Origin of the sequence: Sphingomonas echinoides, from assembly GCF_029623395.1 — a bacterium.
In the GTDB taxonomy this organism is placed as follows: Bacteria; Pseudomonadota; Alphaproteobacteria; order Sphingomonadales; family Sphingomonadaceae; genus Sphingomonas; species Sphingomonas echinoides_A.
In genome coordinates this window covers 1-41,199 of record NZ_JAPYKK010000039.1, presented here as the reverse complement: position 1 = coordinate 41,199, position 41,199 = coordinate 1, and the positions used below count along the sequence as shown (strand labels likewise).

At 64.7% G+C, this 41,199-nt stretch carries 35 protein-coding genes and 1 tRNA gene; 14 read left to right on the top strand and 22 right to left on the bottom strand.

Annotated features, from left to right (window positions below; all coding sequences use genetic code 11):
• Positions 1 to 173: 173 nt before the first annotated feature.
• Entirely contained in the window at positions 174 to 794 is a 621-nt protein-coding gene (locus QBJ92_RS17705) for a YceI family protein (protein ID WP_277971012.1), read from the top strand.
• A gap of 43 nt (positions 795 to 837) precedes the next feature.
• Here the strand turns inward: QBJ92_RS17705 and QBJ92_RS17700 are convergent, their stop codons facing one another.
• Positions 838 to 1,230 carry a BLUF domain-containing protein gene (locus tag QBJ92_RS17700; RefSeq protein ID WP_277971011.1) on the bottom strand — a complete coding sequence of 131 codons (393 nt, stop codon included), beginning with the start codon at positions 1,228 to 1,230 and terminating at the stop codon, positions 838 to 840.
• A gap of 236 nt (positions 1,231 to 1,466) precedes the next feature.
• On the opposite strand from QBJ92_RS17700, the gene leuA reads away from it, so the two are divergent.
• A complete protein-coding gene (leuA, locus tag QBJ92_RS17695; RefSeq protein ID WP_277971010.1) occupies positions 1,467 to 3,125 on the top strand; it encodes a 2-isopropylmalate synthase in 1,659 nt (552 codons plus the stop codon).
• A 42-nt stretch (positions 3,126 to 3,167) separates the two neighbouring features.
• On the opposite strand, the gene QBJ92_RS17690 is transcribed toward leuA, so the two are convergent.
• Genes QBJ92_RS17690 through folE form a run of 3 tightly spaced genes read right to left on the bottom strand, consistent with a single transcriptional unit; the run spans position 3,168 to position 4,911 of the window.
• Positions 3,168 to 3,530 (bottom strand): dihydroneopterin aldolase, encoded by a 363-nt coding sequence (locus tag QBJ92_RS17690; protein ID WP_277971009.1) that lies wholly within the window; start codon positions 3,528 to 3,530, stop codon positions 3,168 to 3,170.
• Positions 3,527 to 4,291: an SDR family oxidoreductase gene (locus tag QBJ92_RS17685; protein WP_277971008.1), complete on the bottom strand. Its 765-nt coding sequence runs from the start codon at positions 4,289 to 4,291 to the stop codon at positions 3,527 to 3,529. The genes QBJ92_RS17690 and QBJ92_RS17685 overlap by 4 nt, the downstream gene beginning before the upstream one ends.
• Positions 4,291 to 4,911 carry a GTP cyclohydrolase I FolE gene (gene folE / locus QBJ92_RS17680; protein ID WP_277971007.1) on the bottom strand — a complete coding sequence of 207 codons (621 nt, stop codon included), beginning with the start codon at positions 4,909 to 4,911 and terminating at the stop codon, positions 4,291 to 4,293. The genes QBJ92_RS17685 and folE overlap by 1 nt, the downstream gene beginning before the upstream one ends.
• A 253-nt stretch (positions 4,912 to 5,164) precedes the next feature.
• On the opposite strand from folE, the gene QBJ92_RS17675 reads away from it, so the two are divergent.
• The 4 genes from QBJ92_RS17675 to QBJ92_RS17660 all read left to right on the top strand — a co-directional run bounded on the left by QBJ92_RS17675 (position 5,165) and on the right by QBJ92_RS17660 (position 9,522).
• Positions 5,165 to 7,747 carry a TonB-dependent receptor gene (locus QBJ92_RS17675; RefSeq protein ID WP_277971006.1) on the top strand — a complete coding sequence of 861 codons (2,583 nt, stop codon included), beginning with the start codon at positions 5,165 to 5,167 and terminating at the stop codon, positions 7,745 to 7,747.
• A 118-nt stretch (positions 7,748 to 7,865) separates the two neighbouring features.
• Positions 7,866 to 8,069 (top strand): DUF2945 domain-containing protein, encoded by a 204-nt coding sequence (locus QBJ92_RS17670; RefSeq protein WP_277971005.1) that lies wholly within the window; start codon positions 7,866 to 7,868, stop codon positions 8,067 to 8,069.
• A gap of 43 nt (positions 8,070 to 8,112) precedes the next feature.
• On the top strand, positions 8,113 to 8,394 hold the full coding sequence (locus QBJ92_RS17665; protein ID WP_277971004.1) for an SWIB/MDM2 domain-containing protein: 282 nt from the start codon (positions 8,113 to 8,115) through the stop codon (positions 8,392 to 8,394).
• Between the two features lie 99 nt (positions 8,395 to 8,493).
• Positions 8,494 to 9,522: a potassium channel family protein gene (locus QBJ92_RS17660; RefSeq protein ID WP_277971003.1), complete on the top strand. Its 1,029-nt coding sequence runs from the start codon at positions 8,494 to 8,496 to the stop codon at positions 9,520 to 9,522.
• A gap of 2 nt (positions 9,523 to 9,524) precedes the next feature.
• Here the strand turns inward: QBJ92_RS17660 and QBJ92_RS17655 are convergent, their stop codons facing one another.
• A complete protein-coding gene (locus QBJ92_RS17655) occupies positions 9,525 to 10,559 on the bottom strand; it encodes a methyl-accepting chemotaxis protein (protein WP_431358431.1) in 1,035 nt (344 codons plus the stop codon).
• A 125-nt stretch (positions 10,560 to 10,684) separates the two neighbouring features.
• Here QBJ92_RS17655 and QBJ92_RS17650 point away from each other — a divergent pair, with 125 nt between their 5' ends.
• From QBJ92_RS17650 to QBJ92_RS17625, 6 genes are all read left to right on the top strand, one after another.
• Entirely contained in the window at positions 10,685 to 11,554 is an 870-nt protein-coding gene (locus QBJ92_RS17650) for an alpha/beta hydrolase family esterase (protein WP_277971002.1), read from the top strand.
• Positions 11,555 to 11,724: 170 nt separating this feature from the next.
• Positions 11,725 to 14,253, top strand: a complete 2,529-nt coding sequence (locus tag QBJ92_RS17645) for a TonB-dependent receptor (RefSeq protein WP_277971001.1) — start codon at positions 11,725 to 11,727, stop codon at positions 14,251 to 14,253.
• Positions 14,250 to 15,425, top strand: a complete 1,176-nt coding sequence (locus QBJ92_RS17640; protein WP_277971000.1) for a YdcF family protein — start codon at positions 14,250 to 14,252, stop codon at positions 15,423 to 15,425. Before QBJ92_RS17645 ends, QBJ92_RS17640 begins: the two co-directional genes overlap by 4 nt.
• 24 nt (positions 15,426 to 15,449) lie before the next feature.
• On the top strand, positions 15,450 to 15,761 hold the full coding sequence (locus tag QBJ92_RS17635) for a hypothetical protein (RefSeq protein WP_277970999.1): 312 nt from the start codon (positions 15,450 to 15,452) through the stop codon (positions 15,759 to 15,761).
• 54 nt (positions 15,762 to 15,815) lie between these two features.
• Positions 15,816 to 16,433: a hypothetical protein gene (locus tag QBJ92_RS17630; RefSeq protein ID WP_277970998.1), complete on the top strand. Its 618-nt coding sequence runs from the start codon at positions 15,816 to 15,818 to the stop codon at positions 16,431 to 16,433.
• Between the two features lie 100 nt (positions 16,434 to 16,533).
• Complete coding sequence (locus tag QBJ92_RS17625; RefSeq protein ID WP_277970997.1) at positions 16,534 to 17,169, top strand: SOS response-associated peptidase family protein; 636 nt, start codon at positions 16,534 to 16,536, stop codon at positions 17,167 to 17,169.
• 91 nt (positions 17,170 to 17,260) lie between these two features.
• Here the strand turns inward: QBJ92_RS17625 and QBJ92_RS17620 are convergent.
• From QBJ92_RS17620 to QBJ92_RS17600, 5 genes are all read right to left on the bottom strand, one after another.
• A tRNA-Arg gene (locus QBJ92_RS17620) sits at positions 17,261 to 17,337 on the bottom strand.
• A 68-nt stretch (positions 17,338 to 17,405) separates the two neighbouring features.
• Positions 17,406 to 17,876 (bottom strand): DUF1178 family protein, encoded by a 471-nt coding sequence (locus tag QBJ92_RS17615; protein WP_277970996.1) that lies wholly within the window; start codon positions 17,874 to 17,876, stop codon positions 17,406 to 17,408.
• The gene (locus QBJ92_RS17610; RefSeq protein ID WP_277970995.1) at positions 17,873 to 18,706 is read right to left on the bottom strand and encodes a carbon-nitrogen hydrolase family protein; all 834 of its coding nucleotides are present in this window, start codon (positions 18,704 to 18,706) and stop codon (positions 17,873 to 17,875) included. The genes QBJ92_RS17615 and QBJ92_RS17610 overlap by 4 nt, the downstream gene beginning before the upstream one ends.
• On the bottom strand, positions 18,703 to 18,960 hold the full coding sequence (gene grxC / locus QBJ92_RS17605) for a glutaredoxin 3 (RefSeq protein ID WP_277970994.1): 258 nt from the start codon (positions 18,958 to 18,960) through the stop codon (positions 18,703 to 18,705). The genes QBJ92_RS17610 and grxC overlap by 4 nt, the downstream gene beginning before the upstream one ends.
• Positions 18,961 to 19,005: 45 nt before the next feature.
• The gene (locus QBJ92_RS17600) at positions 19,006 to 19,731 is read right to left on the bottom strand and encodes a ComF family protein (RefSeq protein ID WP_277970993.1); all 726 of its coding nucleotides are present in this window, start codon (positions 19,729 to 19,731) and stop codon (positions 19,006 to 19,008) included.
• On the opposite strand from QBJ92_RS17600, the gene QBJ92_RS17595 reads away from it, so the two are divergent.
• The gene (locus tag QBJ92_RS17595) at positions 19,725 to 20,627 is read left to right on the top strand and encodes a methyltransferase domain-containing protein (RefSeq protein WP_277970992.1); all 903 of its coding nucleotides are present in this window, start codon (positions 19,725 to 19,727) and stop codon (positions 20,625 to 20,627) included. The genes QBJ92_RS17600 and QBJ92_RS17595 overlap by 7 nt on opposite strands.
• Before the next feature lie 30 nt (positions 20,628 to 20,657).
• On the opposite strand, the gene QBJ92_RS17590 is transcribed toward QBJ92_RS17595, so the two are convergent.
• The 12 genes from QBJ92_RS17590 to QBJ92_RS17535 form a co-directional block, all read right to left on the bottom strand.
• Positions 20,658 to 21,047, bottom strand: coding sequence for a response regulator (locus tag QBJ92_RS17590; RefSeq protein ID WP_277970991.1), 390 nt, complete (start codon positions 21,045 to 21,047; stop codon positions 20,658 to 20,660).
• A 62-nt stretch (positions 21,048 to 21,109) separates the two neighbouring features.
• Positions 21,110 to 23,557 (bottom strand): tetratricopeptide repeat-containing hybrid sensor histidine kinase/response regulator, encoded by a 2,448-nt coding sequence (locus QBJ92_RS17585; RefSeq protein WP_277970990.1) that lies wholly within the window; start codon positions 23,555 to 23,557, stop codon positions 21,110 to 21,112.
• A 46-nt stretch (positions 23,558 to 23,603) separates the two neighbouring features.
• A complete protein-coding gene (locus QBJ92_RS17580; protein WP_277970989.1) occupies positions 23,604 to 24,983 on the bottom strand; it encodes an EAL domain-containing protein in 1,380 nt (459 codons plus the stop codon).
• Between the two features lie 395 nt (positions 24,984 to 25,378).
• Complete coding sequence (argE, locus tag QBJ92_RS17575; protein ID WP_277971014.1) at positions 25,379 to 26,548, bottom strand: acetylornithine deacetylase; 1,170 nt, start codon at positions 26,546 to 26,548, stop codon at positions 25,379 to 25,381.
• Between the two features lie 37 nt (positions 26,549 to 26,585).
• Positions 26,586 to 28,094, bottom strand: a complete 1,509-nt coding sequence (locus QBJ92_RS17570) for an efflux transporter outer membrane subunit (RefSeq protein WP_277970988.1) — start codon at positions 28,092 to 28,094, stop codon at positions 26,586 to 26,588.
• The gene (locus tag QBJ92_RS17565) at positions 28,091 to 29,692 is read right to left on the bottom strand and encodes a DHA2 family efflux MFS transporter permease subunit (RefSeq protein ID WP_277970987.1); all 1,602 of its coding nucleotides are present in this window, start codon (positions 29,690 to 29,692) and stop codon (positions 28,091 to 28,093) included. The genes QBJ92_RS17570 and QBJ92_RS17565 overlap by 4 nt, the downstream gene beginning before the upstream one ends.
• A gap of 1 nt (position 29,693) precedes the next feature.
• On the bottom strand, positions 29,694 to 30,836 hold the full coding sequence (locus QBJ92_RS17560) for an HlyD family secretion protein (RefSeq protein WP_277970986.1): 1,143 nt from the start codon (positions 30,834 to 30,836) through the stop codon (positions 29,694 to 29,696).
• Entirely contained in the window at positions 30,833 to 31,468 is a 636-nt protein-coding gene (locus QBJ92_RS17555; RefSeq protein WP_277970985.1) for a CerR family C-terminal domain-containing protein, read from the bottom strand. The genes QBJ92_RS17560 and QBJ92_RS17555 overlap by 4 nt, the downstream gene beginning before the upstream one ends.
• A gap of 108 nt (positions 31,469 to 31,576) precedes the next feature.
• Positions 31,577 to 33,070, bottom strand: coding sequence for a flavin-containing monooxygenase (locus QBJ92_RS17550; protein ID WP_277970984.1), 1,494 nt, complete (start codon positions 33,068 to 33,070; stop codon positions 31,577 to 31,579).
• A 62-nt stretch (positions 33,071 to 33,132) separates the two neighbouring features.
• A complete protein-coding gene (locus tag QBJ92_RS17545; protein WP_277970983.1) occupies positions 33,133 to 37,356 on the bottom strand; it encodes a translocation/assembly module TamB domain-containing protein in 4,224 nt (1,407 codons plus the stop codon).
• On the bottom strand, positions 37,356 to 39,488 hold the full coding sequence (locus QBJ92_RS17540) for an autotransporter assembly complex protein TamA (RefSeq protein ID WP_277971013.1): 2,133 nt from the start codon (positions 39,486 to 39,488) through the stop codon (positions 37,356 to 37,358). The genes QBJ92_RS17545 and QBJ92_RS17540 overlap by 1 nt, the downstream gene beginning before the upstream one ends.
• Before the next feature lie 135 nt (positions 39,489 to 39,623).
• A complete protein-coding gene (locus QBJ92_RS17535) occupies positions 39,624 to 40,076 on the bottom strand; it encodes a MarR family winged helix-turn-helix transcriptional regulator (RefSeq protein WP_277970982.1) in 453 nt (150 codons plus the stop codon).
• 80 nt (positions 40,077 to 40,156) lie between these two features.
• Here QBJ92_RS17535 and hppD point away from each other — a divergent pair.
• A partial coding sequence (gene hppD / locus QBJ92_RS17530; protein WP_277970981.1) for a 4-hydroxyphenylpyruvate dioxygenase occupies positions 40,157 to 41,199 on the top strand: 1,043 nt, incomplete at its 3' end.

The window sequence follows — 41,199 nt, the reverse complement described above, 5'->3', positions numbered from 1 at the left end:
GGCCCATACCCCTTAAAAGCCCCTCCCCTTCAGGGGAGGGGTTGGGGTGGGGAAGCCCAGCAACGCCACGCCCCGGCACGCGCGCCCCGCCAACGAAACCGTATGTTGCCGAATCGGGGCTTGTCGCATCCGCGCAATCTGCCGCAGAACGATGCTCCAACAGGAGTATTCCCATGCAGCGCACACCCATGTTCCTCGCCGCCGTCGCGGCGATCGCCGCAACCCCGCTCGTCGCGCAGATGCCGACCACCCCGCCCGGCACGCGCAGCGTCGCCAAGGTCGCCGCCGGCACCTACAAGGTCGACAGCGGCCACACCCAGGTCGTCTTCTCGCTCAACCATCTCGGCTTCAGCGAATACACCGGCCAGTTCACACAGCCGACCGGATCGCTGACGATCGACCCGAAGAACCCCGCCGCTGCGAAGGTCGAGATCGTGTTCCCGGTCAACAAGGTGTCGACCACGGTCGCCGCGCTCGACGAGCATCTCCAGAAGCCGGAATTCTTCGATGGCGCGAAATTCCCCGAGGCGCGCTTCGTGTCGACCAAGGTTGCGGTCAACGGCATGAACGCGACGATCACGGGCAATCTGACGCTGCACGGCGTGACCAAGCCGGTCGTGCTCGCAGCGCGCTTCATCGGTGCCGGCCCGTCGCTGTTCGGCGCGCACAAGACCAACGTCGGGTTCGCTGCGACGACCTCGATCAAGCGCAGCGACTTCGGGATCAACGGCTATCTGCCGCTGGTCGGCGACAAGGTCGACCTGACGATCAACGCCGCGTTCGAAGCGGAGTAACGTCCGACGGCATCGTTCGGCCCGACGGGTCGAGCGGTGCCGCTCAGGCTGCGGTCAGTGCCTTGAAATAGCTCGCCGTCTCCGGCGAAACGCGCGACAGCCGGACGCGCAGCCGATCGTCGAACGCGTCCGACGTCTCGCGCCGGTCGCGGTGGAGCATCATCCAGTCGCCAAACTCGCGATGCTCGACGATCTGGTCGACGAGGATGCGAATGTCGCGGTGCCGCGTATCGGCGTAGAGGCTCTCGAGCAGTTCGGCGACGCTCTCTTCCGGGCCCTCGATCACCTGGAGGAACGAATCCTCTTCGGTGTACAACAGCCCGGTGATGCCATCGAGCCCGTTGCGTCCCGACGCCACCCGCAGGATCGCGGTGCAGTCGTCCGCCGCTCGCCCGGTCGTCTTGGTCGTCACGCTGGTATAAATGATCTGACGCATACGGTTTTGCGGTACCACCGATCGCGGCGCTGCACACTGATTTGGATCAGGGCACGCAGGCTCTGGACAGGGGAAGGCGGATCACGCTATTCAGGTTGCAGCCATGAAGTATGTCCAAGCCCTCCGCCTGCTTCGACTTACGCGCCCTTAGGCGCGGACTTCCCGCGTGCGCGTTGCGCACGACGCGCCTGAGGGCCTGATCCAATCCCGTCCCCCTTCTGCCGACGAGACCTATCATGCTGCGCGACCCCTCGACCAAATACCGACCGTTTCCGCAAATCGCTTTGCTCGACCGGCAGTGGCCGTCGCGGATCATCGAGACCGCCCCACGCTGGCTGTCGACCGATCTGCGCGACGGCAACCAGGCCCTGATCGACCCGATGGACGCCGAGAAGAAGACCCGGCTGTTCGACCTGATCGTCAAGGTCGGGATCAAGGAGATCGAGGTCGGCTTCCCCGCCGCGGGCGCGACCGAGTTCGATTTCATCTCCGGGCTGGTCCAGTCGGGCCGCATCCCCGACGACACGCTGATTCAAGTGCTGACACAGTCGCGCCGCGACCTGATCGAGCGGAGTTTCGAGTCGCTGCGCGGGGCGCCGCGCGCGATCGTCCATCTCTACAACGCAGTGAGCCCGGCGTGGCGCAAGATCGTGTTCGGGATGACGCGCGAGGAGGTCAAGAAGATCGCGATCGACGGCGCGATGATCCTGCGTGATCAGGCCGCCGCGCAGCCCGATACCGACTGGTATTTCGAATATAGTCCGGAGACGTTCTCGACCGCCGAACTCGATTTCTCGCTCGAGGTGTGTGAGGCGGTGATGGACGTGCTGCGGCCGACGCCCGACCACAAACTGATCCTCAACCTGCCCGCGACGGTCGAATGCGCGACGCCCAACGTCTATGCCGACCAGATCGAATGGTTCGGGCGGAACATCCGGAACCGGGACTGCGTCGCTTTGAGCCTCCACCCGCATAACGACCGCGGCACCGGCGTCGCCGCCGCCGAGCTTGGCCTGATGGCGGGCGCGGACCGGGTCGAGGGCTGCCTGCTGGGGAATGGCGAGCGCACCGGCAATTGCGATCTCGTGACGGTCGCGCTCAATATGTACACGCAGGGCGTCGATCCGAAGCTCGACTTCTCGGACATCGACGAGATCGTCAGCACGGTGAATTATTGCACGCAGCTGCCGGTCCATCCGCGCACGCCCTATGCGGGCGACCTGGTGTTCACGGCGTTCTCGGGAAGCCATCAGGATGCGATCAAGAAGGGCTTCGCCGCGCAGGAAGCGAAGAACGATCCGCTGTGGGAGGTCCCCTATCTGCCGATCGACCCGGCCGACCTCGGGCGCAGCTACGAGGCCGTGATCCGCGTCAATTCGCAGAGCGGCAAGGGCGGCGTCGCGTGGGTGATCGAGCAGGACAAGGGATTGAAGCTCCCCAAGCGGTTGCAGGCGGACTTCAGCCGCCACGTCCAGCGGCTCGCCGACGAGACGAGCCGCGAACTCAACGCCGCCGACATCTGGGGACAGTTCGCCGCGACCTATCTCGCGCGCGATGCGGACCGGTTCCGGCTGGTCGATTATCAGGAAAGCGGCAGTGTCGGCGACCGGGTGTTCGTCGGGCATGTCGCGGTGGACGGGACCGAGCAATCGATCTCCGGGCGCGGCAACGGGCTGATTTCGGGCGTGATCGCGGCGCTGGAGGGGTCAACCGGGCCGACGCTCGACGTGGTCGACTATAATGAGCACGCGATCGGGCATGGCGCGAATGCGCAGGCGGTCGCCTATGTCGAATGCCGCACGTCGGATGGGCGCACCGTGTTCGGCGTGGGGATTGATGCCGACGTCGCCACTGCGAGCGTACGCGCCGTGCTGAGCGCGGCGAACCGGGTATAATAAAAGCGACAACCACCCCGGCCTGCGCCGGGGTGGGTTTCGCTACCGCACCCGCTCGATCTCACACCCGACCGCGGCGTCCGGATAGACGTCGGGCTTGCTCGTCCGCACCGTCACACGCTCGACGCGCGGGTCGGTGAAGCATAGGGCGGCGATCGCTTCGCACAGCGTTTCCTGCAGGTCGAAGTGACGATCCGCCACCAGCGCGTGAATCCCGCTGCGCACGAAATCATAATCGAGCACCTGATCGATCCGGTCGTCGGCTGGCGGCGCAGGATAGACGACCTCCATCCGCACCGACACGATCACGCGCTGCGGCGCAGCGCGTTCGCCCGGGTGAATTCCCAGCCCCATGACGAGTTCGAGCCCGTCGAGCACGGTGGTGAAGCGGACCGGCTTGGTCATACCCGATTTTCGAACATGACATCGCGGGGCAACGGCAGGAACCGCTGCCCGCAATCGACGAAAAGATTCTGTCCGGCGATCCCGCGCGCATCGAGCAGGAACGCCACCGCGCGCGCCACGTCCTCTGGATCGACGGGCCGGCGCAGCGTGTTGCGCGATGCCACCGCCTGGAATTCCGCCTCGCTCTGGTCCGCGCTCGGGAGCGTCAACCCGGGCGAAACGGCGTTGACCCGGATCCGCGGGCCGAGCGCCTGTGCGAGCATCGTCGTGGCGCCCTCAAGCGCGATCTTGGCGCAACTATAGGCGAAAAAGTCGGGGTTGAGATTGGCGACCTTCTGGTCGAGCACGTCGACCACCGCGCCATCGCCGAGATCATCCTGCGCGGCCAGCGCGCAGGCAAGCAGGACGGGCGCATCGAGATTGACGCGCGCGTGCCGCTCCAGCGACGCGGCGGAAACAGCAGGCGGGGTATCGTAATCGAACAGCGACGCGCTGTTGACGACCGCCATCAGCGGCGCACCGAACCCGCTACGCGCCGCCGCGACCAGCGCGGCGGGGGTCGCTGGGTCCGCCAAGTCTCCGGTCAGCACGATCGATCCGCCGAGCTGCCGCGACAAGGCCTCTGCCTCCTCCGCGGAATTGTGGTGGTGGATCGCGACGCGCCACCCTGCCCCCTCGCCTGAATCCGCCAGATGCCGGGCGATCGTCGCGCCCAGGCGCCGGGCGGCGCCGGTGACGAGAACGGTTCGCTCGGCTTGCATCAGCACCCCATCAGCGCGAGGATTTCCTTCCGGCTGCGCTCGTCGTCGCGGAACACGCCCATCATCCGGCTGGTCACCATCGAGACGCCTGGCGTCCGCACGCCGCGCGCGGTCATGCACGCGTGGTTGGCCTCGATCACGACAGCGACGCCCAGCGGTTTGAGATTGTCCCAAATGCAATTGGCGACTTCCGCGGTCAGCCGCTCCTGCACCTGCAACCGGCGCGAATAGGCCTGCAGGACCCGCGCCAGCTTCGAAATGCCGACCACCCAGTTCGACGGCAGATACGCGATGTGCGCCTTGCCGATGATCGGCGCCATGTGATGTTCGCAATGCGACTGGAACGGGATGTCCTTCAGGAGGACGATCTCGTCATAGCCGCCCACTTCCTCGAACACGCGCTTCAGATGGACTGCGGGATCATCCTGATATCCACTGCAATATTCCTTCCACGCGCGTGCGACTCGCTGCGGCGTTTCGATCAGCCCTTCGCGTGTCGGATCGTCGCCGGTCCAGCGAATCAGCGTGCGCACGGCCTCGGCGACGTCTTCGGGAACGAAAAGCTTTGCGGGCGCGGCCACCAGATCGCCCTCACTCAACGGGGCTCCATCGTCATCCATCGTCGCTCTTTCGGTTGCCGGAACGGCTTTGACGCTACGGCAATCGTCGCGTCGTGCCTGTTGCTATTCAAGGAGCCGAATTGGTCCTGCTTTGCAACTGTATCCTTTGGGTAACGCTGCCCCATCGCTTCCGTAACTACGTATCATTATGCGATTGACGGCGGATTCAACGACACGCTATTTCACAAACCCTACATTCTAAAATGCAGATCCGGCGGGAAGACCGGCACCTGTGGCAGCGAGAGGATGACAGATGAGGAAGTCGGACCTGCTTGGCGCGTCGGCAATCGCATTGCTGTACGCGGCGCCTGCCTTTGCGCAGGATACGCCCCCCACCACGCAAGCGCAGGGCGCCCCCGCTGCAACTTCCGCCGCGCCGCAGATCGATCGCAGTGCGACCGACACCGACGACATCATCGTGACCGCGACCAAGCGCGAGCAGACGTTGCAGGACGTCCCCGTCTCGGTCGCGGTGACCAGCGACGACACGATCAAGAAAGCCAAGATCCACGACTTGATCGACCTTCAGGCGAGCGTCCCCTCGCTCAAGGTCACGCAGTTCCAAAGCGCAGGCCAGACCAACTTCACGATCCGCGGCTTCGGCAACGGCAACGGCAACATCGGGATCGAAAGCTCGGTCGGCGTTTTCATCGACGGCGTTTACCGGTCGCGTTCCGCCTCGTCGATTTCGGATCTTCCTGAGCTCGAGCGGATCGAAGTGTTGCGCGGACCGCAATCGACGCTGTTCGGCAAGAACGTCGCGGCGGGCGCGATCTCGATCGTGACCAAGCGCCCGCAATTCACCTGGGGCGGCAACGCCGAGGCGACCGTCGGCAATCTGGGCAACATCGAGGCGCGCGCATCGATTACCGGACCGATTACCGACACGGTGGCGTTCCGGGTGTTCGGCAGCGTCAACCAGCGCGAGGGATTCTATACCAACCGTCTCAACGGCGTGAAGGTCAACGGTCGTGATCGGCAGTCGCTCCGCGCAGACCTGTTGTTCGAACCATCGTCCAACTTCTCGGTCCGCATCATCGGCGATCTCAACAACATCAACGAAGTCTGCTGCGGCGCGGTGACGATCACCAACGGCCCGCTGACGCAGTTGATTGGCCTCCCGCGATCGATTGGCGGTGTCGGCGGACTCGTCGGCAATGCCGCCACTCCGTTCAACCGCGAAGCCGTCTATAACACCGCGCCTAACAACCGCTTGAACGGCAAGGGCGTGTCGGGCCAGATCGACTGGAACCTCGGCTTCGCCAAGCTGACCTCGATCACCGCCTATCGTCGCCAGACCAACCGCACCGATCTCGACGTGGATTTCACCGGCGGCGACATCTCCAACCAGACTACCGACGACACGATCAAGACGTTCACACAGGAAATCCGGCTCGCGTCGGATTATGCGGGGCCGTTCAACTGGTTGCTCGGCGGCTTCTATTCGGACGAACGGATCAAGACCGGGCGCAACATTCTGTACGGCGCGGACGGACGGCGCTTCGCCAACGCCGCCGCGCTGGCGGCGACCGGCGGCGCGCTGACGGGCACCTCGCCGATCACCCAGCTCGAGGCGCTGCAACGCGCCGGGGGCAATACCACGGTCATTCCGGGCCAGACCTACTTCGCGCAAGGCACGGGCATTCTCGACAATTACCGCCTCAACGACATTTCCTATTCGATCTTCGGGCAAGCGGATTACAAGCTGTTCGAGCGTCTGACGCTGACCGTCGGCGGTGCGTATCTCAACGATCGTAAATCGGCCTTCTCGAATGTCGTGCTGACCGATCGCTTCTCGCAGCTAAACCTGCGCAACGTCCCCGAGCTGGGCTTCCTCCCCTTGCAGATCCTCAACCCGCTTGCCCCCGCCGGGGCGCGGATTCCGACCAACCTGTTCGCGGGGCTCAACGCGCTCCAGTTCTTCTATCCCGACACCGCCAATCACGGTCCGGTCAACTTCCCCAACGCGAGCGAAAGCGGCGTGCTGAAGGGCGACAAATTTACCTATCTGGCGCGCGCCAAGTTCGATTTCACGCGCAACATCAACGTCTACGCGAGCTATTCGACCGGCTGGAAAGCGGGCGCGTACAACCTTTCGTCGGATAGCCGTCCGCCCAACAACGGCGTCGGTCGCACCGCCGCGCCGGAAAATGTCGAGGTCTATGAAATCGGCGCCAAGGCGCGCTTCAACGGAGGGTACTTCAACGTCGCCGTGTTCGACGAGAAGATCAAAGGCTTCCAGTCGAACGGCTTCACCGGGACCGGCTTCGCGCTCGTCAACGCGGGCAGCCAGTCGGTCCGCGGGGTCGAAGCCGAGGCCTCGTACAAGCCGTTCCGCGCGCTGCTGCTCAACGCGTCGGGCACGTATCTCGATGCGAAATACGACAGCTTCACGCGCGCGCCGTGCTTCGCGTTCGATCCCCGCTGCCAGGTGGCCGCAGGGTCGCCCGCCGGTACGCTCGCCCCGCAGTTCCGCGACCTGACCGGCGCACGGCCGGGCGGCGTCCCCGAATTCTCGGGCAACGTCAACGCGACCTATACGCAGCAGATCACCGACCGGATCAGCGGCTTCCTGCGCGGCGAATTCGTCTACACCAGCAAGACGGCGCTGACCGACACCGTCCCCGCCTCGATCGCCAGCGCCGAGGTCAAGACCGTCAACGCGAGCATCGGGCTCGACCTGCCCGACGCGTTCCAGATCCAGGGCTGGGTCCGCAACCTTGGCAACGACAATTACTTCCTGTCCGCGTTCAACACGGTGATCCAGTCGGGCAGCTACAGCGCATACATCAACGAACCCCGCACCTATGGAATCACGCTCCGCAAGGGGTTCTGATCCCGCCCAGACACGATGGACGGCCTGCCGCTCGGGACGAGGGGCAGGCCGTTTGCGTTGGACGGTGCAACGATCCGGCGGTTCGCGCGCTGATGCTCCACGTCAACGGAGACACGCGATGACAGAGCTGAAAAAGGGTGACGCGGTCACTTGGAAATCTCACGGCGGCACCGCGCATGGTGTTGTCGAAAAGAAGCAGACCAGCCCGACCGAGATCAAGGGTCACAAGGTCGCCGCCTCGCCGGAAGAGCCCCAGTTCATCGTAAAGAGTGACAATGGCGGCAAGGCAGCGCACAAGAGCGCAGCGCTCGACAAGGCGTGAAACCGATGTCGGCTGTAACGACACACCAGGAAGGACCAAAAAAATGGCCAAGACCCCAACCGCAAAGAGCGACGCCCCCAAGACCGGCGGCATCTTCGCGCCTATCCAGCCATCGCCCGAACTCGGTGCGATCGTCGGCAACGACAAGCTGCCGCGCAGCGAAGTGATCAGCAAGGTCTGGGAATATATCAAGAAGCATGACCTGCAGAACCCCGAGAACAAGCGTGAGATCGTCGCCGACGAAGCGCTGAAGAAGGTGTTCGGCAAGGACCGCGTGACGATGTTCGAAATGAACAAGCATCTCGCGGGCCACATGAAGGCGTAAGACCGCGTTCACCGGTTCCGAAACGGCCGCGACACCCCTGGGTGCCGCGGCCGTTTCCATATGCGTTTGCCTCGACCGCGAAAGACGCTACCAATCCGCATGCGCAGCGACGATGCCGACACGCCGAAATATCGCCTGCGTCGCCAGAGCCGTACGCCGGTATGGCTGTCGCTGTCGTGGCGTGCGTTGCTGGCGCTGGCGTTGCTCGGGGTAGCGCTCGCGGTCCATTGGTTCGACCGCGACGGGCTCCGGCAGAATTCGGGCGAACCCGTCACCTTTGCGGATATCCTGTATTTCACGATGATCACCGTGACGACGGTGGGATACGGCGATATCGTGCCGGTGACGCAGCAGGCGCGGATGTTCGATACGTTCGTGGTCACGCCGATCCGGCTGTTCGTATGGCTGATCTTCCTGGGGACGGCGTACGATTTCCTGTTGAAACGCGTTTGGGAGAAATGGCGAATGACGGTGATCCAGCGTCGTCTCACCGATCATGTCATCGTGACCGGCTACGGCACCAGCGGGTCCGAGGCGGTGCGCGAGCTCGTCCGGCGTGGTGCCGATCCGCAGACGGTCGTGGTGATCGACGATTCCGCCCGAGCCTTGCAACAGGCGGAGGCCTGCGGCGTGACGGTGATGGAGGGCAACGCCACGCGCAACGCCGCGCTGGAAGCGGCGCGGATCGAAACCGCGCGCGCGGTGATCGTGTCCGCCGGGCGCGACGACACGTCGATCCTGATCGTGCTGACCGCGCGGCGGCTGGCGCCCGACGTGCCGATCAGCGTGGTGATCCGGTCGCAGGACAATGAGGCGATCGCGCATCAGGCGGGCGCCAACACCGTGATCAATCCCGCGAGCTTCGCGGGCCTGTTGCTCGCGGGGTCGACGCACGGCGCGCACACCGCGGATTACATGGCGGATCTTGCCGCCGCCGGGGGGCGGGTCGCATTGCGCGAACGTGCCGTCGGAGCGGACGAAGTGGGCAAGCCTTTGTCCGGCATCACCACCGGCCTCGGCCACCGGATCTATCGCGGGCAACAGGTCTTCGGCTTCTGGGAGCCCGAGGCGGGTCGGCTGGAGGCGGGCGACCAGATCGTCGAAGTGGTGCCGCGCGCCGAGGGGTAACGCTATCCGCGGCGGAAGACCGCGGCGGCGATGTCCTGCTCGGTCGCGACATGCTCCTCGATGATGCAGCGGAGGTTGAGCCCGCTGATTCCGCGATCCGAAACCACACTCGCCTGCGCGACGTTGAGGCCATCGGTGGAGGCGCGTTGCGCCCCCTCCCCGGCGAGCGCATGCGGATGCCGCACGTGATAGGCGTAGCCGCCGGTCGTGGCGACGACCCGGTTGCGGTCATCGATGATCGAGGCGATCCCGTGCGCAGCGGTCTTGTCGACCACGCGCATGATCGCATCCGCCTGCCCCTCGAAATCGAACTCGAGGTAGCAGACACCGATCGTGGCGCCTTCGATCCGGACCGGCGCGACATAGACGACCACCTTGCGATCGTCCGACCACGGGTTCTGCCAGACCTCGTCGGTCATCCACCCGACATCGGGCGCCGCCGCCATCGCGCGCTGGAACTGACCGTATCCCTTGAAATTGACGCCGAGCACCGCTGCATTTTCATGCGCGCACGCGGCGATGTCGCCATCGCCGTTCACGACGAACGCATTAAGGAAATACGGCGAGCAGCCGAGCAGCGCGCGCAGCCGGTCGACCGCGCGCGCCGCGATCCGCGGCGATGCCTGGTCGACCATCAACGCTTCGACGATCGAATAATCGGTCGCCAGCATCCGCACGTCGATCGACCGGTCGTACAAGGTCCGGGCCAGCGTATCCGCGATCGATTGCGCGAGATCGGCAAGGCGCCCGCCCTCGATCTCGCGCGCAAGCTCATCCGCAATCGCGGTGCCTTGCTGAAGGTAGCCCAGCACCTCGTCGCGGAAGCTGGACGCGGACGTCCCCGCCATCCCGGCGAGGGTCTTTACTTCCTGCGCCACGACGGTAAAGCCGCGCCCCGCATCCCCGGCACGCGCCGCTTCGATCGTGGCGTTCAGCGCGAGCAGATTGGTGTGTCCGGCGATCACCTCGGCCTGACGGACGTGCGCGGTAACCTGGTCGCTCAACGTGGTCAGCAGGGAGCGTATGCGTCGGGGCATCGGGATCTTTCTTAAACAATTCGATGATTTTATCGCGGCATCGTTAAAATGGAATTGCGCCAGTGCGGCGTTCGGCGATCGAAGCAGTGCTAGGCAACGCCGCAGTGCGGGTATAGATCTGAGCGATGCGCACGCTCGGCTTCCCCGCTTTCTTCATCCCGTTCCTGGTCGCGGGTGTCGCCCACGCCGACTGTCGCGTCAGCGCGATCGACGCCGTCCCCGAACGCGCCCAGCTCCACCTTCCCGTCCCGGCCCCTGCCGCGGCGATGCCGCTCGTCCTCCTGTTCCACGGGAGCACGGGGACCGGGACCGAGATGTTGCAGGAGAGCCGTCTCGCCGAGACGGCGGACCGGCACGGTTTCATCGTCGTCGCGCCCGACGGCGGGATTCGATCGGGGCGTGGCTATGTGTGGAACATCCCCGGTGTACCGACCGTGACGGGTGCCTTGCCCACAAAGCGCGACCGCAACGACGTGGCGTATGTTTCGGGCCTGATCGACCGGCTGGTCGCGACAGGCTGCGTCGATCGTCGTCGCGTCTATGCGACCGGATTGTCGGGTGGCGGGCGCATGACGTCGCTGCTCGGTTGCGTCGTGCCCCGGCGCTTCGCCGCGATCGCCCCCGTCGTCGGCTTGCGCGCCGGGCGGCCCCGCAAGTCCGACCCCAAGCAGGCGGACGCCAAGACATGCCGTCCCGACGCACCGCTACCGGTGCTCGCCTTTTCGGGCGATGCCGACACGACCAATCCGATCCAGGGTGGCGGCGCCTCCTATTGGCAATATTCGCAAGCGATCGCGTTGCAACGCTGGGCGGCGCTCAACCATTGCAGCGAACCCTATGCGCGCAACATCAGCGCAACGGTGTACGAACAGGGCTACGCCCGCTGCCCGGGCACCACGAAGACCGCGGTGCGCGTGACCCGCGGCGGCCAGCACAGCTGGTCGGTCGTGGACAATGAAGCGCTGTGGACGTTCCTGGCACAGCACAGCCGCTGACCGGACTGCCTCCCCGTAGGCTTGCGTCGATGCGCATCGCGACCGGCGCATGCGACGGACAAACCCTATATTTTCGAAAATAATTTTGCTGAAACAATCGCGATTGTCACATTGCGCCACCAAGGGGAGCGACGTCGCCGTTTCGGCGAGATGAATTCCCTGGGGGGCCCATGCTGAAGACTGTTCTCGCCACCGGCACTGCGCTGGTCGCTCTGTGCGCCGCCTGTGCCGCACCCGCGCACGCGCAAACGACCGACACGCCGCCGGCTGCCCCTGCCACCGCCACGCCAGCGCCGACCGACAAGGCTGCGGCCGATGCGGCGGATCAGGTCGGAACCGACATCATCGTCACCGGGTCGACCCGCGCACAACGCCGCTTCGACGTGTCGTACGCGATCAACACGATCTCGCGCGAAGACGTTGAAAAGATCGCGCCCGTCAACTTCGCCGATCTGATCGGCCAGCTTCCCGGCTTCCAGACCGAGATCACCGGCGGCGAGGTACAGAACATCTACCGCATCCGCGGCTTGCCCAACGATGGCGGCTTCGTCAGTTTCCAGCAGGACGGCCTGCCGCTGTTCCATGAGAATGACGGCGTGTTCTTCCGCGGTGACGCGATCCTGAAGCAGGATCTGATGACCGATCACGTCGAAGTCGTGCGCGGTGGGCCGGCGCCGGTCTATGCCAGCTATTCGGGCGCGATCGTCAATGCGATCACGGTAACCGGCCGGGATACCACTCGCGGACGGGCGCAGGTGACGCTCGGCGACACCGGGCTCTACCGGCTCGATGCGTATCAGGCCGGTGCGATTTCGAGCGACACCCATTATGCGGTCGGCGGCTTCCTGCGCTATCATGACGGCTATCGTGACAATGGTTTTCCCAACGACAAGGGGGGCCAGATCCGCGCCAACCTCACGCATGATCTCGACAATGGGACGATCAAGCTCAACGTCAATTACGTCAACGATCACAACGTTTTCTATCTTCCGATCCCGACCGCGGACCCGCGCAACCCAAACGTCAGCCTGGATCCGTACATCGACTTTTTCAGCGGGACGATGAACTCGCCCGCACTGCGCAACGTCAACCTGAAGAACCGGGACGGCGCTGGCGTCATCCAGAACCGGACGAGCGACCTGTCGGACGGGCGTCATATGCAGATGATCAACTTCGGCGCGCAATATGATGCCGATTTCGATGGCTGGCTGGTTTCGGCAAAGGGCGGCTTCACCAAGGGCAAGCTCGATTTCACCGCCTTCTATTCCACCACCAACCCGGTCGACGGAACGGCCTTCGCCAACAGCTATCTCGCACGGACGACCGCGGCGTTCGGTGCCGTCTCGCGGCTTGGCTATGTGCTGGCGGGGACGAACACGGTGTACAACCCGAACAGCGCCTCCGGGCTGGTGATGCAGGGGCAGTATCGCGACATCCATTCGAGCTTCTATTCGGCGCAGACCAACCTGTCGGTCGCCAAGCGGTTCGAAACCGGCATCGGCAGCCATGACCTGAAACTCGGCTTCTACGGCAGCCTGTACGGGGAGGACAGCCGCACCCAATATCAGAACTATCTGATCGAGGTTGCGGGCAAGCCCCGCACGCTCGACCTCGTCGCCTATTCGGCGGCCGGCACCGCGCTCGGGCGCGTGACCGACAACGGGGTGCTCAACTATTCCGCCACGCTCAGCCAGGGGGATTCGGATGCGAAGATGTTCGCCTTCTACGCCAACGATACGTGGGAGATCGTGCCGGGGCTGCGCATCGACGGCGGGATCCGGCACGAACGCTATAGCTACACAGGCTATGCCGCGCTGACCGCGCAGGCCAATCTCGGCGACGCGACGACGCTGGCCGACGACACCACGCGCGCGTTCACGGGCGCGATCCTCAACCAGAAACTGTCGCCCACCGCGACCAACTGGACGGTCGGCGCCAATTACGACTTCAGCAAACATATCGGCGTGTACGGTCGCGCCTCGCATCTCGAAACGCCGCCCAGCGTCCAGACGGTGATGAGCATCAACCCGACGATCCTGACCACCGTCGCCGACCAGTTCGAGGCGGGCCTGAAACTCGCGAAGGGCCGTTCGTATCTCTACGTGACGGGCTTCTACACCAATTTCGATCCGCTCAACGCCTCGTTCCTCGCGTTCGACCCGACCACCGGGCGCAACGACGTCAACGTGCCATTCATCGGCCAGGCGAAGGTGAAGGGCGTCGAGTTCGACGGCGCATGGCAAGTGATGCCGTGGTTCTCGCTCAACGGTGCGCTGACGATCAGCGATCCGAAGTACAAGAACTTCAAGAGTTCGAGCGGTGCCGATCCGGCAAAGGCGGAGGGCAACCAGATCGTCCGCCAGCCCAAGGTCTATGGCAACATCCGCCCGAGCTTCGATTTCGAGACCCACAACACCCACGTCTCGGTTTATGGCCGCTACACCTACATGGGGAAGCGGTTCGTCGATCTGTACAACAACACCGCGCTGCCGGCCTATGGCACGGTCGGTTCGGGCGTGACGCTGCGCAACGGGGCGTGGCAGGTCCAGGTGGTCGGCGACAATCTGTTCAACGCGCACGGCCTGACCGAAGGCAACACGCGCACCGATTCGCTAAGCGGCCAGGGGAATGCGGAGGCGATCTACGGGCGCCCGATCTTCGGTCGCAACTTCCGCCTCGTCGTCAGCAAATCCTGGTGAGCGGCCGCCGGGGCATGCAGGCAACGGCGGCGGCCATGCTGATGGCGACGCTCGCCGTGGCGCCTGCCCCGGTGTTTGCCGGGAGTGCCGGCGACAGCGCGACCGAGGCGCTGTCGCACAGGGTATTCCCGCTGTTCGAAGCGATCGGGCACGATGCCCGCGCGATGGCGGCGCTCAAGGCACGGGCGGGGATCGCCGCCGTGCTCGAGGCGCGGCAGACGCGGCGGGAAGCGTGCGAACAGGACCTGCCATGCCGTGCACGCGCGATGCTCTGGAGCGATACCGAAACCGCAGCGGTCTCGGCGGCGATCCCCGCCGACGCATCCGCCGCGGACGACGGCGCGGCGGCGCAGTCGCGTCGCGAACTGGTCGGCATCAATACGATCATCCGCACCTATGCGCTGGGCGAGGTGCCCCGCTACCCCGACATCGACGGCCCCGGGACGGTCGATCCGCGCGAAGCCAAGGCGCGTCTGCAAGCCGCCGTCTGGCTCGCCGCGACCCCGCGCGCGGGATCGGTGCAAACGGTCGACCCGAGCGTGGATTTCGCGTTGGCCTTGCTCGACGTCAACGACCGGGCCGACGCGGCAGGGTTCGAGCCGCTGACCGGCGGGTACAATGCTGCTGCGGTAAAGCGATCGCGCGGCCTCGCCTGGAACCGCTATCGCTACAGCGCGCTGATCGTCACCGGGGTCGGCCCCGAGACTCCCGACACGCCGCTGAGCGCGTTCGGCAAATATCATTTGCGCCTCGCCGCCAACCGGTTCGCGCAAGGGGACGCGGCGTTTGTCATCGTCACCGGGGGCCGCGCTCATCCGCGCGCGACGCGCTTTACCGAAGCGGTGGAAATGCGCCGCGCGCTGATCGAGCGCTACGCGATTCCCGCCGACGCGATCCTGATCGAACCCTATGCGCGGCACACCACGACCAACCTGCGCAACGCGACGCGGTTGCTGGCCGCGATCGGCGCGCCGCCTGCGATGGAGACAGTGATCGTCTCCAATCCGGGCCAGAGCGCGACGATCGAAAGCCCCGCCTTCGTCGAGCGCAACCGGAGCGAACTCGGCTATCAACCCGGCACCGTCGGGCCGCGCCTGTCGCCGACCGCGCTCGTGTTCCGCCCGGCAACCCAGTCCGCACGGATCGATCCGCGCGATCCGCTCGATCCCTGACCCCGTAGGACGCGAGAGACCATCATGCGCCACCTTGCCCCGCTTGCCGCGATCGTCCTGCTTGCCGTGCCCGCGAGCGTGCAGGCGTGGGGCGGCACCGCGCACAGCGTGATCGACCGGGCCGCGATCGAGGCTATTCCCGCCGACGGTCCGGTGTTCCTGCGCAAATATGAGGAGTACATTGGCCAGTCGGCATCGCTGCCCGACAGCTGGCGCGGCAATGCGGAGAATTTCTCCAAGATCGAGGAAGATCCCAATCACGGCTGGTTCCGCGAACAATTCGCGTTCCTCAAGCCGATCCCGCGGTCGCGCTACGAATTCGTGATTGCGCTCTAAAAACACTATGAGACGATCAAGGACAGCGACCCCGCCGCCGCGGCACGCACCAACGTGCGCTGGACCGGCACGCTGCCTTACGCCGCGATCGAGGCCTATGACCGGATCGTCGTGTGCATGCGCCAGGTGCGCTCGGCCGAGGCCGCGCACCGCGATGCGGCGGTGCCCGAACAGCATTGCGCGTTCGATGTGATCCGGCTCGGCCACTATATCGGTGATGGCGCGCAACCGCTCCACGATTCGGTCAACAGCGACGGTTGGCGCGGCGCCAACCCGCACGGCTACACCACCGACCGATCGATCCATGGCCGGTTCGAAAGCCGCTTCGTCGACGGCATGAGGCTGACGGTGCAAGACATCGCGCCACGCATCGGCGCCCCCGGCCACCGCAGCGGCGACATGTTCACGGGCGTCCTTGCGTTCCTCGACACGACCGGAGACAAGATGGAGACGGTCTACAAGCTCGAGCAGCGCGCAGGCTTCGCCGACTATACGGACAAGGACGTGCGCGAACTGGTCTATGCGCAGACCGCCGCCGGGGCCGCGATGCTACGCGACATGCTGTGCCGCGCCTGGGCGGAAAGCGCGGCGCCTTCCGCCAAGGTCGAGCCCTCCCCGATCGATTTCGCCAACCCCCGGTTCAACCCCGAAACCGGATCCGCGCCGGACTGACCGCGGCGTGCCCGCTTGCCGACGGACCGGATCGGAGCGATGGTCGCGGTCGTAAGGCGGTTCGGCAGACGGTGCTGCTCGAACCCCGACGGGGAATGCCATGTGTAACCGTGCCCGCAACAGCTACGATCCCGAGACGCTGCACGGTGTGTTCGGCATCGACTTCGGGGTGGATCGGCCGATGGACAACCGGTTCAACCCGGTCGAATTGATGCCGCGCGGTCGCGCCTATGTCATCCGCGAGCAGGACGGGCGACGCGCGCTCGACATCATGGCGTGGGACGTGCTCGGCGGTGCCGCCGCCTGGCCGATGACGAACGTCCGTAACCTCGGGCTGCCGCAATGGCGGACGCTGGCGGCCAATCCGGCGAACCGTTGCCTCGTCCCGCTCACCGAATTCTGCGAATGGACACCCGAAGCGCATGATCTCGGCGATGGCAAGAAACCGCTTAAAGGGGAGATGTGGTTTCAGGTGACCGACCAGCCGGTGTTCGCGGTCGCCGGGTTCTGGCAACCGACTGCGAAGGGGAACGGCTTCACCATGGTGACATGCACCCCGAACGCGCTCGTCGCGCCGATTCACCCCAAGGCGATGATCACCATCCTCGCGCCCGAAGACCATGCGCGGTGGCTGCGGGGCAGCTATGACGACGTCGTCGCGCTGCAGCAGCCGTATCAGGCCAACCGCATGACGGTGCGTGGCCCCGTGTTTCCCACCCGACGCAGCGAAAAATGAACGGCTGAGGGTACGCTCATCTTGCGTGCCACTGCGACCCCGACCGACCCTGAGCGCCAAGGTTGGGCTTACCGAAAAACGGCAGGAAAGCTGGTGCCCCCGAGTGGATTCGAACCACCGGCCTGCGGTTTAGGAAACCGTCGCTCTATCCACCTGAGCTACGGGGGCGCGGGGCGGACCGTAATGGGTCGATCGGAACGGGTCAATCGAAGCACCCGCCGCATGCTGCAAGATCGTCAGTTGACCGTTTCCGGGGGAACGAACGGCATCGGCAAGGGCGCGATGGGAATCCCTTCCTCGATCAGCGCCTTGGCTTCGGCAACCGTTGTCTGGCCGTGGATCGGCGCCTCCTCGACGGTGCCATCGTGCATCGCGCGCGCTTCTTCGGCGAAGCCACGGCCGACCCATTTGGACTGGCTGAGCATCTTGGCCTGCGCCTGCGCGAGTTCTTGCAGCGCGGCCTTCACCGCCGCCGGTGTGGGCATCGGCGCGGGCGCGGAAGGGGTGGTTGCGGGGACCGGCGCTTCGCTAGCGCGGTTTCCCTTGGTGCCGATGTTGGGCGCCATCACCGCCTTGCTGATGTCCGTATCCCCGCACAACGGGCAGGACAGCAGCCCGCGTTCGCGCTGCTCGTCATAGGCTGCGCTTGCTCCGAACCACGCTTCGAACACGTGCGCGGACGAACATCGCAGGTCGAACACGATCATCGCGCGTCGGCGTCGCGCTGGACGACCGGGATCTCACGGCGATGCGTCAGCACCGGGATCCGCGCGCGAACATCGGTCACCCGCGCCGGATCGATCTCGGCGAAGCCCACGCCTGCGGCCTCCCCCATGTCGAGCACGATCTCGCCCCACGGATCGACCACCAGCGAGTGGCCATAGGTCGCGCGGCCATCCTCATGATCGCCGGTCTGTGCCGCCGCGACGACATACGCCGCCGCCTCGATCGCCCGCGCGCGCAGCAGCACGTGCCAGTGCGCCGCACCGGTCGGCCGCGTGAACGCCGCCGGGACCGCGAGGACGGTGGCCCCCGCATCGCTCAACGCGCGGTACAGGTCGGGAAAGCGCAGATCGTAGCAGATCGACGGTCCGAGCTTCCCAGCCGGCGTTTCGACCACGACTGCGCCCTGCCCCGGCGCGTAGGAAGCGGACTCGCGCCACCGCTCGCCGGTCGGCAAGTCCACGTCGAACAGGTGGAGCTTGTCGTACCGCGCGCGGATCGCGCCCGTATCGTCGATCACGAACGCACGGTTGGCGAGGCGCCCGTCTTCGGCCCGCACCGCCAGCGACCCGAGATGCACCCAGATCCCGTTCCGCTTGGCCGCATCGCGGACCGCGGCGAGCACGACGTCATCGGCCTCGCTCCGCAATACGCCCGCACTGCGCGCGCGATCCTGATCGACCAGCCCCGACATCTCGGGGGTGAACAGCATCGCCGCCCCACCCCGCGCCGCCTGCTCCACCGCGTCGACCAGCACCGCCGCATTGCGGGCGGGATCAATCCCGCTGGTAAGCTGGGCGAGCGCGATTTTCACAGACCGAGCAGCGCGTCCAGCTTGCCGCCTTGCTCGAGCGCGGCGAGATCGTCCGACCCGCCGACATGCTGCCCGTCGATGAACACCTGCGGCACCGTGGTGCGCCCGTTCGACCGCTCGAGCATCTCTGCGCGCTTCGGACCGCCCATCGTGATGTCATATTCATCCGGCGTGACGCCCTTCGACGCGAGCAATTTCATCGCGCGCGCGCAATAGGGACAGAACGCTTTGGTGTAGATTTCAACTTTTGCCATGATGCAGAAATGTGGGGTGACCCGCCGAATGTCAATCTTCCGGGCTCATTCGGTTGGCGCGAGCACGCGCGCCCAGCACAGGATCGTCACGCTCCGTGCCCCCGCGTCGAGCAGGACTCGGGTGCAGCCGTCGGTCGTCGCGCCACTGGTGTGGATGTCGTCGATCAGCACCACCCGCTTGCCGCAGACCGAACCGGCGGGGTCGGTCACGCGGAACACCCCCGCCACCGTCCGCGCGCGTGCTTTCGCGCCCATGCCGCGCAACGGCGCGGTCGCCCGCGTCCGCCGCAGCAGCAGCGGATCGGTCGGCACCCCGCTCGACCGCGACACCGCCGCGGCGATCAGCGCCGCCTGGTTGAAACCGCGCGACCACAAGCGCCAGCGGTGCAACGGCACGGGGACGATCACCTCCGCCTCGGTCGGCATCAGCCGGATCAGTTGCCGCGCGATCGTCTCCGCAAACGCGATCCGCCCGCCATATTTGAGCCGCAACGCGACCGTCCGCGCGACATCGCCATAAGCAACCGCAGCGCGCACGCCGGCATGCACGGGGGGCTCTACGCTACAGCGATCGCACACCGCAGCGATGCCGCGATCGAACACAAACGGCTGATGGCAGGCGGCGCACCATGGCGGTGTGAGGAAACGGAGATCCCTCCAGCACGCCGCGCAGAACTGATGATCCGCGGCCGTCACCGCCCCGCATCCCGGACACCGCGGTGGCAGCGCGAAATCGGCGACGACGCGCAGCGGGGAAAGCCAGGATGCCACGTCGCCCCTTGTCGCGCGGCCTGCCACGCGGCACAAGCGACGCGGTGAGTGCTCCCGAAATCTTCGACCGCGTCGCGCGACGCCTCCACCGCGACCGCGCCGCCCCGGACTATGCCGCGTACGACTTCCTCCGCGCAGTGATGGTCGACGGGCTGGCCGACCGGCTCGACACCGTGAAACGCGACTTTACCGACATGCTCGATCTGGGCTGTTTCGATGCGGCCTTCCCCGCCCCGCCGGGTGTGCAGGTCACGCGCTGCGATGCTGGTGCGACGTTCGCTCAAGCGGCGGGGGGTGTGCAGGCGGACGAGGACAGGCTCCCGTTCGCGTCCGAATCGTTCGATCTGATCGTGTCGGCGGGGGTCCTGGATACGGTCAACGACCTGCCCGGTGCGCTGGCAATGGCGCGGCGCATGTTGCGGCCGGACGGCCTGTTCCTCGCGGCATTCTGCGGCGCCGGGACCCTTTCCACGCTGCGCGCTACGTTGCGCGAGGTCGAGCGGGATCGCCCCGCCGCGCGTATCCATCCGCAAGTGGACGTGCGGTCGGCCGGCGACCTGTTGATGCGCGCGGGGTTCGCCCTGCCGGTCGCGGACGTCGAACCGCTGACGGTGCGCTATTCCGACATCGGCGGGTTGTTGCGCGATCTGCGCGGGATGGCGGCGACCAACATCCTGCGCGATCGGGTTCCGTTGCGGCGCGATACACTGGCGCACGCCGCCGAGGCGTTTGCCGCGCGTGCCGATCCGGACGGCAAGACCGCCGAGCAGTTCGACATCATCTACCTGACCGGCTGGGCCCCCGCGCCGAGCCAGCCACAGCCCGCGCGGCGTGGCAGCGGCACGCAATCGCTCAAGACCGCGCTCGCCCGCTTCCCGGCACCGAAGACCGAGTAGCGCCGCGCCGGTTTCACGATCCGATCGGGATCAGACGATCATGCCGTCGCCGGCATTCTTGGCCAGCGTCCGCCCGATCGCGTCGAACAGCGACTCCATCGCCACTGGTTTGAACAGGATGTCGTCCGCACCGCCCTCGATGCAGCGGTCGCGCAAATCGACCGCGGTGTCCGCGGTGAGAATGATGACGGGCAGCTTCGCCTTGGCATCGCCGCGTGCGCGAATTCGTCGAAGCGCCTCGAACCCATCCATTCCGGGCATGCGCAAATCGAGCAGAATCATCGCATAATCGTTGGATTCGATCAGGTCGAGACCGATCTCCGCACTCTCGGCGCCGGTCATGACAGCACCGGCAACGTCTAGCATGTCTTTCACGACACGCCGGTTCATCGGATCATCCTCGATGAAGAGAATATTCACCGGCTCACCTCAACATGATACATAAAAGGCGATCCATCCGACTGCATCGCTCCTCTATCGGATCACGCGGCCTTCGAAACAAGTCCGGAAATCGTGGATTTTTGTTCACTGTCGTTGCCAAACAAGCGGTCGGACAGGATATTTCCTGCAATCGGTTTTGCGATGACTTGATCGATGCCTTGCGCCTGAAAAAGAGCAACATCGGCATCCTTCGGGCTCGACCATAACAAGAAGGACGGCACGCCGCTGCTTCCAATCCGGGCCAGCGCGATGTCGAAGTCCGGTTCTGCCCGAATGGTCGCCTCATCGACGAGGATTCGGCTGAAGCCGCCACGTGCCAGCCGCGGCATTGCTTCATCCACCGACGCAGCCACCACCACTGCACCGGCACGCTTCTCCAGCATCGCCCGCAACATACTGCGCGAAATGGGATTGCGGTCGAGGATCATCAGCGCGTCCACCGGTTGGTCGGCGCTCGCCGCGGCGGAGTCGGGGTTCACCCCCCGCACCAGGGGAAGGCGGACCGTGAAGGTCGATCCCGTTCCCGGGACGCTCGCCACCGAAATTTCCCCGCCCATCGCGCGCGCCAGATTGCGACATATTGCGAGCCCTAGCCCGGTGCCGCCGAATTTGCGCGTCGTCCCGGCATCCGCCTGACGGAAGGATTCGAAGATGAGGTCGATCTTGTCCGCCGGAATGCCGATCCCGCTATCCTCGATCGATAGCGCCATCGTCGTGCCTTCATCGATCGCCCGCAGCGTGATCGTCCCGCGTTCGGTGAACTTGAGGGCGTTCGACAGGAGGTTGAACGCGATCTGCCGGAGCCGTGCCGAATCGCCGACAATGAAATCCGGGCAAGTGTCGAGATCGAGCACGAACGCCACGCCGCGCGTGCGCGATTGATCCTCCCACAGGCGTGAAACGTCGCGCAGGGTCGCGCGCAGATCGAACGACACCGCCTCGATCGTCAGATTGCCGGTTTCCATCTTGGCGACATCGAGAATGTCATCGACGAGCGCGCGCATCGTGACGCCGGCGCCGTGCACCACCGTAATCCTGTCGCGCACCGCGGGATCGATCTTCGGATCGGCGAGCATCACTTGAGTCATGCCGAGAATGCCGTTGAGCGGCGTCCGGATCTCGTGGCTCGTCGTCGCGAGGAACTCGGTCTTCGCCGCGAGCGCCTTGCCGAGCGCGGCGTTGGTTTCCGCCAGATCGACGTTGGCGTCGCGCACCTCGTTGCGGCTGCGGCGGATCGTGATCAAGCCGAAGACGAGCATTCCCACGATGATCCCGCCCGCAATGGCGAGCCCACCGAAGATCGTGCGCTGCGTGCGGGCGCGAAGAGCTGCGTCATCGATGTCGCGCTGCAGCTGGGCGCGGCGCAGCTTCTCGATCTTGAGTTCCTGATTGGCGAAATCGAACCGCGCGGCCGCCAGCGCGGTATTCGCGGATGCCGCCAGCGTCGATGTCTTGTCGTCGAGCTCCTTGAGGGCTTCCAGATGCTGTAGCGCCAGCGCGTCTTCGCCCGCAGCCTTGTAAATATCGTAAGCGACTTGATGGCCCTCGCGCAGGTCCATCGACGACGCATGCGGATCGACTGTGTCGAAAAAGCGTCTGATCAGCTTTTCTGCGCGATCGTCATGCTTCTCGATATGCGCCGACCACGCCATCAAGGGCAACAATCGGCTGATTTCGCCGTCTTCACCGCGCGCCGAAACCATACCGTCCGCGATCGCTTTATTCGCCAAATCCACACGGTGCGAAAGGAGATAACCACGCGCAATGTTACGGTATGTCCGTGCCACCAAAGCCGGACTTCCGAGGCTTTTGGCAATCGCCAGAGCCTTCCTGAACTCCGCTTGGGCTTCCGGAAGTCGGTTCAGTTCCTGGAGCGAAACCGCACTGTTGCTATGAACGGAAAGAAGAAGTTGCGGATCACCTGAATATATCTCACGAGACTGCATAAAGTATCGCAATGCAGACCGATAGTCTGCCGCCTCTGTGTAGAGAACGCCAATACTTATTATCGCGATTGCCTCGCTTCGAATTTCCCCTATTTCGTGGAATACTTTAAACGCTTTTTGGTACGATTGAAGCGCGCCGGAAACGTCTGCAACTTGGGTTCGCAGCCCGCCTTGTGACAGGAGAAGGTCTCCAGCCAATTTGCTCGTATGTCGATCAGGATTAATCGTTGCCAACGCGTGATCGATCAAGGGCCTCGCGCTCTGAACGTCGTTCATCCGGAGATACGCTTCTCCTTGAAGCCATTCTGCCGTTGCAATGGCGGCCGGCTTTCGATCAGGCGAGAAGGATTTTGCAATCCGAGCCGCGTACTCGGCTTCTTTTTGTGCCTGCATCGGGCTTCCGAGCATGGCAGCCTTGGCGGCGGCAACATGAGCATCGAAAGTTCCCCCGCCCGTTTGCTGCGGTGCCGCTACTGCCCCGGATCCACTCAGGACCAAGACGATCGCCAAACGCAACGTCAGGCCCAAAGCACTCACATTCATCGAGCCGTCCTACGTCGTTTGCATCACTACGAACTATCTTTGGCGTTTACGCGCTTTTCCAGAACGACGCGGCACGGGTAAACGTCGGTTGACTTGTCACAGCCAAGGATAGTTTGCGGTCCGCTGACATAAACTCGCGAAAGTCTGAGATTGAAAGCGGACGGCTGATCAAATATCCCTGTACGATATCACACCCCATCACAGAGAGAAGAGCCAGTGCAGCGGGTGTTTCTACGCCTTCCGCTGTGACTTCCATATCAAGCGCATGCGCGAGATCTATGGTAGAACGAACAATCAATGGATCCCTACTATTGCTTGTCAGCTGAAGAACAAACATTTTATCGATTTTCAGTTCTTTTGCCGGGAGCTGCTTTAGGTAGGCAAGCGATGACAATCCAGCACCGTAATCGTCGATCGCGATCGAAATTCCGACGTCCGCCAATCTCATCAGGTTTTTTATCGCAATCTCCGGATACCGAATAACGGCAGTTTCCGTGATTTCGAAGCCAATCATGACCTTTGTTTCGGCCACTCGCTTGCACGCCTGCTCGATGAAAGCGTCGTTGCCTAACAATTGCCCAGATATATTAATGAAAATTGTGATCGCGTTTCCGTCTTCGGCGATCAGCCGCTGATCAACAATGACTTGCTCCAACGTCCAGAGCGTCAACGGCATTATATAGCCGGCTTCTTCGGCGATCGTAATGAAATCATTTGGCGGGATGAGCGCACGGGATGGGTGCTGCCACCGAATGAGCGCTTCCGCACTGTTGATTTCCTGGCGGCGGACGTGGACCTTGGGTTGATACTGCAGGAACATCTGCCCCTGCTCGATGCCTGCAGGCAGATCGCGAATGAGCGCTAATCGATCCAGCGTCGGAGCACCCGACGAGATGTCACGGAACACCGGTCCTGAACTGAGCCGTGCTTCATCCAGCGCGCCTTCGGCTTCTTCGATCAATCGTACATCGTCAACCTGCGTCACAGGACATGCCGCCGCACCCACTACTACAGTCAGCGTATGTTCGACGCCGTCAATCGAGAACGTCGCGGCGCACGCTTCGGCGATCCTTCGTACCACCGGTTCGAGACCACATCGTGACGCGCTAACTAGATCGAACTGAACGGTTGCGCGACCAACATGGGAAGTCACGACCGTTGGTATGGACTGCGCAACCCGGGCCGTCAGCTCGGCGACAAGATGTTCCGCTTCGACACTGCCAAGATGGCGACGAATATGGGAAAAGTTAGCGACTTCGACGAGACAGCTCATCCTCCAATCCCCCGGTATCACACCCTCGGCGGGATCAGGGATTGCATGCTCGGTCGCTGAGTCGCGAGCTTGTTCAGCGGGTAGCGCGTCAGGCACCCGAACCACCTCGAACGAACCGACGACCGGCAATGATAATTTCTGAGCGTGCGCCATTTTCCAATCTGTAGGAGCCCAATCTCAAGGAACGGTTAAACTGGCCCGAAAGCGGACAGCGGAGACACCATTGCGTTTGCGTTGTCCTTAATAAGTCATTAATTCTCCCTCGTGCTCGCCTGAGCACACAATGGAGAAAAGTCATGATCAAGTTCATCATTGGTCTGGTTTGGGGCGAAACCATCCGCCCCTGGTAAGACCACCTGTTACGGCTCGGCCAACAATGGATTGCGCAGGCGACACCGCCGCAACGTCCCGGCCGAGCCGAATACCTGCAAGACTTTGCCTCGTCCAAGCCCTGCACGTCATAGTCTGACCGCTAAATAGACCGACTTGTTGTTTCTCGGACAGAAAAAATACGTAAAACCTTACGACAGTTACAATATTCAGCCAATTCACATCATCGCCTCAGCAAGTCGTGCCATAAACGCCGCCCCGCGTTCCATTTGCGCCAGCGTAATGAATTCATCCGCCTGATGCGCCTGTTCGATCGATCCGGGCCCGCAGATGATCGTCGAGAACCCCGCTCCCTGAAACTGCCCCGCTTCCGCTGCATAAGCCGCAGCGCGCGTGGGGCCGTTGTCGCCTGCCAGCCGTCGCGCGAGCGTCTCGGCGGCGCCGTCCGGCTCGGGTGCGAACGATGGCGTGGCCGATCGGCGAATCACCGCCACGCCTGAACCCGGAAATCGTTCCCGCGCCATGCGATCAGCCGTTTCGCAGGCGTCCAGAAATGGGACAATGATCTGGTCCGGGTCCTGCCCTGGCGGCATGCGCAAATCGAACGAGAAGGTGCATTCGCGCGCGAGGATGTTGACCGCGGTGCCGCCTTGCATCAGCCCGACCGTCAGCGTCGCATGCGGTGGATGATACGGCGACGCCGGGTCGCCATGCCGCGCCAACTCCACGGCAATCTGCCGCAGCCGCTCCATCAGCTCGATCGCGATCATGTTCGCCGACAGCCCGAGATGCGTCAGGCTCGAATGCGCTTCGTGCCCGGTCACGGTCACGCGCCAGGTCGAGATACCCTTGTGCCCGCTGACGACTTCCATGCTGGTCGGTTCCCCGACGATCACCGCAAGTGGCGCCGGAAGTTCGGTGACGAGTTCGCGGATCATCGACGGGGCGCCCAGGCAGCCGACCTCTTCGTCGTAGGAGAAAGCGAGATGGATCGGGCGTTTAGCCTCCCCCCGCGCGAACCCCGGCACCGCCGCGAGCGCAAGCGCCAGGAACCCCTTCATGTCGCATGTACCCCGCCCGAACAACGTGTCGCCGCGCCGGGTCAGCACGAACGGGTCGCTGCTCCACGCCTGTCCGTCGACTGGAACGACGTCGGTATGCCCCGACAGCACCACCCCGCCCGCCACCGCCGGTCCGACCGTCGCGTAGAGATTGGCCTTGGTCCCCTCGGCATTGGCGACCCGGCGGCTGGCGACGCCCTGCTCGCGCAGGAACGCTTCGACATATTCGATCAGCCGCAAGTTCGAATCGCGCGACGTAGTGTCGAAGCCGATCAGCGTATCCAGATGCGTCAGTGCGGCGGCATGAAGCTGTTCAGGCGTGTCCATGCCCTTGGGTTTAGGCACGTATTACCGCGTTTTCCAGTCATCCCGTCGGATTGCGCACAGGTTCTTCCCATCCGCCGCCGATCGCCTTGAACAACGCTGCGGTATCTTGTCGGAGCTGGCCGTTGCTCGCCGCGAGCTGTTCGCGCGCGGTCAGCACGCTGACTTGCGCGTCGAGCAGCGACGTCTGCGTCACGAAACCGGTGCGATATTGCGCCTCGACCGAGCGCGCCGTCGCCTGCGCATCTGCCACCGCGCGTTGCAGCGCGGCGTTGCGCGCACGCTCGGCATCAAGCCGGGCAAGCGGGTCCTCGACGTCGCGCAGCGCGCCGAGCACGGTGGTGCGATATTGCAGATAGGCCTGTTCGCGGTCTTCCTTGCGAATCCCGATCGTCGCCTTGCGGCGTCCCCAGTCGAGCAGCGGGAATTGCACCGCGCTGGTCCCGGTCAGCTGCACGCTGTTCCCCGCGACGAGCGTGGCGAGCGAGGTCGACAGCAATTGCGCGATCCCGGTCAGGTTGAACTTGGGATACAGGTCCGCGACCGCGACGCCGATGTCGGCGGTCGATGCCGCAAGCTGCCGCTCCGCCGCACGCACATCGGGGCGCCGCCGCAGCAGATCCGACGGAAGTCCCGCCGGCACCACCGGAAGCGCGACCAGCGGAACGCCGGGCCGAGTCAGTTCGCCGTCCAGCGTCTCAGGCTCGACCCCCAACAAGATGCCCAGCGCATGGATCCGCACCCGCACGTCCGCCCGGATCGGCTCGAGCCGCGCCTGCGTGCTGGTGATCGATCCGCGTTGCCGCGTGACGTCGATCGACGGCACCAGCCCGACCCGCGCGATATTGCCCGCGATGTCGAGCGAGCGCTGCTGCGACACCAGCTCGCTCTGGATCACCGCGATCTGTTCCTGGTCGAGCCGCAACGCGAAATACGCCTGCGCGACTTCGGCCGCGAGTGTCACCGCGGCATCGCGCCGGGTCCATTCCGCCGCCTCGACGCGCGCGCCCGCCGCCTCGACACCCCGCCTGCCGCCGCCGAACAGGTCGAGCTCCCAGCTCGCGTCGAACCCGGCCGAGAAGGTCGTGATCCCGCTCCCGGGGAGCGCGAAGCCGGTGCTGCTGCCTGCGCCAGTCCCGGAACCGGTCCCGCTGCCGCCACCGCCGCCGGAGAAGGCTTGCGCGATCGAGGCGAGCCCGGCGTTCTTGCTGAATTCGATATGGCTGACGTTGCCCGCCGCATCGAGCGTCGGCTTGCCGACCGCGCGCGCGGACACTTCCTGCAACCGCGCCTGCCGCACGCGCGACGCCGCGATCGCGATGTCGGGGCTGTCCTTCAGCGCGCGATCGACCAGCGAGTCGAGCTGCGGATCGCCGAACGCGGACCACCAGCGTGCCGGATCGACCTGCGCGCCGGGAGCCGGGGCAAGCTGGCGTTCCGCGAAGGCGGGCGGGACGGCGAGCTTGGGCGCGGTATAGTTCGGCCCGACGGTACACCCCGCGAGCAGGGTACTGCCCAGCAGCGCGAGAGAAAAAAGCGAGCGGGTCAATGGGCCATGCCTCCACCACCGCCACCGGACTTGCCGGAGCGCATCAGGAATACGAGCGGTGCCACGACGAGCACCACGATCATCAGCGAACGAAACACGTCGAGAAACGCGAGCATCGACGCCTGGCGCTGCACCGTCTGGTACAGTACCGCCATTGACGTCGTCGCAGGATCCCCCTGCCCGCCAAACGCGCCCTGCGCCCTTTGCAGCCAGTCGGTGTAATTGGGATCGAGCGGGTTGAGCTTCTGGACGAGTTCGGACTGGTGCCGTTGCTGCCCCGAGGCGAGCAAGGTCTGCGCGGTCGAAATGCCGATCGACCCACCCAGGTTACGCGCAATGTTGAGCAGGCTAGATGCCTGCGCGGTCTTGTTCTGCGGCAGCCCGACATAGGCGACCGCGTTGATCGGCACGAACAGGAACGGCAGCGCCATCGCCTGGAACAGACGCGCGATCGCGGCATCGTGGAAGGTGATGTCCGCATTTAGATGCGTCATGTTCCACAAGGCGAACGCCTGGACCAGCAACGCCGGGAACAGCATCAGCCGAACGTCGACCACACCCGACAACCTTCCCGCGAACGGCACCGCGACTAGCGTCGCGATCCCGCCAAAGGTCAGCGCCAGCCCCGCCTGGAACGACGTGTACCCCAACACCTGCTGCAACATCTGCGGGATCAACTGAGTCGTCCCGAACAGGATCATGCCGGTGATCCCCATGATCAGCAGCGTCAGCGAGAAATTGCGGCTCTTGAGCAGCTTGAGATCGATCACCGGCTCGTCGTGGTTGAACTCCCAGAACACCAGCGACACCAGCGACACGAACGCGATGCTCGCGGTCGTAATGATGACGCTGCTCGCGAACCAGTCCTCGCGTAAGCCACGATCAAGCGTCAACTCGAAGAAGCCGAGCCCGAGCACGATCAGGATGATCCCGACGTAATCGACGCGGATCCCGCGCTTGAGCAGCTTCGCGCGGTCTTCCTTGATCGCATCGGGCTCGTCGACGAACAGGTTGACGAGGAACACCGAGGCGATCCCGATCGGCACGTTGATCAGGAAAACCCAATGCCAGCTCGAATTCTCGGTGATGTATCCGCCGAGCGTCGGCCCGAGCACGGGGCCGACCACGACGACGATCGCGAAGGCGGCAAACGCCATCCCGCGTTGTTTGGGGGGAAAGGTATCCGCCAGGATCGATTGCTCGACCGGCGCGAGGCCGCCGCCGCCGATGCCCTGCAGCACGCGCGCAATAACGAGCGTGGTGAGGTTGGGCGCAAGCCCGCACAGCAGCGACGCGAGCGTGAACAGAGCGATCGACAACAGGAAATAGCGTTTCCGCCCGATCACGTCGGACAGCCAGCCGCTGATCGGGATGACGATCGCGTTGGCGACGAGGTAGCTGGTCAGCACCCACGTCGCCTGATCGTTGGAGACCGACAGGCCCCCCGCGATATGATCCAGCGCGACGTTGGCGATCGAAGTGTCGAGCACCTCCATGAACGTCGGGATACTGATGATCCCCACGATCAGCCACGGGCTGTAACTGCCCGCGCCCGATCGCGACGGATCCCAGCCGTCCTGTGCGACGGCGGTTGCCATCTCAGCGGACCTTGACCGTCGGGATCACCGACATGCCGGGGCCGAGCGGATATTTGCGCGGATCGGGGCCGTTCTTGGCGTCGAACTCGATCCGCACCGGAACGCGCTGGACGACCTTGACGTAGTTGCCCGTCGCGTTCTGCGGCGGGAGCAGCGCGAACGCTTGGCCCGCGCCACGCTGAACCGAGTCCACGCGGCCGACGAACTTGACGTCGGGATAGGCGTCGACCTTGATCTCGACACGCTGGCCGATCTTCATGTCGCGCAGCTGCGTTTCCTTGAAGTTCGCGGTCACCCAGACGTGATCGGGAACGATCGCCATCAACTGCGTGCCCGGGCCGACATAGGAACCGACGTTGACCGAACGGTTGACCACCTGCCCCGACACCGGCGCGACCAGCCGGTTGTCGCCGAGCGTGATGTTCGCCTGCTGAACCGAAGCCTTGCGTGCATCGATCACCGCGCGCGATGCGTTCACCTGCTTGCGCGCGACGAGGATGTTGGCGTCCGCGCTGTCGATCTGCTGGCGCGCGGCGGCGGCATCCGCCGCAGTCGACCGCGCGGTCGCGCGGGCGGCGTCGAGCTGCTGCCCAGCCACCGCCGACGGATCGATCCGCAGCAACGCTTCGTAGCGTGCAAGATCCTGCTGCGCCTTCGCCGCCGTCGCGAGCGGTGCGCGTGCCGAGGCGACCGCCTGGTCACGATTGGCCTGCGCCGCAGCGACTTGCGCGCGGCTTTGCTCGAACTGCGCTTCGGCCTGTTTCACATTGGCCTGCGCTTCGGCAACCTGCGCGCCGCTGCTCGACGCTTCGATCACCGCGAGCAACCGTCCCGCCTCGACGTGACGGTTGTCGATGTCGGCGACCGCCTTGAGCGTCCCTGCGACCTTGGGCGCGAGCCGCACGATATGCGCGTCGACGAACGCGTCGTCGGTCGATTCATACTGGCGCGCGTCGAGATAATAGAGCGTCCCGCCGATCGCGACCGTCGCGACCACCGCGATCAGGATGATCCAGAACAGCGGCTTCTTGAAGATCGACGGCTTCTTGGGCGCGTCGTTCTTCTCGGCACCGTCCTGGCTATCGTTCTGCTTGTCCGCCTCCTGGGCGTCGTCCTGCTTGGCGGCGTTGTGGTCGTCGCTCATGGAAGCTCCTGTCGTTCGGCGATCATGCGGTCGAGAATGGCGTCGGTATTGGCGGCGATCCGCGCGGCAAGCGCGGTCAGCACTTCGGTATCGAGAGACGGGCGGCGCAGCACCTTGAGTGCGGTCGCTCGTGAAGCGCGCAGCATGCCGATCTGGCCCATCAGCGTCAGGACCGCGACCTCGCACGCGAGCGGATCGTCGCGTCCCGTCGCGATGCGCACGAGCTCGACGATCGTTTCGAGGAGCTTGCCCATCAGGCCGCCATAGATCCGGTCGAACGCTTCGGTCGGCTCCATTTGCTCACGGACGATGAACAGCGAGAAGGCGCTGTTCTTGGTGCCCATCATCTCGATGAAACGGGCCAGAATGTGCTGGATGGCAGTGCGCGCGGCGCGCGCAGTCATGCCAGGCGACAGCGTGCCGAGCGCAAGGGCGGGTGCCATATGTTCGCCAAGCTGCGCGGCGATATGGTCGGCCGCGGCAAGGTACAGCCCTTCCTTGCCGCCGTAGTGATAAGTGATCGACGACATCGCCGTCCCCGCGGCCTTGGCGATCCCACGCGTACTCGCGCCTTCGAGGCCCTTGGCCCCGAATTCGACGACCGCAATGTCCAGGAGTCGTTGCTGCAGCACACCGCGCCTCTAGTTCGTTCGAACGAACGGCACAAGTTGCATTGCAGCAATGCCCGAGAAACATTTGAATACGGGTGGGGTTCCCGGTTTCTGCGAAGCGCTTCGAGGCTAGGCCGAGACCGGCACCTTTCGCGCAGGAACGGGCACGGGGTTCGAGAATTCCATCCCGTCATCCACCGACCCGTATTTCAGCGCCAGCAGGTCGCGCGCGTAATTCTGATGCACCCGCCACGGCGCCTTGCTCCCCTGCTTCGGGAACTTCGCCATCGCGCGCGTGACATAGCCCGAGGTGAAATCGAGGAACGGCGCAGGTGCCAGATCCGCCCCGCCGACCCGCGGCGTGGCTTGGCGCACCCCGCGCTTCTTCATCGTGTTGAGCAAGCGGCAGACATAGCCGCAGGTCAGGTCCGCCTTGAGCGTCCACGACGCGTTGGTGTAACCGAACGACGACGCCATGTTGGGCACGTCGCTGTACATCATGCCCTTATAGTTGAACGTGTCCGCCAGATCGACCGGCACCCCGTCGACGCTGAACGCGACGTCGCTCAGCAACTGCAATTCCAGCCCCGTAGCGGTCACCACCACGTCCGCCGGAAGCTCCGTGCCCGACTCCAGTAGCAGCCCGTTGCGGGTGAAGCGCACGATCCGATCCGTCACGACCGAAGCGCGATGCTCCTTGATCGCCTCGAACAGATCGGCGTCCGGCACCAGGCACAGCCGCTGGTCCCACGGATTATAGCTGGGCGTGAAATGCGTCGCGACGTCATAGTCGGGTCCGAGCTGATCGCGCACCAGCCCGATCAGCCGTTCCTTGGTCTGCGCCGGACGCTTCCGCGCGAGATTGAAGAACAGCATCCCCATCAACACGTTGCGCCACCGCACCAGCCGATACGCAAGCTTGGCGGGCAATTTGCGCCGCAACCAGTTGGCCGCCGCATCTTCCGCCGGACGCGACACGACATAGGTGGGGGAGCGCTGCAGCATCGTCACGTGCGACGCAGTGTCCGCCATCGCCGGCACCAGCGTCACCGCAGTCGCACCACTGCCGATGACGACCACTTCCTTCCCCGCATAATCGAAATCGCTGGGCCAGAATTGCGGATGGACGATCCGCCCGGCGAACGCCTCGGTCCCCGGCCATTCGGGCGTATGCCCCTGTGCGTAATTATAATAACCGCTGCACATGAAGAGAAAGGCGCAGGTGAACACCACCGGCCCATCCGGCCCGTCCGCCTCGACTCGCCAGCACGCATCCGGGGTGGACCAGGCTGCGCGCTTCACGTGGTGGCCGAAGCGGATGTGCCGGTCGATCCCGAAGTCGCGCGCGGTCTCGGTCACGTAGTTGAGGATCGAGGGCCCGTCCGCGATCGCCTTCGCCTCGGTCCACGGCCGGAACGAATAGCCCAGCGTGTACATGTCCGAATCCGACCGGATCCCGGGATAGCGGAACAGGTCCCACGTCCCGCCCAACTGCCCCCGCCCTTCGAGGATGACGTAGGAACGATCCGGGCTCTGCGTTTGCAGATGATAGCCCGCGCCGATACCGGATATTCCGGCACCGACCACGACCACGTCGAAATGCTCCGCTGCTCGCTCGCTCATGATCGCTCTCCGAGGATACTCAATATTCGATCTGAGACCCGCGGGGAAGCATTAGGTTGCGATCAGAAATCCTTTTTGTAGCGCACCGTGATGTTCGACCCACCGAACGACCCGGCTTGCGACAGCACGCTCAACGCCTTGGTCAACGAAACCTCGAGCTGCGTCGCGGTGAACCCGCGCGCGTCGGTGATGACTTCGACGTAGATGTTGTCGGTCAGATACTTGCCCGCGGCCAGCGAGGTGCCGCGACCAGTCGCATCGTCCGCCCCGAGCACCCGCAGCCGGTCGATTCCGGTCGCCGAGCGCAGCTTGCCGAGCGGGTTGAGCCCACCCCCCGACCCGCGCAGCGAATTGAGCGCCGACGCCAGCTGGACCGCCTGGATCGCCGACAGGTTGGTCACCGAGCTCCCGAACAACAGGCGGCTGAGCACTTCGTCCTGCGGCAAGGCCGGGGTCGAGGTGAACGCGATCTGCGGCTTCTGCCCCGTCCCCGTCACGTTGATCGTCACTTCGACGTCGCTCGTCGTGGTGGTCGCGCTGATGTTGATCTCCGGGTCGGTAAGCGGTCCGCCGTTGAAGCGGATGTCGCCCTTGGTGACTTCGAACCGCTTGCCCGCGAACGAATAGGTCCCGCGCACAAGTTGCAGCCGGCCGATCACCTGCGGTGCCGCCGACGTGCCCGCGACGCGCATGTCCATTTCCCATTCGGACTCGAGCCCCATGCCGGAAACGAAGAGCTCGTTGTCCGCACGGATCCGGATATCGAGCTTGAACAGCCCGACCGGAGCCTCGGCCTGCGGTGCGCCCGCAGCCTTGACCAGATCGCTCTTGCGCCGGACCCCGGTCAGCTCAGGTACTTCGGCCTGACCCTGGCGAATGATCTCATAGCGCGCGTTGGGAATGCGGATATCGCCCTTGATCAGCCCGCCATTCGCCTTGGAGTTGGTGATCGCAATCGTGCCCGTCGCGGTCGCGCCCAGCGCATCGCTCCGCGCAAGCCGCGCATTGTTGAGCGTCGCCTGGATATCGATCGGGAAGCCCGAAGCCGCCGCGAACCCGACCGAGCCACGCGCCTGAACCGTGCCGTCACCAGCGCGGGCCGACAGTTGCGTGATCTCGAGCCGGTCGTTGGTGAACCGCCCGAGGATCTTCATCTGGCTGAGCCGCGTGCCGTAGACTTCATTGTCATAGGTCAGCGAATCCGCGCGGATGATGCCGTTGAGCTGCGGCGCATCGACCCGCCCGCCGAAGTCGGCAGCGATCGCGATCGGCCCCGACAGTTGCTGGCGACTGAGCCCGGCAAGCGAGAACAGCACACCCGACGGACCGTTATAGCGAATGCCCCCCGAAAGCGGCGCCGCCATCAGCCGCGAGACCCAGCTGTCGCCGCCCCCCAAGGGCCGCAACGTTGCGACCATCCGGCCCACCGTCGTCCCGCCGCGCTGGACGAGCGCACGCGCTTCACCACCCGCATCGGTCAGGCCGATCTGGCCGACCACGTCGACTGGCTCGGACACGCTCGCCAAGCTGGAACGCGTGAAGTTGGCGATGCGGAACTGGCCCGCGATCTTGGGGACCGAGGCACCGCGCGGCTGCGCATAGTCCATCGACCCCGTCACCGCGCCGCCGAGCCCGAGATCGGGAACGAATGCATTCGCCACCGACAGGTCGAGCTTGTCGAGCCGTACCTGCGCGGAAAGCCCCGAGCCATAGACCGCCGCAACGCGCGCCGAGCCATTGTCGAAGTCGATCCGCGTCGGCTGGAGGCGATAGGTCGACCCATCGATGTCGATCCGCGCCGGGTTGGCGGTGCGGAAGCCGATGCCATTGGCCTGCCCCTGAAGCGCCGCGAGCCACTGCTTGGGGCTGAGCCGCGCGTTGGCGGCAAGGCGGAACGGCACGCCGTTCGATCCGGCAGCGACAAGCTGCGCGGTGCCCGAACCACCGGCGTAGTTCACCTTGGCGCGGGCAGTCGAGATGACCGTAGGCCCATAGCGCAGATCGGCGACCTGTGCGTCCGCGACGACTTGCGGCGTCGGGGTCAGGACCGCGCGCGCGTTGACGATCGCGCGACCGATCGTGAAGTCGACCATCCCCGGAATTTTGGCGTTGCTTGCGCGTGCCGCGACATCGACCTTCTGATACTGCCCCTGCGCGCCGAGCAAGGCGGTCCCGCTGATGCCCGAACCCGCGAAGGTGACGCGACCACCGAACGGCCCGGCTGCAAGCTGCTGGACACGCCCCTTGAAGTCGATCCCGGCAAAACGCGCATTGCGGATGTCGACCGTCAGCGGTGCCGCGGGTACGACGTTGAGGTCGGCGGTGAACGGCCCGTAATTGGTCCCGCCCTTGGCAACCACCAGATAGCTCGTGCCCGTCCCCCGGACGCGTGCCTCGAGGTTAACGAGGCCGATCCCGACGCCCGGACGCGGTGCGCGGAGCAGCACGACCGGCTTGGTCGCGGTACCCGTGACGCGCGCGAACAGCGGGCCATATTGCGTGGAATAAGCATCCGCATCGACCGCGAGCGGCCCACGGGGATCATACCGCCCCTGCCCGCGCGTCACGCGGAACTGGGGGGCGTTGAGCCGCAGGTTGCGGAAGGTAAAGATCCCGTTCGGATCATAGCCGACGTCTGCCGTTACCGCAGCGTTGCCGCCGAGGAAGTTGCGCGCGCCTTCGTTGAAGATCTGCGACGTGCGTGCCGCGACATGCGCGGTGATGCCGAACCCGCCGGGCATGGTGACCAGCTTGGCGTCGGTCTTGACGCTGACGATCCCGAAGCTCTCGACCCGGTAATCGTTGACCCGCCCGTTAAGCGCGGCGCGATACGTACCCTTAGCGAGATCCGCGACGACCAGCGCGGTCGCATCGATCTTGCGCGAGCGGATCCGCAGATTGTCCGACAGGACCTTACCGTTGGCGATCGCGAAGCTGCCATTGATCGCGACAGCATCGAGCAAACCACCCGCCGCTGCGTTGAGACCGGTGACGCGCGCGGCGCGCGCGGCGACCGGGATGACGATATGGTCGGCGTTCACGCGCGCCAGACCCGAGGCATAAAGCTGCTGCACGGCGGTCTCGCCGAAGCCCAGCACGCCTGCGCTGATGACGTAATTGACCGTTGGGGTCGCGAACTTGCCGTCGAGCACGACCCGCGCCGCAACGTCACGTCCGTTGAGGTTGGGCAGGATCGCACCGGGCTTGAGCAACTTGGCTTCGACCGCGAACTGCCCAAACGCACTTTGCGCAAGATCGATCAGACCCTTGGCGTTGACCGCCATCGCATCCGACTTGAGCGCGACGACGGTATCGACCTTGCGCTCGTTGAGCCGCGCGTCGATCGACACATCGAGCGCAGGCGCGGTGATCCGCGCGATCGGGTTGGTCGGGGTCGCCTCGTCCTTGGGCGCGCCACCGGGATAGAGTCCGGGCTTGGTCGTGCCGCGCACCTGGAAGAAGCCGTTATGCGCGGCAAGGTTCAGGTCGGCGAACTGCGCGCCGCCGAGCGTCCCCGTCGCCTTGCCGGTCCAGGCCTTCCAGCCGCCCTTGCCCGCAATGGTGAAGTCGAGCGGCGCCTTGATGCCGCTCATCTCCGCAACCACGCCGCGGGCCGGCGCGACGATCCGCGCGTCGATCCCGAGCCGGTCCGAATCCGGTACCGCGTCGAGCTTCAGCCGCAACGTATCGCCGCCAGCAATGCCGGGGCCGGTCAGCGCATCGACGTTCGCGGTGATCTGCGCGCGCTTGTCCGCAATATGCGTCGCGCCGTCGATCTTGATGATGTGCGCCGTGCCCATCACGGCCTTGCCCAACACCATCCGGTTGACGGTCAGGCGACCGATATCGATGTCGAGATCTGGCAGGATCGGCGCATTGGGGTCGGTCGGCGTCGGCTTGAACACCGGCGAGCGCGTCATCGTGATGAGGTTCGCCTGTGCCGACAGCACGTTGATATGGTTGTTGACGTAATCGAACGGCCGCCAGTCGACCGCAATCCGCGGCGACGTCAGGAACACGCCCTGCGGATCGCTCACGCGCAGGTCGCTCAGCACCATCTTGCCGTAGATCGATCCCTCGATCCGGCCGACGCGGATGTTGAGCCCGCCCGCGGTCTTATAATCCCCGATGAAATTGGCGATCACGCGCCGACCCGGCGCGGTATCGAGCCCGAAGACGATCCCCATCGCCAGCAGCCCCAGCACGCCGAGCGTTACCGTGATCCACTTGAGGATGCGCTGCCACAACGGGCGCCGTACAACGACGGCGGTTTCTTCGTCCGCCATCAGAAGGCCTGTCCGATCGAGATATAGAGCGCGACCTTGCCGTCGCCCTTGCGGGGGTTGAGCGGCGTTGCGACGTCAACGCGCAACGGCCCGAAATTGGTATAGAAGCGCCCGCCGATCCCCGCGCCGAAGCGCAAGTCGGATCCCTTGGGCAGCACGCTGGAATAGGCGTTACCGGCGTCGATGAACGGCACGATCCCGTAATTGCCGAAGCGATAGCGTGCCTCGATCGCGAATTCGTTGATGCTGCGCCCGCCGACCGGATTGCCCTGCGGGTCGAGCGGCCCGAGGCGCTGATAGCCGTACCCGCGCACCGATCCGCCGCCGCCGCCGTAATAGCGCCGCGACGGAGCCAGATCGTCGCGCTCGATCCCCGGGATCGCGCCGGCCCGAACGCGCGCCGCGATCACGATGCTCTGCCCGATCGGATAATACGCACTCGCCTCGATCAGCGTGCGCGCATACGGGCGCACCGCGCCGCGCACCGACGTCTCGGGGCTGACGCTGAGCTTGAGGCGATAGCCCTTGGTCGGATTGAGCAAGCTGTCCGACCGATCGAACTGCACTTGCCCCGGCAATGCCGCGATGAAATAGGTGCCGCGGACCCGTTCGCCGCGGTTGAAGTCATAAACGCTCTCGTTCGTGCCGACGACTTCGAAACCGTAGGCATAAGTGAACTTCTTCTGCCAAAGCGGCGTCGAATCGTACGAGATCCGGCCCGAAAGCGTCGCCGTAAAGGCGTCGAACGCGTCATAATTGGAGTGATTGACCCCAGCGCCCAGCGTCACGGTACGATCGCGCCGCCCGGCGTTGGACCGCCGGAACGTCCCGCTGACGCCCTGTTCCTGCGTCCCAACGACCGCGGTCCCGATCAGTGCGCCTTCCGGCGGGAAGACGTTGCGATGCGTGAACGCCCCCTCGACCCGCACGCCCTGCCCCGTGCTATATCCGGCACTTGCCGAGAGCGAGCGCGGCTTGCCGCGTTCCTGTTCGACCAGCAGATTGACCTGCTCGGTCCCGTCCGGATTGATGTTGCCGGTCGGCTTGGGTTCGACCGAGACGGTCGAGAACAACCCGGTCGCGACCAGCGCGGCGCGCAGATCGTCGACCTTGCGATTGTCGTACAGCTCGCCCGGCTTGAATCGTTGCAACACCCGGACATGTTCCGCCCCGAACGCGAGACGTCCCTCGGTCGTGGTCGTCCCAAACGACGACCGCGCCCCAACCTCGACCGGCAACGTATAGTCGCCCGTCCCCGCCAGATCGTCGAGCAGGATGTCGCGCTCTCCGACCTTGGCAAAGGGATAGCCCTGTTGCGGCAAGGTCAGCGCGACGTTCGCTTCCGCCCCCTGCACGCGCAACGCGTCGATCGGCTCGCCGACCTTGAGCGGCAGCGCGTCGCGGATCAGCGTCGGCGGGATCGTCGGATCCGCCTTCACCACGATCGTGCCGAGCTTATACTGCTTCCCCGGCGTCGCGGAGACGATCGCCTTGACGCGCGTCTTGTCGTTGGGAACGGTCTCGATCGTCGAAACCGCGGTACCGTCATAATATCCCAGGCTCTTCATCAGCCGGATCGCCAGCTGCTCGTCTTCACGACCGCGCGCGGCGATAACGGTGCCGTTGGGCGCCTTGCCCTTGCCGCCCTTGAGCGCGGACAACCCGTTGAACTGCGCGGTCAGCTTGAGTGGATCGAGCCCGCGGATCACCGTTTCGTAACGGATCTCGGGAGCCTTTTCGTCCTTGACCGCAACGTCGACCAGCGGGGTCGTATCGAAACTGGCGAGGGGCGCGAGGGGCTGTGCAAGATCGGCCGGAATGTTTGGTACAGGCGTCGGGTTCGCTGCGGTCCCGCTTGCCGGAGCACCCGGCACGGGTGCGACGGTCGTCGGCTGTGGCGCGACCGGTACCCCGGCTGGCGTGACGGGCACGGGGATCATCGGTTCGAGCGGTGCGTTGATATCGTTGCTGAGCGGCGGCAACGCCTTGTCGAACTCCGGATCCGACACGATCGGCGGCTCGGATGCCTGTCCGGCGGCCTGCCCAGGATTCTGTTGCGCAGCCGTCACAGGAGAAGGCGCCTGTTGCAGACTAGCTACCGCGATGGCGAGAAGCCCGCTCGAATACGCCAATGATATCAAGACTTACGCTTCCCCACTTCACACGACGGCCAGATTTGCAGGTCCTTCGCTTAGCGCCCCTAACGCGTGAATTCAAAATGGTTTCCACGCAATTTGCCATGGTTGCCGCACATGCGACGAACCGTTTCAGGCACGATCGGCGTCAAACGGGGCCGCGGACGTCTCTATTCTGTCGAGCATCGCGCGAAACGCCTTGATCTCCGCCGCGGTGAACCCGGCGAAAACCTGCGATTCCAGCTCGAGCGCCTTGGGCGCGACATTCTCGTACAACGTTCGCCCCGCTTCGGTCAGCGTCAGCATGTGCGATCGCTGATCGTTCGCATTGGGTCTGCGCTCGATCAGCCCGCGCTCGACCAACGCGGCGGCGGCGCGGCTGACCGTCACCTTGTCCATCCGCGTCGCCACGCCAAGCGCCTGCTGCGTCGCGCCTTCCCCCTCGGCGATGATCGCGACCAGCCGCCACTCCGGGATCTTGAGCCCGAACAGCGCCTGATACGTACTCGCCACCGCGGAGGAAACGCGGTTCGAAACGATCGACAAGCGATACGGTAGGAACTGGTCGAGCTTGAGCGTCGTCATGGAACAAAGGGATAAGGGATGGACCGGTGTTGGCAAGACCGCTATATCGTTTCATCTGAAACCATCTCGGAGCCGATGCGATGACTGCCACCGAAAACCCGATGGGCCTGAACGGGTTCGAGTTCGTCGAATTTACCTCGCCCAACCCCGAGGCGATGGCCGACCTGTTCGTCAAGATGGGCTTTACGCACGTCGGCAACCACAAGTCGAAGAACGTCCGCCGCTATGCGCAGGGCGACATCAACTTCCTGCTCAACATGGATGACGCCGGACAAGTCGCAGGCTTCCGCAACGCGCACGGCCCCTCGGCCAACGCGATGGCGTTCCGCGTTGCCGATGGCGAGGACGCGTTGAAAATGGCGGTCGAGCGCGGCGCGGTCGCGGTGAAGGGCGCCGTCGGTCCCGACGAGCTCGACCTTCCAGCGATCGAGGGCATCGGCGGCGCGAACCTGTATCTGGTCGACGAGAAATCGCGGATCTACGAGACCGACTTCACCCCCGTCGCGGGCGCTGGCGTCGACGACCATAGCGTCGGGCTTCACACGCTCGACCATCTCACGCACAATCTCCAGCGCGGGCGGATGGCTTACTGGGCGGATTATTACGAGCGGATCTTCAACTTCCGCCAGATCCGCTATTTCGACATCGAGGGTCAGGCGACCGGGCTGTTCTCGAAGGCGATGACCGCGCCCGACGACAAGATCCGCATCCCCTTGAACGAAAGCCAGGACGAGCATTCGCAGATCGAGGAGTTCATCAAGGACTATAAGGGCGAAGGCATCCAGCATCTCGCGCTTGCGACCGACGACATCTTCAAGACGGTCGACACGCTGCGCGCCAACGGCATCCGCTTCCAGACGACGCCGCAAACCTATTTCGACCTGATCGACAAGCGCCTCCCCGGGCACAACCACGACGTCGAGGAAATGCGCAAGCGCGACATCCTGATCGACGGTGCACCCGAGACGGGTGGCGGGCTGCTGCTGCAGATCTTCACCGAGAATATGGTCGGGCCGATCTTCTTCGAAATCATCCAGCGCAAGGGCAATGACGGCTTTGGCGAGGGGAACTTCAAGGCGTTGTTCGAGAGCATCGAGCTGGACCAGATCCGGCGGGGCGTGGT

Excerpts from the sequence above, each read along its gene's own strand:
- QBJ92_RS17705 (WP_277971012.1), top strand. The coding sequence starts at position 174 with ATGCAGCGCACACCCATGTTCCTCGCCGCCGTCGCGGCGATCGCCGCA.
- QBJ92_RS17700 (WP_277971011.1), bottom strand. The coding sequence starts at position 1,230 with ATGCGTCAGATCATTTATACCAGCGTGACGACCAAGACGACCGGGCGA.
- leuA (WP_277971010.1), top strand. The coding sequence starts at position 1,467 with ATGCTGCGCGACCCCTCGACCAAATACCGACCGTTTCCGCAAATCGCT.
- QBJ92_RS17690 (WP_277971009.1), bottom strand. The coding sequence starts at position 3,530 with ATGACCAAGCCGGTCCGCTTCACCACCGTGCTCGACGGGCTCGAACTC.
- QBJ92_RS17685 (WP_277971008.1), bottom strand. The coding sequence starts at position 4,291 with ATGCAAGCCGAGCGAACCGTTCTCGTCACCGGCGCCGCCCGGCGCCTG.
- folE (WP_277971007.1), bottom strand. The coding sequence starts at position 4,911 with ATGGATGACGATGGAGCCCCGTTGAGTGAGGGCGATCTGGTGGCCGCG.
- QBJ92_RS17675 (WP_277971006.1), top strand. The coding sequence starts at position 5,165 with ATGAGGAAGTCGGACCTGCTTGGCGCGTCGGCAATCGCATTGCTGTAC.
- QBJ92_RS17670 (WP_277971005.1), top strand. The coding sequence starts at position 7,866 with ATGACAGAGCTGAAAAAGGGTGACGCGGTCACTTGGAAATCTCACGGC.
- QBJ92_RS17665 (WP_277971004.1), top strand. The coding sequence starts at position 8,113 with ATGGCCAAGACCCCAACCGCAAAGAGCGACGCCCCCAAGACCGGCGGC.
- QBJ92_RS17660 (WP_277971003.1), top strand. The coding sequence starts at position 8,494 with ATGCGCAGCGACGATGCCGACACGCCGAAATATCGCCTGCGTCGCCAG.
- QBJ92_RS17655 (WP_431358431.1), bottom strand. The coding sequence starts at position 10,559 with ATGCCCCGACGCATACGCTCCCTGCTGACCACGTTGAGCGACCAGGTT.
- QBJ92_RS17650 (WP_277971002.1), top strand. The coding sequence starts at position 10,685 with ATGCGCACGCTCGGCTTCCCCGCTTTCTTCATCCCGTTCCTGGTCGCG.
- QBJ92_RS17645 (WP_277971001.1), top strand. The coding sequence starts at position 11,725 with ATGCTGAAGACTGTTCTCGCCACCGGCACTGCGCTGGTCGCTCTGTGC.
- QBJ92_RS17635 (WP_277970999.1), top strand. The coding sequence starts at position 15,450 with ATGCGCCACCTTGCCCCGCTTGCCGCGATCGTCCTGCTTGCCGTGCCC.
- QBJ92_RS17625 (WP_277970997.1), top strand. The coding sequence starts at position 16,534 with ATGTGTAACCGTGCCCGCAACAGCTACGATCCCGAGACGCTGCACGGT.
- QBJ92_RS17615 (WP_277970996.1), bottom strand. The coding sequence starts at position 17,876 with ATGATCGTGTTCGACCTGCGATGTTCGTCCGCGCACGTGTTCGAAGCG.
- grxC (WP_277970994.1), bottom strand. The coding sequence starts at position 18,960 with ATGGCAAAAGTTGAAATCTACACCAAAGCGTTCTGTCCCTATTGCGCG.
- QBJ92_RS17595 (WP_277970992.1), top strand. The coding sequence starts at position 19,725 with ATGCCACGTCGCCCCTTGTCGCGCGGCCTGCCACGCGGCACAAGCGAC.
- QBJ92_RS17585 (WP_277970990.1), bottom strand. The coding sequence starts at position 23,557 with ATGAATGTGAGTGCTTTGGGCCTGACGTTGCGTTTGGCGATCGTCTTG.
- QBJ92_RS17580 (WP_277970989.1), bottom strand. The coding sequence starts at position 24,983 with ATGGCGCACGCTCAGAAATTATCATTGCCGGTCGTCGGTTCGTTCGAG.
- argE (WP_277971014.1), bottom strand. The coding sequence starts at position 26,548 with ATGGACACGCCTGAACAGCTTCATGCCGCCGCACTGACGCATCTGGAT.
- QBJ92_RS17565 (WP_277970987.1), bottom strand. The coding sequence starts at position 29,692 with ATGGCAACCGCCGTCGCACAGGACGGCTGGGATCCGTCGCGATCGGGC.
- QBJ92_RS17560 (WP_277970986.1), bottom strand. The coding sequence starts at position 30,836 with ATGAGCGACGACCACAACGCCGCCAAGCAGGACGACGCCCAGGAGGCG.
- QBJ92_RS17550 (WP_277970984.1), bottom strand. The coding sequence starts at position 33,070 with ATGAGCGAGCGAGCAGCGGAGCATTTCGACGTGGTCGTGGTCGGTGCC.
- QBJ92_RS17545 (WP_277970983.1), bottom strand. The coding sequence starts at position 37,356 with ATGGCGGACGAAGAAACCGCCGTCGTTGTACGGCGCCCGTTGTGGCAG.
- QBJ92_RS17535 (WP_277970982.1), bottom strand. The coding sequence starts at position 40,076 with ATGACGACGCTCAAGCTCGACCAGTTCCTACCGTATCGCTTGTCGATC.